Origin of the sequence: Streptomyces sodiiphilus, from assembly GCF_039529215.1 — a bacterium.
In the GTDB taxonomy this organism is placed as follows: domain Bacteria; phylum Actinomycetota; class Actinomycetes; order Streptomycetales; family Streptomycetaceae; genus Streptomyces; species Streptomyces sodiiphilus.
Genome location: NZ_BAAAMJ010000072.1, coordinates 3,816 through 59,522 on the forward strand (window position 1 = coordinate 3,816; position 55,707 = coordinate 59,522).

The window sequence follows — 55,707 nt, forward strand, 5'->3', positions numbered from 1 at the left end:
CGGCGGGCGCGCCTTCGTCCCGGACTGGGACCGCTACCGCCAGGAGCCGGCACCGCCCGCGGAACGGGCCACCGCCGCGCACCCGGCACCGGCGCCGGCCGCGGCTCAGCGGCCGGCAGCAGGGCAGCGAGCGGTCCACCGGCCCGGTCCGGCCCGGTCCCCCGAGGCGCACCGCCCCGCCCCGCAGCCGGTCCCCGGGACGGCCGTGCCGGACGGCCGCGGCACTCCCGCGCCGTCCCTCGCCCCGGCGGGCCCCGCCGTCCCCCGGCGGACCCTGCCCGGCCGGCTGACGGACCTCCCGCACGGCACCTTTCTGGAACGCCGGATCGACGCCCTGTCGGCGGAGGACCGGGGCATTGTCGCCCGGAACGACTACTTCTACGAGCCGGTCATCGAGGAGGCCGACGGCTCGTGGATCACCTTCGACGGCAAGCGGTTCCTCAACTTCGCCTCCTACAGCTATCTCGGCCTGATCGGGCATCCCTACATCAACCACCACACGCACCAGGCCGTGGAGCGGCACGGCACCGGGGCCCACGGAGTCCGGCTGCTGGCGGGCACCCTCCACCTGCACCGGGAGCTGGAACTGGCGCTCGCGCGCTTCCTCGGCACCGAGGACGCGGTGGTCTTCTCCAGCGGCTACATGGCGAACGTGGCCACCGTCGGCGCGCTCGTGGGGCCGGACGACGTGATCATCGGAGATGTCTACAACCACGCCAGCATCCTGGACGGCTACCGGTTGTCCGGTGCCCGTGTCCTCACCTACGCGCACAACGACCTGGCCGATCTGGAACGGGCGCTGCGCAAGGCGGGGGACGCGGGGCGGCTGGTCGTCACCGACGCCGTCTTCAGCATGGACGGCGATGTCGCCGACCTGCCCGGCATCGTGGAACTCTGCGAGCGCTACGACGCCCCGCTGATGGTCGACGAGGCGCACAGTCTCGGCGTGCTGGGAGCCACCGGCCGCGGCATCACCGAGCACTTCGGCATCGACCCCGCACGGGTGCCGGTGAAGATGGGCACCCTGTCCAAGACGGTCCCCAGCGCGGGCGGTTACGTGGCCGGGTCGAGCGATCTGGTGTTCGCGCTGAAGAACAACGCGCGCGGCTGGATGTTCTCGGCAGCCGCGACACCCGCCCAGGTGGCGGCGGCCAAGGCGGCGGTCGAGGTGATGGAGGCGGCACCGGCACTCGCCGGGGAACTGCGTGCGAAGACCGACCGCTACCGCGGCCGGCTGCGCTCGCTCGGCTTCGACACGCTGGCCAGCGAGACCCCGGTCGTGCCGATCGTGTGCGCGAGCGCCGAGCAGGCCCAGGCCATGGCCCGCCTGTGCCAGAACGACGGCCTGTTCGTCCAGCCCATCGTGTACCCGGCCGTGCCCCGTGCCCTGCCCCGGCTGCGGACGATCATCAACCTCAGCCACTCCGACCACGACCTCGACGAGGCCGTCACCACCTTGGAGCGGGCGGGCCGCCGCGTGGGGCTCATCGCCTGAGCCCGGGCCCCACCACCCGGTCCCCTGTCACCACCCCACCAGCTGATCGAACGGAAGGAACAACCGTGAGCGAGATCGACAACGAGGCGTTCTTCGGGGCCGTGCTGAAGGCTCTGGCCTGCACGCGCAACCACAACCCCGACCCCGCCGAGCACGCGTCCGGGGTGCGGGCCCCCGCCGCGAGCATCCGGGAGCTGGAGAAGGAGTCCGGCGGGCGGCCGCTCACCCGCGCCGAGGCCGAACAGGTCCTGGCCTGGCTCGAGTCGACGTTCCACGCCAAGCGCACTCCGGAGGAGGAACGGCGTCACTACCTGACCCGGATCGCCGAGGTCTCGGGCCTGCCCGTGGTGCCGGCGGCCGTCTCCGGCTGACCGCCGGCACCGCCCGCCCCTCCGCTCCCCACCCCGACCACCGACGAGGATCTGAGATCGCATGCCGAACCCCGCCTGGTACAGCCATGAGATCTGTTTCTGGCACGACCCCGGCCCCGGGTCCGGTTACGTGCCGGTCGGGCCGGGCGTGGAGCCCCTGCGGCAGTTCGCCGTGGACCCGGACCTGCGCAGGGCGGAGGGGCTGGTCCGGGCCTCCGGTGTGCTGGACCACTTCACCGAGGTCACCCCGGAGCCGGCCACGGACGAGGACCTGCTGCTGGTGCACAGCGCCGACCACATCGGCCGCATCGAGGCGGCATCGGCTCAGGGTGCCGGGGACGCCGGAGTGTACGCGCACGTCAACTATCACAGCGCGCAGGCGGCCAGACTGGCTGTCGGCGCCTGCGTCCAGTCGGCTCTCGCCGTGCTGGACGGCCGGTTCGACCGCGCCTACTGCCTCGTGCGGCCGCCCGGGCACCACGCCGAACCGGACCGGGCGATGGCACTGTGCCTCTACAACAACGTCGCCGTCGCCGCACGCGCGGCACAGCGGCACGGGGCACGCCGCGTCATGGTGCTGGACTGGGACGTCCACCACGGCAACGGCATCCAGAAGGCCTTCTACGAGGACCCCAACGTGCTGTACGTGTCGGTCCATCAGGAAGGCCTGTTCCCGCCGGCGTCCGGACTCGTCACCGAGACGGGCTCCGGTGACGGCGCGGGGACCACGCTCAACGTGCCGCTGCCCGCCGGGTCCGGGCACGACGCCTATCTGGCGGCAATGGCCCGGCTCGTGCAGCCGGCCGCCCGTGCCTTCGGCCCGGAGCTGATCCTGGTCGCGGCCGGCGTCGACGCGGGCGGGCACGACCCCATGGGCCGCATGATGTGCACCAGCCGCACCTTCCACGCCATGACGACGATGATGTGCCGCACCGCGGAGGAGCTGACCGGGGGCAGGATCGTCTTCGCCCACGAGGGCGGCTACTCGGCGTGGTACCAGCCGATGCTCGTGCTCGGAACAGCTGCCGCCGTCGCCGGCCTTCCCGAACCCCGGGATCCCTTCCTCCATTCCCTGGAGCACCTCCCGGGGCAGCGCATCAGACCGCACCAGAGCCGTGTGATCGAGCACCTGGAGTCGCACCATCCACTACTGACACGGGGGAGACAGGCATGACGACCAACTGGCTGATGACCATGCGGACCGGACGGCCGCCGGAGGGGGACGAACGCTTCCGCCGGTCCCGGGCCCGCCCTCGCTTCCGGGTGATCGCGCTGCCGCACGCCGGTGGCTGGCCCTCGGCGTTCCAGCCCTGGCAGCCCGGGCTGCCCGACGACGTGGAGCTGCTCGTCGGACAGCTTCCGGGCAGGGGCCCGCGCATCGGTGAGCCACCGCTGCGCAGGGTCGAACCCCTGGTGGAAGGGCTGAGCCGCGCGGTCGCCGAGCTCGAGCCGATGCCCTACGCGGTCATCGGGCACAGCTTCGGCAGTGTGCTGGGCTACGAACTCACCAAGGCGATGGAGCACAAGGGGCTGCCACCGCGTCTGCTGGCTGTCTCGGCCCGGCAGCCGCCGTGCTTCCCCAGCGAGCCGCCGTTCGCCCACCTGCGCACCGACGACGAACTCCTCGCCCATCTGGTGGACATCGGTGGCGTGTCCGCGGATCTCCTCCGCAGACCCGCTCTGATGGGCCCCTCCCTGGCGGCGATCCGCGCCGACCTGGAGGCCATGGAAACCTACCGGCGGCCCCTGTCGGGGACCGCCGTCCCGATCCTGTCGCTCGGGGCGGTGGACGATCCCGTCGTCATCGCCGAGCGGCTGCACCTGTGGTCGCTGGAGACGACCGGCTCCTTCACCCGTCTGATGTTCACCGGCGGCCACTTCTACCTCTACTCCCCGGACAGCGCCGCGGTGATCATCCGGCATCTCGTGTCCGGACTCACCGGCGGCTCCCCGCCGCCCGCGCCGCCCTCCCCCGCCGACGGACCGCCGGGGCACGTCTCCCCGGCGGCAGTCGGCCACGTTCCCGAAAGGACTCTCTCTTGAGCACCGTCAACGCATCCCGCCACCGGGCCGGACCACGCGAGTGGCTCGGCCTGGCCGTGCTCGCACTGCCCACGCTGCTGCTCTCCATCGACGTCAGCGTGCTCCACCTGGCGGTGCCGCACATCAGCGGGAGCCTGGACGCCAGTGCGTCACAGATGCTGTGGATCATCGACATCTACGGCTTCATGATCGCCGGTTTCCTGGTGACCATGGGAACGCTCGGCGACCGGATAGGCCGCCGCAGGCTGCTCATCATCGGCGCCGCCGCCTTCGGCATCGCCTCGGTGGCCGCGGCCTACGCGACCAGCCCGGCACTCCTGATCGCTGCCCGGGCCGCGCTCGGTGTCGCCGGGGCCACCCTGATGCCTTCCACTCTCGCGCTGATCACCAACATGTTCCGCGACGCCAAGGAGCGCGGGCTGGCCATCGCCGTCTGGGTCACCATGTTCTCCGTCGGCATCGCGCTCGGCCCGGTGGTCGGCGGAGCCATGCTGGAACTGTTCTGGTGGGGATCGGTCTTCCTGCTCGGCGTGCCGATCATGGCAATGCTGCTGGTGACCGCGCCCTGGCTGCTGCCGGAGTACCGCGACCCCGAGGCCGGCCGGCTGGACCTCACCAGCGTGGCCCTGTCCCTGTCCGCCATCCTGCCGGTCGTCTACGGGCTGAAGGAACTGGCCAAGGAGGGCTTCTCCCCGGCCGCCGGGGCGGCGATCGCCGTGGGCCTGGTCGTCGGCGTGCTGTTCGTGCGCAGACAGCGGGAACTGACCGCTCCCCTGCTGGACCTGAAGCTGTTCCGCGACCCGGTCTTCGCCACCGCTCTGCTGACACTGCTGCTGAGCATGCTCGTCGCGGGCGGCACCTACCTCTTCGTCACCCAGTACCTGCAGCTCGTCGAGGGGCTTTCGCCGATGACCGCCGGGCTGTGGCTGCTGCCCGCGGCCTTCGCCCTGATCGTGACCTCCATGCTCGCCCCGGTGGCCGCCGCCCGCTACCGTCCGGCCCACGTGGTGGCCGCCGGGCTCGCCGTGTCGGCCGTGGGGCACCTGATGCTGAGCCTGGTCGGACCGTCGTCCGGGCTCTCCCAACTGGTGATCGGGTTCCTGCTGGTGTACGCCGGGGGCGGACCGCTGATCGCGCTCGGCACGGCGATCGTCATCGGCTCGGCACCGCCGGAACAGGCCGGCTCCGCTTCCGCGGTCTCGGAGACCAGCACCGAGCTCGGGATGGCGCTGGGTGTCGCCCTGCTCGGCAGCCTCGGCACGGCGCTGTACCGCAGTCAGGTGGAGGTACCCGCTCAGGTTCCGGCGGCTGCCTCCGGCATCGCGGAGCAGTCCCTGCCGGGAGCGTCCGCGGTGGCCCAGGACCTGCCCGCCCCGGTCGGCGAGACACTGCTGGTCAGCGCCCGCGAGGCCTTCACCAGCGGCCTCAACGCCGTCGCCGTGGTGGGCACCGTGCTCGCCCTGGCCAGCGCGGTGCTCGTGGCGGTGGTGATCCGGACGCCGCCTTCCGGAAGCACGGAAGGCGCCGATGAGGCCCCCGCGGAGGGGTCCGGCGGAGCGGCCCCCGGTGAGGACGTGCCGGCGGCCCTCTGACCCCGCTCGGCGGGGCACGTCCGGAGCCGGTCCACCGGCCGCGGCCCGGACGTGCCCCGTCCGCTGCTATGGAGCGCCGCCCGTGTAGGCGTCGGCGAAGCCGGCGGACGGTTCGATCGGCGTGATGACGTCGACGAGCACCCCGTCGGGGTCGGCGACGATGAAGTGCCGCTGCCCGAAGTCCTCACTGCGCAGCGGCAGCACCGGGGTGAGCCCTTCCCCGTCGACCAGCCGGCGGTGCTCCGCGTCGACGTCGGCCACCTCGAGATTGAGCAGCAGACCCTGGGCCGGCCGGCGGTACCCCTCGGGCATCGTCGGATGGGTGGCGTCCAGCAGGGCGAGTTCGTAGTGCGGCGGCTCGGGCCGGCGCAGACTCACGTACCAGTCCGACTCGAAGGTCTTCTCGAAGCCGAAGAGGTTCGTGTAGAAGTCCATGGACTCGGCGAGATGCTCGCTGCAGATCACCGGATAGAAGCTGGTCAGATTCGAGGAGTTCATCTCAGTTCACCGTTCCCCTGCCACTGGTCAGTGGAATCCGGACGACGGCATCCGGATTGCACGATTATCCGCCGTCATGCCCCGGCCTGCCCGGCGGGCCGAGGTCCATCCCGCCCCCGGAGGGGCACCTCTCCGGCCCCGGCCCCGGTGAGGACACAACGGCCCCACCGCGCCACCTCCCCCACGAGACACGGTGACAGAGTATGCGCCCACAGTGACACGCTCCTCATAGCGCCGGAACATCCCCCGGACGAGTGATTTCGCGGCGCGGCACCGGACCCTCGGCAGCCCCGATGGACGAGCCGGGCCCGGGCCGCACCGGACGGCCGGGGGTGCGCACCCACACACAAAGGGACATTACTTCGCCTATCGGACGTTTTGGCGCAATGGGCCCGGGCACCTGGACCGGGAGGTGATGACAGATGCCTGATTCCGGCAGCAAGGAACACGAGACGGGGGAGACCGCCGAGAGCGGCACCGTGCCGCACGGCGGGACAACGGGAACCCGGACCGGACCGCCCGGCGGCCTCGCACCCGGCGACCACGGCCGGCGGTCTCCCGGGCCGGAGAGTTTCTGGGGGTCGGCGAGCGGGCGCACGGGGCAGCTCCCCGAGACGGACTGACCCTCGGCGGGCGAGAAGGCGGGACGCCATGACCGACAGGCACCAGGAGAACCGGAACCGCACACCGCGCGGCGGCACGCGGGAGGACCGGGCGACCGTGCGGGCACTGCTCGACCGGCACGGCAGGACGTACGCGGCGGACGCGGGCATCAGGCTGCGGAACACCCCCCAGCCCCTCTACCAGCTTCTGGTGCTCTCCACGCTGCTGTCCGCGCGCATCCGGGCCGACGTCGCGGTGGCAGCCGCCAGAGCCCTCTTCGCGGCCGGGCTGCGCAGTCCTCGCCGGATGGCGGAGTCGGACTGGCAGCAGCGGGTGGACGCGCTGGGGGAAGGCGGCTACCGCCGGTACGACGAACGGACGGCGACCATGCTGGGCCGGGGCGCCGGACTCGTTCTGGAGAACCACGGCGGTGATCTGCGCCGGCTCCGGGAGGACCCCGACCCCGCGAAGCGGCTGCGGGAGATCCCGGGCATCGGGCCCACCGGCGCGGACATCTTCCTGCGCGAGGTGCAGGGCATCTGGCCCGAGCACGCGCCCTTCATCGACCGCAAGGCCCAGGACGGTGCGGAGCGGCTGTCGCTGCCCACCGCCCCGCGATCGCTGCGGCGGCCGGTGGGCAGGGACGAGCAACTGCCCGGACTGGCGGCGGGACTGGTCCGCGTCGCACTGGACAGGCGGACCGCCGAGGACGTGCGCGAGGCCGCCGCGGCCTGAGTGCTGCCCGGGCACAGATACCAGGAAGAAAGGCAGGGAGCCCTGATGGCCGACATCGAGGCGCCGGAGCTGGAAAGACTCTGGGACGAATTCCACCGCATCGTGAACATGACGTCGCACGAGCTGGGCGCCTGGCTGCGGATCAGCAGCGCCGGCGAACGGACCGAGGCGCTGCCCGACCGCTCGGGCAGCGAGCAGGGCCGGCACGTGCTCGCCGTCCTGCAGAAACGACGCGTCGACCTCACCGACGACGACATCCGCCTGATGGAGGAGGTCGTCGGGACGGTGCGCACCGAACTGGAGGAGGGCCCGGACGGCGCGCCGGAGGCCGACTGGCGGCACCGGCTGATGAGCCTGGGGCACGATCCGCTGCGCTCGGGCTGACGCCTTCACTCCTGCTCTCCCCTCCTCCACCGCGGCGCCCGCGGCCCACTCTCCGGGCCGCGGGGGCCGCCGGGTGTTGACGTGGAGCGCCATGGCGACGATGCTAAGCAAGCGCTCAGTCGTCGATGTGAGAGGGGATGCGTCTCCATGGGAACGGATACCGCGGCCGGTCCGCAGGAGGTGACCCGGCGGGTGCGCGCGCTGCTGGACACCCACGACCCGGCCACCACCGACCGGCTCGACTTCCTCAGGGCCCGCTTCGACGCCGGTCTGGCCTGGGTCCACTTCCCCGTGGGGCTCGGCGGCCTGGGAGTCCCACGCGGCCTGCAGGCCGTGGCCGACCGGGAGCTGGCTGCCGCGGGGGCACCGGACAACGACCCGCGCCGGATCGGCATCGGGCTGGGCATGGCCGCCCCGACGATCCTCCGCTACGGCACCGACGAGCAGAAGAAGCGCTTCCTGCGGCCGCTGTGGACCGGCGAGGAGGTCTGGTGCCAGCTGTTCAGCGAGCCGGGCGCCGGTTCGGACCTGGCCTCCCTGGCGACGCGCGCCGTCCGGGACGGGGACCACTGGGTCGTGGACGGCCAGAAGGTGTGGACTTCCGGAGCCCATCACGCGCGCTGGGCGATTCTGATCGCCCGCACCGACCCGGGCGTCCCCAAGCATCGCGGCATCACCTACTTCGCCTGTGACATGACCGACCCCGGCATCGAGGTCCGGCCGCTGCGGCAGATCACCGGTGAGGCGGAGTTCAACGAGGTCTTCCTCACCGGTGTCCGGATCCCCGACGCCGACCGGATCGGTGCCGTGGGCGAAGGCTGGGAGGTGGCGCGCACCACGCTGAACAACGAGCGCGTGGCCATCGGCAGCGGCCGCCGGGAGCTCGAGGACGGCATGATCGGCAAGGTCGCCCGCACCTGGCGCGACCGCCCCGAGCTGCGCACCCACGACCTCCACCAGCGGCTGCTGGCCGGCTGGGTCTCCTCCGAGGTCACCCGGCTGACCGGGGAACGGCTGGCCCAGCAGCTGGCCGCCGGTCAGCCCGGCCCGGAGGGCGCCGGCATGAAGCTGGCCTTCGCCCGCCTGGCCCAGGAGCTCAGCGGCCTGGAGCTGGAGCTGCTGGCCGATGACGGCCTCACCTACGAGGACTGGACGATGGTCCGCCCCGAGGCGGTCAACTTCACCGGCCGGGACGCCGGCTACCGCTACCTGCGGGCGAAGGGCAACTCCATCGAGGGCGGCACGTCCGAGATCCTCCGCTCGGTCATCGCCGAACGCGTGCTGGGGCTGCCCCGCGAACCGAGCAACGACAAGGACCTGCCGTGGAAGGAACTGCCCCGATGACCGAGAGCACCACCGCCGGGTCCGCACAGCACACCGCCGCGACGCCCGCAGCACCCGACCTGCTGTACTCGGAGATCGAGGAGGAGCTGCGCGCCAGCGTCCGTTCGCTGCTGGCCGACCGCTGTCCGCCGGAGGCCGTCCTGGGCCGCTGCGAAGGCCCCGAGCCCTACGACCCCGCACTGTGGCAGTCGCTGGCCGCCGACATGGGGACCGCCGGCCTGCACGTTCCCGAGGAGCTGGGTGGCGCCGGGGCCTCGCCGCGCGAGGTCGCCGTCGTCCTGGAGGAACTGGGCCGCTCCGCCGCGCCCACTCCCTACCTCGGTCACACCGTGCTGGCCTGCACGGCGCTGACGGCCGCCGGCACCCCGGAGGCGCACGAGCTGCTCTCCGGCCTGGCCTCCGGGAGCCGCCGGGGCACCCTGGCGCTCCCCTTGTCGACCGCGCCCGGCGGACAGCTCGCGGCGCCGGCCCGGACCGACGGCGCGGGCCGCCTCACCGGGCGGATCCCCGCGGTGGCCGATGCCACCGGTTTCGCGGGGGACGACATCCTGCTGGTGCCGGTGAACGGACCGCGGGGCATGGAGCTGTACGCGGTGGAGGCCGGTGCCGCGGGGACGAGCGTGACACCCCGGGTCTCACTGGACCTCACCCGCCCGATCGCCGACATCGCTCTGGAGGGTGCGGCCGCCCGCCTGCTCGCCGGGCCGGACCGGGCGGAGGAGGCCGTCGGCCAAGCGCTGCTGACCGGCGCCGGACTGCTGGCCTCCGAACAGCTCGGCATCGCCGAGTGGTGTCTGGACAGCACGGTCTCCTACCTCCGCGAACGGCGTCAGTTCGGCCGGACGGTGGGCTCCTTCCAGGCACTCAAGCACCGGCTCGCCGAGCTGTGGCTCGCGGTGGCCGGGGCCAGGGCCGCGGCCCGCAACGCGGCGGACGCCCTGGCCTCCGGGCGTCCCGACGCCGCCGTCGCGGTAGCGGTCGCTCAGGCGCACTGCGGCGACACGGCCGTGCTCGCCGCCGAGGAGTGCGTCCAGCTGCACGGCGGCATCGGAATGACCTGGGAGCTGCCCGCGCACCTGTACCTGAAGCGGGCCAAGGCCGACCAGATCGCCCTGGGCTCCCCGGGGCGGCACCGGGAGGCCCTGGCCGGCCTGGTCAGCCTCCCGGCTCCCGGCGCCTGACCCCGGCGGCGGCCACCGGCCGCCACCAGTGGTCGACCGGTGCCTCCTTCGCGGGCTCGAACGGCTCACCCGGCCGCGGGACGGCAACCGTCACGTCCAGCGGCCGGGCGCCGTTCACCGTGCGTTCGACCGGCTCGTCCCAGGAGTGCAGAGCCAGGTTGAAGGTGCCCCAGTGGATGGGCAGGAGCACTCCTCGGGGATGACCGCCGGAGAGATCGCGGTGCGCCCGCAGTCCCTCCTCCGGGGTCATGTGGACATCGGGCCAGAACTCGCTGTAGGCACCGACCTGCATCATCGTGGCGTCGAACGGTCCGTGCTCGGCGCCGATCCGCGCGAAGCCGGGGAAGTAGCCGGTGTCGCCGCTGTGGAACACCCGGTGCCCGGAGCCGGCCACCACCCATGAGGCCCACAGCGTCACGCCGTGGTTGCGCACCCCTCGGCCGCAGAAGTGCCGGCCGGGGGTGGCCGTCAGGGTGAGGCCGCCCACCTGCGCCGACTCGTGCCAGTCCAGTTCGGCGATGCGTTCCCCCGGCACCCCCCAGTGCTCCAGATGGGCGCCCACCCCCAGCGGGACCGCGAAGACCGCCCGGGTGGCCAGCAGGGCCCGGACGGTGAACATGTCCAGATGGTCGTAGTGGTCGTGGGAGATCACCACGGCGTCCAGCGGTCCGATCCGGTCCAGCGCGAGAGGCACCGGGTGCAGGCGGCGCGGTCCGACGAAGCCGAAGGGCGAGCAGCGCTCGCCCCAGACGGGGTCGAACAGCACCCGGTGCCCGTCGATCTCGGCCAGCACGGTGGCGTGGCCCAGCCAGGTCAGCCTCAGGCCGGTGCCGGGCGCTGCGGCCGGAGCGCCGGGAGCCGGACGGTACAGCGGCACCGGGGCGGCGGGGCGGCGGTGCCCGCGCCCGGCGCCGAACAGCACCTCCCGCAGCAGGGCGCCTCCCGTGCCCGGCAGCAGCGTCCGGGTGGGGAGCTCGTTGCGGAAGATGCCGTCGGCGAACTGCGGTGACGCCTGGACGCGTGCCAGCCGCTCCCCCGCGGGTCTGCTCCCGAAGGAGGCAGGGCACAGCGACCGGGCCGCGGACCGGGGCAGCGAGACGAGCCGGGAGCGCAGCGGGCGCCCGGGTGACGCGGAGGGGTGGACGAACACGGAACCTCCAGGGGTGCCCTGTCGATCTTACGAGGCGCAGCCGCGCCCGGCCGCCGGGAAGCCGGTACCCCCACCCGGCTGCCGTACGCCGTGGCGCCGTTCCGGTACGGGGCCCGGCTGCGGGCCCGGGACGTCTCAGCCCTTGACGCAGACGACCTGCCGGAGCCTGGCCACGACCTCCACCAGGTCCCGCTGCTGATCGATCACCTGCTCGATGGGCTTGTAGGCGGCGGGGATCTCGTCGACCACCCCGGCGTCCTTGCGGCACTCCACTCCGCGGGTCTGGTCGGCGAGGTCCTGTGCGGTGTACCGCTTCTTGGCCGCGCTGCGGCTCATGCGGCGGCCCGCACCGTGCGAGGCCGACTGGTAGGAGGCCGGGTTGCCCAGGCCCCTGACGATGTAGGAGCCGGTTCCCATCGACCCGGGGATGATGCCGTACTCCCCGCTGCCCGCGCGGATCGCCCCCTTGCGGGTCACCAGCAGGTCCATGCCGTCGTACCGCTCCTCGGCGACGTAGTTGTGGTGGCAGGAGATCACCTCGCCGAAGACCGGTGCCGCCTTGCGGAACTCCTTGCGCACCACGTCCTGGAGCAGGGCCATCATCACGGCCCGGTTGGCGCGCGCGTACTCCTGGGCCCAGAAGAGGTCGTGCCGGTAGGCCTCCATCCGGGGGGTGCCGGCCACGAACACCGCCAGGTCCCGGTCGACCAGTCCCCGGTTGTGGGGGAGAGTCCTGGCCACACCGATGTGATGCTCGGCGAGCTCCTTGCCGATGTTGCGGGAACCGGAGTGCAGCATCAGCCACACCGCGCCCTCGGTGTCCGTGCACACTTCCACGAAGTGGTTGCCCCCGCCCAGCGAGCCCATCTGGCGCCGGGCACGGTCGCGGCGGAACGACACGGCCTCGGCGACCCGGCCGAAGCGGCTCCAGAAGCCGTCCCACCCCGCGGTCGGCAGGCCGTGCAGCCGGGCCGGGTCGACCGGCTCGTCGTGCATGGCCCGGCCGACCGGGATGGCGGCCTCGATCCGTGAGCGCAGCCGCGAGAGATCGCCGGGCAGGTCGTTCTCGGTGAGCGAGGTGCGCACCGCGGACATTCCGCAGCCGATGTCCACACCGACCGCGGCCGGGCACACCGCTCCTTCCATGGCGATCACCGATCCGACCGTGGCGCCCTTGCCGTAGTGCACATCGGGCATGACGGCAAGACCGCGGATCCACGGCAGGGTCGCGGTGTTGTGCAGCTGCCGCAGGGACGCGGTGTCCACCGTGGCCGGATCGGCCCACATCCGGATCGGCACCCGTGCGGCGGGCAGTTCGGTGTATCCCATGGTTTCCGGCTCCCCCGGTGCGGTGATCGGCCACGCCATTGTCCGCGGCGGCAGGGGGGCGGGGGCAACCGCATTTCCTGCGGGGACGCACCGGCCCGGCCACGGGCGTCCGGGGAGCCTCCCCGAAGTCCGGCGATCGGGCGACAACAGGGCTCTACGGCCCGTAATCTGACGGTGCGACTTCTGTCACCCGGGACGGGGAGGACCCCCCACATGGCCGCACGTGGACGCCACCGCCGCTACAAGCCGAGCCCTGTTTCCAGGGCTTCGCTGACCGTGACCGCCGGCGGAGCCGGGCTTGCGCTGCCGCTGATCAGCGCCGCTCCCGCGAACGCGGCCCCCGTCGAGACCTGGGACAAGGTCGCCGAGTGCGAGAGCAACGGCACCTGGGACATCAACACGGGCAACGGCTACTTCGGCGGCCTCCAGTTCAAGCAGAGCACCTGGGAGGAGTTCGGCGGCACGGCCTATGCCGCGCGAGCCGACCAGGCCTCGAAGGACCAGCAGATCGCCGTTGCCGAGCAGGTCCTGGAGGGACAGGGCCCGCGGGCCTGGCCCACCTGCTCGCAGCGGGCCGGGCTGGTCCGCGGCGGTGAGGCACCGGACGTCTCCCCGCAGGGCACCCGGGCGGAGCCGGCCGCCGCTCAGGAGGGCAAGGACGGCGCGGCTCCCTCCTACGAGGTGGTCCGCGGGGACACCCTGTCGGGCATCGCGCAGTCGCACGGGGTGCGCGGCGGCTGGCAGTCGCTGTACGAGCTGAACCGGCAGACCGTGGGCTCCGATCCGGATCTCATCATCCCCGGTCAGCGGCTGGCACTGGAGTCCGGGAGCCCAACCGCCCGGACACCGGCCCCGCAGAAGAGCGCCGGCAAGCCGGAGAAGGCCCGGCAGAAGGCGCAGGAGAAGACCGAGAAGGCCCAGCAGAAACAGCAGGCGGAACAGAAGCAGGCCGAGAAGAAGAAGAAGAAGGAGGAGTCCGGCGCCCGGCAGGCTGCCGCCCCCGCCTATGTCTCTCCGGTGAGCGGTGGAACGGGCACGGCGTACCGGACCACCGGCAGTTCCTGGTCCTCCGGCTATCACACGGGGGTCGACTTCCCCGTCCCCACCGGCACCGCGGTGAAGTCCGTCACCGCGGGCCAGGTGGTGTCCGCGGGCTGGGCGGACTCCTTCGGCTACGAGGTGATCGTCCGGCACCCCGACGGCAGGTACACGCAGTACGCGCACCTGTCAGCGATCTCCGTCTCCGCCGGCCAGCCGGTCGCCGGCGGGCAGCAGGTGGGGCGCGTGGGGTCCACGGGCAACTCGACCGGCCCCCATCTGCACTTCGAGGTGCGCACCGGCCCGGGCTTCGGGAGCGACATCGACCCACTGGCGTATCTCCGGCAGAACGGCGTGACGCTCTGAGGGATTGGCCGATCCGCACGGGGAACCGGCAGGTGCGCGCGAAACACAGTGAGTCAGCCCGGCTCCCCAGCGTGAGATGGATCGTCAACAAGGCTCCCTCGACGCCCCTGTGAGCCTTTCCCGCGGCACATGCGCCCGGCCCGGACCGGCGGCACCAAGGCCGGACCGATCAGTCTCGGCCATGCTGAATTCGGACAGAGATGCCAATACCCGCCCCGAAGGGGGACGGTGATCTTCCGTTTTCTTCCCACCACCAGTCGGGTGTCAGTACTCTCAGATACCAATTCGCGCATATGCAGGAGACGTTGATGGAACGACCCGCCTGGGCACCGCACGGTATCGACCTGTCCGTACCAAGCGTTTCGCGTATGTACGACTACTACCTCGGGGGCTCGCACAACTTCGAGGTGGACAGGGCGGCGGCCCGCCAGGCCATTGCCGCGTTCCCCGGACTGCCCAAGATCATGCAGACCAACCGGGCCTTCATGCGCCGCGCCGTGCGGTTCGCCCTCGGCGAGGGCGTGACCCAGTTCCTGGACATCGGGTCGGGCATTCCCACCTTCGGCAATGTGCACGAGGTCGCCCAGGCGGCGAGCGACGAGGCCCGCGTGGTGTACGTCGACAACGACCCGGTGGCCGTCGCGCACAGCCGTGCGGTTCTCGAGGGTGACGAGCGCACAGCCGTTCTGGCGGCCGACTTCCGCAGCCCCAGGCAGATCGTGGAGGCACCCGAGACCCGGGGGCTCCTCGACTTCGACCGGCCGGTGGCACTGCTGCTGGTGGCTCTCCTGCACTTCATCGAGGACAAGGACGACCCGTGGGGCAGCCTGGCCGTCCTGCGGGACGCCCTCCCCGCCGGCAGCCTGCTGGTGATCAATCACGCCTCCGTGGACGGCGGGACCGTACCGGCCGAGCGCGGCGAGAACGTCTCCAGCGTCTACCGGAACGCCGGTTCGAACCTCATCATGCGTTCCCGCGCCGAGGTGGAGCGGTTCTTCGACGACTTCCGGCTTGTCGAGCCCGGTCTGGTGGCAGCCCCGAACTGGCGGCCGGACGGCCCGGTCGGCCAGGAGGACCCGGTCGTCTTCAACGGGCTCGCCGGGGTGGGGCGCAAGGCGTGACGCGCCCGCCCGCGGCGCCCGCCCGCACCGCCGATGACGAAGGCCGGGGCGACCCCCCCGACGGCCCCGAGCGTTTCGCGAGGATCTGGTGCCGCGCGGTCTACCCGGGCACCGCCACCTCGATGACACGCCCCGAGTTCGAGTCGTACCTGCTCGCCCTCACCCGGCGGCTGTCGGCAGCGCTGCACGCCCGGCCCTTCGACCCGGCCCCCGGCCGCGGCGTGGGGGACGCCCTGGTCGCGGCCCACTGCACGGCCCCCGAATCGCTGCCGCAGATCCTCGGCGTCATCGACGCCTACCTGCTGCTGTACTGCGGCGACCCCGAGCGCCTGCCCGCCGAAGAGGGCAGGGCCCGGTGTTCCCGTCTCCAGCACGCCGTCGCCGCCGGCTTCGCCCGGGCCCTGCAGGAGCGCACCCGCTCGGAGCAGGAGGCGATGTCACGGGCCGCCTTGACCGCCCAGAGCGAGATGGCCCACGCGCTGCACGAGAGCGAGTCCCGCTTCCGCGCCTTGTTCAAGAGCGCGGCCCTGGGCATCGGCATCGCCGACATCGAGGGCAACGTCCTCGACTTCAACCGTGCCCTGGCCGACATGTTCGGCGGCTCGGAGTACCACATCCGCAGCCACAAGGTCACCGACTGGGTCCATCCGGAGGACACCCCCGAGGTGTGGCGGCTCCAGAACGAGCTGATGCGCGGCGAACGCGACCACTACCGTTTCGAGAAGCCCTACCAGCGCAGCGACGGCACCGTCCTGTGGACCAACCTGACCGTCTCACTGCTGCGCGACGCCGACGGGCACCCGAGCTACATGCTGGCCATGATGGAGGACATCACCGAGCGGCGGCTGCTCAACCTGCGACTTCGCTATGAGGCCACCCATGACGCCCTGACCTCGCTGCCCAACCGGGCCATGTTCTTCGAACGGCTGGAGCAGGCGCTGTCCTCCGGCTCCGGCACCTCCCGGATCGGGCTGTGCTACCTGGACCTGGACGGCTTCAAAGCCGTCAACGACAGCCTGGGACACGCCGTCGGTGACCAGATGCTGATCGCCGTGGCCGAGCGGCTGCAGCAGTGCGCCTCCGGTCCGGGCCAGCTGCTGGCGCGCATCGGCGGGGACGAGTTCGTGGCACTGGTCACCGACCCGGCCTCGCCCGCGGAGGTGACCGCGCTGGCCGCCCGGGCACTGGACGCGCTGTCCACACCGGTCGAGGTGGCCGGCCGGGAGCTGCTGGCCCGGGCCAGCATCGGCGTGGTCGAGGGCCCGGTGGACGAGCTCAGCTCGGCCGAGGTACTGCGCAGCGCCGACATCACCATGTACCGGGCCAAGGCGGAAGGCGGCAACCGCTTCGCCGTGGCGGATCCGGACTCCGACGCCCGGGCCATCAGCCGGCACCACCTCACCCACCACCTCCCCGCCGCGCTGAAGGGATGCGAGTTCTTCATCGAGTACCAGCCGCTGGTGAAGATGTCCGACGGCAGCCTGGAGGGCGCCGAGGCCCTGGTGCGCTGGAGCCACCCGCGGCACGGCGTGCTGGGCCCGGACCGCTTCATCCCGCTGGCCGAGCACACCGGGCTGATCGTGCCACTGGGCCGCTGGGTGCTCCAGGAGGCGGTCCGCCAGGCCTGCGAGTGGCAGGTGCGGGGCATAGGGGCCCGGCCGCTGCGGGTGAACGTCAACCTCTCGCCCCGGCAGCTGCACGACCCGGACCTGGTCCAGGACACCGTGGCCGTCCTGGAGGAGGCCGGGCTGTGCCCCAGTTCGCTGTGCCTGGAGGTGACCGAGACCGCGCTGATCAGGGCGGACGACAGAGAGCTGAGACCACTGCGGCAGCTGGCGGATCTCGGCGTGGGTATCGCGCTGGACGACTTCGGCACCGGGTACTCCAACCTGGCCAATCTCCGGAGGCTCCCGGCCAGCACCCTGAAGCTGGACCGCTCCTTCACCCAGGGCCTCCAGCAGGAACCGGCGGACCCGGTGGATCTGAAGGTCGTGGAGGGTATCGTCTCACTGGCCCACACGCTGAACCTGTCGGTGACCGTGGAGGGCGTGGAGACATCCGTCCAGGCCGCCCAGCTTCGCGAGCTGGGCTGCGACTCGGCCCAGGGCTGGTACTACGCCCGGCCCGGGCCGCCGGAGAAGCTGCCCGAGGCGGTCTGAGCCCGCTTCCCGGCTCGCACGCCTCCCCCGCGGGGCGGCGGACAACCCGTCGGGTCGCGGCCCCGCGGCTCGGTAGGATGGGCGGACCCGTCACCGGGGCCGGCGGTGTTCCGCGGCCTGCTGTGACCGAACCGCCTCTCACCATTGGAGCATCCGAGGATGGCCCGACACCTCATCACCAGTGCGCTGCCCTACATCAACGGGATCAAGCACCTGGGGAACATGGTCGGCTCGATGCTCCCGGCGGATGTCTACGCCCGGTATCTGCGCCTGCGCGGACACGAGGTGCTGTACATCTGTGCCACCGATGAGCACGGCACCCCTGCCGAGCTGGCCGCGAAGGACGCCGGGCTGCCGGTGGCGGAGTTCTGCGCCCGCCAGCACGACCTGCAGAAGGCCATCTACGACGGCTTCGGACTGCACTTCGACTACTTCGGGCGCACGTCCTCGGAGCAGACCGTCGAGATCACGCAGCACTTCGCCCGCCGGCTCCAGGCCGCCGGGTTCATCGAGGCCCGGCCCGTCCGCCAGGTCTTCTCCCTGGCCGACGACCGCTTCCTGCCCGACCGCTACATCACCGGGACCTGCCCGCACTGCGGGTACGAGGCCGCCCGCGGGGACCAGTGCGAGAACTGCACCCGGGTGCTGGACCCGACCGATCTCCTGCAGCCGCGCTCCGCGGTGAGCGGCAGCAGTGACCTGGAGGTCCGCGAGACCACCCACCTGTTCCTGCGCCAGTCCGAACTGGCCGGTGAGGTGGAGGCCTTCGTGGACGAGCACGGCAAGGACTGGCCGGTGCTGGCCTCCTCCATCGCCCGCAAGTGGCTCAGCGAGGGGCTGCACGACCGGGCCATCACCCGCGATCTGGAGTGGGGCGTGCCGGTCCCGGCGGACACCTGGCCCGAGCTGGCCTCCGAGGGCAAGGTCTTCTACGTCTGGTTCGACGCCCCCATCGGCTACATCGGCGCCACCAAGGAGTGGGCCGACGCCGCGCCGGAGGGCGAGGAGCGGGACTGGCGTTCGTGGTGGTACGAGGCGGACGACACCGTCCGCTACACGCAGTTCATGGCCAAGGACAACGTTCCCTTCCACACCGTGATGTTCCCCGCCACCCAGCTGGGGACGCGGGAACCGTGGAAGAAGGTCGACTACGTCAAGGCGTTCAGCTGGCTGCTGTACTACGGCGGGAAGTTCTCCACCTCGCAGAAGCGCGGCATCTTCACCGACGCGGCGCTGGAGCTGCTGCCGGCCGACTACTGGCGCTACTTCCTGATGGTGAGCGCACCGGAGTCGGACGACACCTCGTTCTCCTGGGAGCTGTTCGCCTCCGTGGTGAACAAGGACCTCGCCGACACCCTGGGCAACTTCGTGAACCGGGTGCTGACCTTCTCCCGCAAGCGGTTCGGTGAGGAGGTCCCGGCCGGGCACCCGGCCGGAGCCGCGGAGGAGAAGCTGGGTGAGGAGGTCGCCCGGCTGCTGGCCGAGTACCAGGAGCATCTGGAGGCGATGCAGTTCCGCAAGGCCGCCGCCGCGCTGCGGGCCCTGTGGAGCGCCGGCAACGTGTACCTGGAGGAGAAGGCCCCCTGGCTGGAGATCAAGTCCGACCCGGAGGCGGCCGCCCTGACGCTGCGGACGGCCATGAACCTGATCCACCTGTACTCGGTGGTCTCCGAGCCCTTCATTCCGGCGACGGCCCGGACCATGCGGTCCGCGTTCGCGCTGGGCTCCTCGGACGAGAGCCGCGCCTGGCTCACCCCTGAGCAGGCCCGCACGCTGGACACCGTCCCGGCCGGTACCGCCTTCACCGTGCCGCCGGTGCTGTTCGCCAAGCTCACCGAGGACGACCTGGCCGGGTTCCGGGAGCGGTTCGGCGCCGAGGAGGCCTGACGCACGTCCGGCGGGTCAGCCGGTCATGCGCAGCCCGTCCCCGGCCGCGCCACGGCTGAGGACCACGTCCCGGACGCGGTCCCGTGCCTGCTGCCGAGGCCGGTCGTCCGGCGTCTGCCGGAGCGCCTCGTTGAGGTTGATGACGCGCAGCGGTCCGTCACCGGGCGCGGTCGTGAGCTGGGGGACGAACTCGGCGTCGCGCACCTCCCACCGCCCGCCCGGGCTTCCGGGCGGCACGAAGGTGAACCGGGCCAGGGAGCTCACCTGGGCGGTGCCTGCGGAGGCGTCGTCCGCCAGCTGGCTGCCCAGGCCGTGGACGACCCAGATGCCGTGCACCTTCTCGTAGGCCTGCGGAACCCGCGGGTGGGTCCCCAGGATCAGGTCGATGTCGGGCAGGCCGCCGCTCCGGGAGCGGGCCAGTTCCGCGGCGAGAGCCCGCCGTCGGTCCTCGGGCAGGGCCCGGCCGTCGGCGGCGCCCCAGTGCAGGCTGACGACGACCACGTCGGCGCCGGCTCTCCGGGCGGCCCGGGCGTCCGCGACGATCCGTCCGGGATCGATCACGCTGATCGTCCAGGGTCTGTCCGCGCCCACCGGGTGACCGCCGGTGCTGCCGGTGTAGGCGAGGTGCACGACCCCGGCGCCGCCGGCCTCCAGGATCGCGGGGCGCTCGGCCTCCTCGGCCGAGCGGGCCGAGCCGGCGTGGCCGAGCCCGGCGTCGTCCATCGCGCCGAGGGTGCGGTGAGCTCCCTGTTCCCCGCCGTCGAGCATGTGGTCGGAGGCGGTGGAGCAGGCGTCGTATCCGGTGTCCGCCAGGGAGCGGGCGAGCTGGGGCGGGGCGAGGAACGACGGCGGTCCGGAGAACGGCCCGGCCGGGTCCCCGAACGGTACCCGCAGATGGCACAGCGCGAGGTCGGCGCTGGACACGACGGGTTTGACCCCGGCCAGGATGGCCCGGAAGTCGTATCCGTCGCCGCCGGCGTCCTGCCGTGCCTGGTCCAGTGCCCGGCTGCCGGGGGCGAGAGCTCCGGTGGCGACCAGGGTGAAGGGCCGGGGAGGACTCTCCGGCACGGCGGGGGCAGCCGCAGACAGGGGCAGGGCGATGTCGGGTGTGGGACGGGGCAGGTCCCCGCACGCGGTGACAACCGCGGCGAGGACCGCGGCGAGGACCGCGCGCCGGCCGGTTCGTACGCCCCCCTGATGCACCCCAGAAACGTTCGACATACCGGCTTGATATCAGACTAATAGGATATTAGGGACGCGTGACAGGCGGGGCGTCGCGGGGGTGACCCTAGTGGCCGGGACGCTCTCCGTCGATCAGGTGCCGCACCAACGCCATCAGTACCTGGGTGCCGGAGTCCCCCAGCCGGGCATCGCACGTCACCACCGGCACCAGCGGACCGAGGTCGAGAGCGGCCCGGATCTCCTCCGCCGGATACCGGTGCGAACCGTCGAACTCGTTGACGGCGATGACGAAGCCGAGGTCGCGACGCTCGAAGAAGTCCACCGCCGGGAAGCAGTGCTCCAGCCGACGGGTGTCGGCCAGTACCACCGCGCCCAGCGCTCCGCGGGACAGCTCGTCCCACATGAACCAGAACCGCTCCTGGCCCGGAGTCCCGAAGAGGTGGAGCACGTGCGCGGCACCCAGGGTGATTCGCCCGAAGTCCATCGCGACCGTGGTGGCGGCCTTGTGCTCCACCCCCCTCAGGCTGTCCGTCACCGCTCCCGCCCGGGTGAGCGTCTCCTCGGTGGACAGCGGCTCGATCTCGCTGACCGCCCCCACGAAGGTGGTCTTGCCCGCCCCGAATCCGCCGGCCACCAGGATCTTCGCCGCCACCGGGAAGGGACCGCCGCCCGCCGGTGCGAACGGCTCACAACCGGGTGCGCAGTCCATGCAGCACCGCCTCCAGCAGTTCCCTGTCGGTGGGATCGCCCGCGGCGGGCGACGGGCCGGCGGCGACGGCACCGCACTCCAGCAGGTCGGACAGCAACACCTTGGTCACTCCGACCGGCAGTCCGGCGAGGGCCGAGATCTCCGCCACCGACACCGGCGACGGACCGCACAGCTCCACCACCCGCGCGTGCTCCGGCCCCGGCCACCGGGTGCCGCCACGGCCGGTGGCGCAGACCTGCGTCACCAGATCCAGCTCGGCCTTCGGCCGGGTTCTTCCGTCGCAGACGGTGTACGGCCGGACCAGCCGCCCGGCCGCGTCGTCCAGCCACGGGTCCTGAGCGATTCCGGGCACCGGCTACCCCCCTGCCGGCTGCCGGGCCGGGACCGTCAGTGTCGGACGCACGCTCTTGACCAGCATGGCCATCTCGTAGCCCAGGACGGCCGCATCGGCGTCCCGGCCCGCCAGCACGGCCAGACAGGCCCCCTCCCCCGCCGCGCACACGCACAGCAGGGTCGTGTCCAGCTCGACCAGCACCTGCCGCACCTCCCCGCCGTCGCCGAAGCGGGCTCCCGCACTGCGCGCCAGCGAGTGCAGGCCACCGGCCAGCGCGGCCAGGTGGTCCGCGGCGTCGGGCTCCAGACCGTCCGCCGCCCGCACCAGACCGTCCGCGGACAGCAGCAGCGCACCGGTGGCATGCGGCACCCGCTGGACGAGCCCGCTCAGCAACCAGGCCGGGTCACCCGGGCGTTCGGTTGTTTCTTCGCTCACCACGTTCGTCAAGCTCCTAGCGGTCGTCACTGTTGTCGACAAGGTCCACGCCTCGCCGGAAAGCGGCCATGAGGCCGGGATCGTGCCCGGCCGGAGGGCCGGGAGCCGGGACGGGGGTACGGGCCGCCGGCGGCCGGCGCAGTTCCGGGGCCAGGTGCTCCTGCCGGCGCCGGCGCGGCAGCCCGGGCCGGGCGGACACACAGCCGCGTCCGCACTCCGGACCGCAGCGGGGCTCACAGCCGTTCCCGCCAGGCGAGGGAGCACCGGCCGGCTCCGGAGGCCCCGGGAGCACGGCCGGCTCCCGGGCGGCGGGCACCCCGGAGACAACGGCGGGGGCCGCGGCGGCGTGCTCGGTGTGCTCCCCCGGCCACCGGCCTCCGGCCTCCGGCAGCGGGACGACCTCCCGGTCCGGCACCGGAGCCGCGCCCATCGGAAGCGGAAGGCGTCGTCCCCCCGGCTCGCTCCCGCACCGCCCCTGGGCCCCCTCGTCCTCGCCGAGGAGTTCGGGGGGCAGCACCAGCACCGCCTGGATGCCACCGTAGATGTTGCCGCGCAGCCGCACCGTGATGGAGTGCCGACGGGCCAGCGTGGCCACCACGAACAGGCCCACCCGGCCGTCGGCCAGCAGCCCGGCCGTCTCCGTCCCCCCGGTGCCGGTCAGCACGCTGTTCATCCGCTCCTGGTCGGCGGCGGTCATGCCCAGACCGCGGTCCTCCACCTCGACCGCCAGCCCGGCGGTCACCTGCTGGGCCCGCAGGAGCACCTGGGTCTGCGGGGCCGAGAAGACCGTGGCGTTCTCGATCAGCTCGGCGAGCAGGTGGATGACGTCCGCGACGGCGTGGCCGCGCAGCGTGCCCTCGATCTGCGGCACCAGTTTCACCCGCTGGTAGTCCTCCACCTCGGCGAGCGCCGAGCGCAGCACCTCCGTCATCACCACCGGCCGGCTCCACTGGCGACGGGCCACCGCGCCGCCGAGCACCGCGATGTTCTCCGCGTGCCGCCTGATCCGGGTGGCGAGGTGATCGATGCGGAAGAGCCCTTCGAGCAGGGCCGGGTCCTCCACCTCGTGCTCCAGTTCGTCAAGGTGCTCCAGCTCCCGGTGCACCAGCGACTGCAGCCGGCGGGCCAGGGTGACGAACACCTCCACCTTCTCGTCGCTGCCACGGGCGCTGCCGCGCACCACCGCGGCGGCCCGGGCCACCGCGGTGGCGGCGGCGTGCCGGGTCAGGGCGATCTCCTGGCCCAGCCTGACTGTTCCGCTTCCGCTCCCGATCGCCCGGGGCGGCGGCGGACCCGCCGGGGCCGGAACCTCCTCGCCGTGCTCCACACGGCGCAGCAGATCGTGCACTTCGGCCCGCCCGCGCACCAGGTTCCGGCGCAGCTCGGTGTGGCGCGCGGCCAGCTCCCGCGCCTCGGCGACGGCCGCCCAGGCACCGCCCACGACGGCCAGGCAGGCCAGGACCAGCGCTCCGGCCAGGACCGGCCCGACACCCTGCCCGTCGGGCCAGGGGGGTGCCCCCTCCCGGGACCGCAGCAGGTAGGCGACGACGGCGGCCGCGAGGCCGGCGACCAGCGTGGCGGGCAGTACGGCCAGACGCAGCAGGCGGTGCCGCGTCCCCCGGGGCAGCGCTTCGGGCATCGGTGTCCTTGTTCTCGTCGGAGCGGGGCCCACCCGCCGCGACCGACTGCGGGTGTGCCGAGGACACGCTAGACGTCAAGAGGGGGGCGAACGGCCACAGTTCCGGCATTCGCCACCCCTCGCCAGCTCCGGACGAGTGAATTACTCGACCACACGTTTGAGCAGGTCAGGCAGGTGGACAACAAGCGGCCACCCGTTCGGTGCCGCGCGGCCGTCCGGCCGGTCCCGGACAGCCCGGACGGCCCACGGGCCGATGCCGTAGGGTCGGGTGGATTCCCCCGCCGGCGGTCCGGGCCGGCGGCGGCCGCGAAGGAGGGCCCGTGACACAGCAGCAGTCCGCCGAAACCGTTCTCACCGGGGTGCGGAACTTCCGGGATGTGGGCGGTCTGCCGACGACGGACGGCCTGCGGGTCCGGCAGGGGCGGCTGTACCGCAGCGGCCACCTGGCCCACGCCACCGACGCGGACCGCGACTTCCTGGCGGGCCTGGGGCTGCACACGGTCTTCGACTTCCGCAACGCGGCCGACCAGGCCCTGGAGGGGCCCGATGTCGAGCTGCCGGGAGTGCGGAACGTGAACATACCGCTCAGCGACCCCGCCGAGGGTGCCGACTTCTGGCGCATGGTGCGCAACGGCAGCCTGGACCAGCTGCGGGACGCCCTGCGCGACGGCCAGGCGGCCGGCCGGATGGCCGCCTCCTACCGGCAGCTGGTGCTCAGGCGCACCGCGGAGCACAGCCGGGTGCTGAGCGAGCTGGCGGACGGCAGCACGCCCACGCTGCTGCACTGCGCGGCCGGCAAGGACCGCGCCGGGCTCACCGTCGCGATCGCCCTGCTGGCCGTGGGCGTCGAGCGGGAGGCGATCTTCGCCGACTACCTGGAGTCGAACGCGACTCACCGGCGCTACAAGGTGCGGCGCGGCAAGAACGCCGAGGGAGGCCTCTCCCCGGAGGTGATGGAGCTGCTGGCGCCGCTGTTCGACGCGCGCGAGGAGTACCTCGGCGCCGCCTTCGACCAGATGGAGCAGACCTGGGGCGGCACCGAACGGTACCTGACCGAAGGACTCCGGTTCGGCCCCGCGGCCCGGGAGCGCCTGCGCGGGCAGCTCCTGGCCGGGGGCTGACCGGTCTCACTTCCGCCGGATCACCACGAACTCGGCGAGCGCGCCGAGCTGGTCCCGGACATGGCGGGGCAACAAGAGCCCGTCGAGCGCCGCCAGCGCCCGGTCGTGCCGGCGGCGGGCCTCGTCGGCCGTCCACTGCCGCCCGCCGGCCTCCTCGATCAGTGCCGCGCGGGTGGCGAACTCCGCCTCGTCGAAGTCGGCGAACTCCTCCTGGCTCTTCTTCGCATCGGCCATGAGCAGGGCGGTCAGCCGTCCGGAGGCCGGTCCCCCGGCCGCAAGCGCGGCGACGACCGGCAGGGACTTCTTGCGCTGGCGCAGATCGCTCCACGTCTGCTTGCCGGTGGTCCCCGGGTCCCCCCAGATGCCGAGCAGGTCGTCGACCGCCTGGAAGGCCAGGCCCAGATGGTGGCCGTACTCCTCGAGGGCATCCGCGGTCCGGTCGTCGGCCCCGCCGAGCACCGCTCCCACCGACACCGCGCCCGCGAGCAGCGCCCCGGTCTTGTTGCCGGCCATCTCCAGGCATTCCTCGACACCGACATGCTCACGGTGCTCGAAGGAGATGTCCTGTGCCTGGCCGTCGATGAGCTTGCGGGTCGCGGTGGTCAGCCGGCGGGCGGCACGGGCCGCGCGGTCGGTGCCCGCCTCCAGGATGATCTCCCCGGCGAGGGCGAACAGCGCGTCGCCGACCAGGATGGCCTGGGCGGGGCCGTGCACCTTCCAGACCGTGTCGCGGTGGCGGCGCTGCTCGTCGCCGTCCATCAAGTCGTCGTGCAGCAGCGAGAAGTTGTGCACCAGCTCCACGGCGACGGCTCCGGGCACACCGGCCTCGGGGCCACCGCCGGCCGCCTCGGCGGCGATCAGGGCCAGGGCCGGGCGGACCGCCTTGCCGCCGTCCCCGTCGGCGGGCCGGCCCTCCGCGTCGATCCAGCCGAAGTGGTAGGCGGCGATGTGCCGCATCTGCGGGACCAGCCGGTCCACGGCCGCCCGCAGCGCGGGCCCGGCCAGCGTCCTGCCGCGTTCCAGCAGAGCGGTCACCACCGCGGTGTCGGTTCTCGGTTCGCTCACGGTGCCGTCCTGTCCACGGTGTCGCCGGCGGCGCGCGCGTCCGTCATGACTGTCTCCTTGTGGTGGCCATCGGGTTGGTGCGTGGGGGGGGCGTCGGGTCTGCGGGAACGGAAGGTGTCATGCCGGTCGTGCGCCGTCGGCCGCCCGGGCGGCCGCCAGTCCGCTGCGGGCCGCACCCTCCATCGTCGCGGGCCAGCCGGTGGCGGTCCACGCACCGGCCAGGTAGAGCCCTCCGGCACCGGTGACGGGGCCCGGGCGCAGGCGCCCCACCCCGGGTGTGGGCGCGAAGGTCGCGGTGCGCTCACGGGTGACGAAGAAGTCCCGCACGGTGGCCTGCCGGGCAGCGGGCAGCAGCCGGTCCAGCTCCGGCAGGTAGCGCTTGCGCAGGACGCCGGCGGGCAGGTCGATCTCGTCCCGGGCGGCCGACTGGGAGACGGCCAGGTACTGGCTGCCGCCGGCTCCCGGCAGCCGGGAGAGCCCCGAGGGGCCGGTGCGGTCGAAGACCCACTGGACGGGGCTGCCCAGGGCCGCGAAGAACGCGGTGCGCAGCACCGGCCGGTCGTAGACGACGTGGATGTTGAGGATCGGCGCACTGCCGATCTTCAGCAGCCGGCCCGCGTCCGGCAGCGCCCCGGCAGGCATCAGGTGGTGCGCCGCGGACGGCGGCACGGCGAGGATCACCGCGTCCGCGCGGGTCTCGCCGCTCTCCCGGTGCCCCTCCGACAGCACCGCGCTCCACCCTCCGCCGGGACCGGGGCGCAGCCGGCGGGCCCTGGTCCGCAGCAGCGTGCGCACCCCTGCCCCCTCCAGGGCGGCGAGGGTCCGGGTGTGGTGCACCTCGCCCAGCGGCACGCGGGCGGCGCCGATGTCCGCCGCCCCCGCATCGGTCAGCAGGCCGGTACGGAAGACCATGGCGGCCAGCGCCAGGGAGACGTCGGCGGCCCGGGCGTTCAGGGTGGCCACCCCGACCAGGTCCCACAGCGCCTCGATGCCGCGGTCGCTCTGCCCGTGCCGGCGCAGCCAGCCGGCGAAGTCCTGCTCGTCCAGGGCGGGGTCGGCCGGGTCCAGGCGTCGCAGGGCGAAGGCGGCCCGGGCGGCGGCGGCCCGCTCGCCGGGCGACAGGTGCGGGTAGCGGGCGAGGGCGGGTGCCAGGTGCAGCGGGGCGGGCAGCGCGGTGCGGCGCAGCCGGCCCGGACGGGGCCTCGCACCGCCCGCCCCGGCGTCCAGCACCGGGACGTCCAGCCGCGGCTGCACCGGGGCCAGATGTCCGGCTTCGATGCGGTCCAGCAGCCGCCGGTAGGCGGTGCAGCAGCGCAGGTGGACGTGCTGGCCGTTGTCCACGGTGAGTTCGCCCGCGCTGCCGGTGCGCCGGAAGGAGAAGGCCAGGCCGCCCAGCCGGGGGCGCGCCTCGGCGAGGGTGACCTGCCATCCGCGGTCGGCCAGGTCCAGGGCGGCGGCGGCGCCCGCGATGCCGCCGCCCACGACCAGGGCGCTGCGCCGGGGCCCGCCGGCCGCCGCGGGGGTCACGGCGCGGCCGTCCGGGCGATGCGGCGGCCGTCGGTCCCGGACAGGCCGCGCAGCGCGACAAGTGCCTTCTGGCGGGCGGGCAGTGCGACTCTGCCGCGCAGTACGGCCGCCGGGTCCTCGGCGATCCGGTCCAGCAGGCGGCGGTAGATCCCGGCCATCGCGGCCACGCAGGCCGCCGAGCGGCGGTCCAGCAGCGGGAGCAGCCGGAAACCGGAGGCGAACAGTTCGCGGGCGCGCCGCACCTCGAAGCGGACCAGTCCGTCGAAGTCGGCCCCGTCCGGGGGCGTGCCGCCCTCGGCGAAGCCCTTCTCCCACCCGAACTTCCGCAGGTCTTCGGCCGGCAGGTAGCGGCGGCCCGCCGCTGCGTCCTCCCGGACGTCACGGAGGATGTTGGTCAGCTGGAGTGCCAGGCCGAGTGTGTCGGCGTACTCGGGGGCGCGTTCGGCGCCCTGGACGCCGGGGACCGTGCCGAAGACACCGAGGGAGAGCCGTCCGATGGCACCGGCCACGCAGCGGCAGTAGTCCCGCAGGTCGTCCCAGGTCTCGTACTGCCGTCCGCGCACGTCCATCAGCACGCCGTCGATGAGTTCGTCCAGTGCGCCCAGCGGGACGGGGAAGGCGCGGGAGGTGTGGGCGAGGGCGACGGCCACCGGGTCGGTGGAGTCCTCGGCCACTTCCCCGGCCCGTACCCGCTCCAGCACCTCGCGGGTGCGGGCGAGTCCGGCCTCCTTCTCGGCCGGTTCCAGGGCTCCGTCCCCGATGTCGTCCACGCGGCGGGAGAACGCGTAGAGCGCGGACATCGCGCGGCGCCGGCCGGCCGGCAGCAGTCGGATGCCCCAGGCGAAGTTGCGGGCCTGCTGTCCGGTGACGGTCTCGCAGTAGCGGTAGGCGGCGACAACCGCCGGGGACAGCGGTGGGGTGGTGGTCACGGTGCTGAGTTCACGCCCCTCGTCGCAGTGCGGAGCCGGCCTCGCGCAGCAGGCCGGTCCTGGTGGGCCCGGCCGCCACGGCCAGGACGTCGTAACGGGCACCGGCGATGGCCCGGGCCGTGGCCCGGCCGCCGCCGACGAAGCCGGCCAGCAGCACCCTGAGCCGTCCGCGGACACTGCCCACCAGGGGAGCGCCCTCGTCCAGCAGCGTACGTGCCCGTTCGGTGCGGAAGGCCACCAGGGCCCGGAGCGAGGCGCTCGCGGACGGGGCGGCCAGGTCCTCGGCGGTGACGTGGAAGCGGCGCATGTCGTCGGCGGGGAGGTAGATCCGGTCGCGGTCCCGGTAGTCCTCCGCGATGTCCTGGAGGTGCTCCAGGAGCTGCAGCGCGGTGCACACGGCGTCGGAGCGACGGACCCGCTCGGGGGTGGCCGTCCCGGTGACGGTCAGCACCATGCGCCCCACCGGGTTGGCGGACAGCTCGCAGTAGGACAGCAGCTGTTCCTCGTCGGCGTACCGGCTCACGCGCTGGTCCAGCCGGTTGGCCTCGATCAGGCCCCGGAACGGCCCGGGCTCCAGGCCGGTGCGCCGGACGGTGGGCACCAGGGCCCTCAGCAGCGGGTGCCGGGGCGGCTCGCCGCCGCCGAGGTGGCCGAAGACCCGGTCGAGGTCCTTCTCCAGGGCGTCCAGCAGCAGTGCGCGGTCCTCGCCGCCCTCTCCTCTCACGCCGAGCGCCGCGGCGTCGGCGCCGCCGGGGGCGAGGTCGCCGTCACCGATGTCGTCCACCAGCCTGGCGAAGCCGTAGACGGCCATCAGATCGGCACGCCAGGCGCGCGGCAGTATCCGGGGAGCCACCGGGAAGTTCTCGTGTGCGGCCTTGGCCAGCACGGCCTCGGTGGGCACCTCGTCGGGCGCTGTCACCACGGGTGCCCCACCGTCCCCATTGCTGTCATACCTTCATTTCTACAATGTGCGGCAAACGATGTTGTTCCGGACACGCCTGCCGTTCCGGCGGGTCCGGCGGACCGCCGCAGGCAGGCGGTGCTACTTCCCGGTCTCCTCCTCGTAGGCCTTGAGCACCTCTTCGGTCGGGCCGTCCATGACCAGTTCACCGCGCTCCAGCCACAGCACCCGGTCGCAGGTCTGCCGGATGGACTTGTTGTTGTGACTGACCAGGAAGACCGTCCCGGCCTCCGCGCGCATCTCGCGGATCCGCGCCTCCGAGCGCCGCTGGAACTTCTTGTCCCCGGTGGCCAGCGCCTCGTCGATCATCAGGACGTCGTGGTCCTTGGCCGCCGCGATGGAGAACCGCAGCCGTGCCTGCATGCCGGAGGAGTAGGTGCGCATCGGGAGACTGATGAAGTCGCCCTTGTCGTTGATCCCGGAGAAGTCGACGATTCCCTGGTAACGCGCGCGGATCTGCTCCTTGGTCATCCCCATGGCCAGGCCGCCGAGCACCACGTTGCGCTCACCGGTCAGGTCGTTCATCAGGGCCGCGTTCACCCCCAGCAGGGAGGGCTGACCGTCGGTGTAGACCTTGCCCCGCTCGGCGGGCAGCAGCCCGGCGATCGCCCGCAGCAGCGTCGACTTGCCCGAGCCGTTGGACCCGATCAGGCCGATCGCCTCACCGCGGTACGCCACGAAGGACACCCCGCGCACCGCGTGCACCTCCCGGATCCGGGTGGAGGGCTCCCGCCGGATGATCCGGCGCAGCGCCGCGGTGGCGTTGCCCTTGCCGCCCCGGCCGTGCACGCGGTAGACGATGTGCAGGTCGTCCGCGATGACGGTGGGGGTCCGTTCCTCCGCCTCCCCCGGGGACGGGGTCTCCGGTGTGTGCTCAGCCACGGCCATACCGCTCCTCCGCCTTCCAGAAGAACACGAATCCGCCGATGCCCAGCACCAGCGCCCAGCCCACGGCCATCAGCCAGAAGTTGCCGGACAGGCTCGCGTGGTGCGGGCCGTCGATCAGTGCGTAGCGCATCAGTTCCATGTAGACCGTCGCCGGGTTGGCCTCCATCACGTCGGCCACCCAGGCGGGCCATCCGGCCCGCTCCTCGACCATGTAGCGCAGCGGGAACATCACCCCGGAGGCGTACATCCAGGTGCGCAGGATGAACGGCATCAGCTGGGCGAGGTCCGGCGTTCCGGCGCCGAGCCGGGCGAAGACCAGGGCCAGTCCGGCGTTGAACAGCAGCTGCAGCAGCAGTGCCGGGATCACCAGCAGCCAGTTCCACGTCGGGTAGTGCCCGAAGGACACCAGGATGACCGCCAGCACGATCATGGAGTACAGCAGCTGCTGGAGCTGCTGGAGCGAGAAGGAGATCGGCAGCGACGCCCGGGGGAAGTGCAGCGCCCGCACCAGCCCCAGATTCCCCGAGACGGCCTTGACGCCCGACATCACCGAGGAGTGGGTGAAGGTGAAGACGAACACCCCGGTCACCAGGAAGGGAATGTACTCGGGCATCGCCATCCCGCCCCGGCCGCCGAGCAGCAGACCGAAGATCAGGAAGTAGACGAAGGCGTTCAGCAACGGCGTGAACACCTGCCACAGCTGGCCGAGTTTGGCCTGGCTGTACTGCGCGGTCAGCTTCGCGCGGGAGAAGGCGGCGATGAAGTGCCTGCGGCCCCACAGCTGCCGGACGTACTCCGGCAGGGACGGTCGCGCTCCGCTGACCGACAGCCCGTACCGGGCCGCGAGCTCGGCCGGGGACGGGCCTTCTGCGCGGGGGGGCGCACCGTCGTGCGTTGTCTCACTCACGTGGAAACTTTCGTCCTCACAGGGGCGGCGCGGCCGGCGCGGGCCTGTGCGGCCCCCTGAATGGTCACGGACCCGAGCTTGTCAGATCACCGGAGGCCGGCCCAGCCGGGTGAGCCTCCATACCGTACGCCAGCGCATCGGCCGACGGGGACCGCACGGCGTGCGCCAGCCCTCGGCGAAGCCGCCGAACCAGGCCTTCAGACCGGGCCACGGCGGCCGGCGCAGCAGCGTGAGCAGCAGCCACACCAGCAGATACACCGGGATCAGCGGCAGCGGCAGGTTCCGCCGGGCCAGCCACACCCGGTTCCGGGCGACCATCCGGTGGTAGACCGCGTGCCGGGAGGGCTCGGTCGTCGGATGGTGCAGCACGATGTCCGCCCGGTAGTCGATCTGCCAGCCCGCGTCCAGCGCGCGCCAGGCGAGATCGGTCTCCTCGTGCGCGTAGAAGAACGCGTCCGGCAACCCGCCGACCTGCTGGAAGACCTTCGTGCGCACCGCGCTGGCGCCGCCCAGGAATGTCGTCACCCGAGAGGAGCGCCGGGGGTCGGCGGCCCGCAGGCGGGGCACGTGGCGGCGCTGGGTCACCCCGGTGTCCGGGTCGGCGATCCGGAAGCTGACGATGCCCAGTTCCGGGTCGCCGGCGAACGCCTCCCGGATCAGGGCGGCCGCGCCGGGGTCGGGCAGCAGCCCGTCGTCGTCCAGGAACAGCAGCACGTCCACCTCGCCACCGCCGGGGCCGAAGGCCTCGATGCCGACGTTCCGCCCGCCGGGGATGCCGAGGTTCTCCGGCAGCTCGACGGTGCGCACCCCGGCCGGCAGGTCCGGCAGCCCGGCGCCGTTGCCGACCACGACGACCTGGACCGGGTCGCCCTCCTGGCGGGCGACGGAGTCCAGCAGCGCGTTCAGCTCCTTCGGCCGGGTGCCCATGGTGATGACGACCGCCCCCAGCTTCAGCGGCGTCTCCACGGCGGTCACCGCAGCCTGCTGGAGGCCAGCACGGACACCAGGTGCAGCACAGTCTGCAGCACGGCGACGGCCGCCAGCAGCGCCACCCCCAGCCGGGTGAAGAACAGCCCCCCCGCCACCTGGTCGAGGACCGCGACGAAAAGGATCAGCAAGGAAGCCTCGACACCGCCGACCAGCCGGTGGAACTTCAGCGCGGCGGCGGCCCGGCGGGCCAGGGCCAGCCCGGAGGAGCGCGGGACGACGGCGTCCTCGGTGACGGCCGGGAGCCCGCCGCGGGTGCGGGCGACGTCCACCAGGTCGGTCTCCGCCTTGATGAGGATGGCGCCCAGCGCCGCCACCGTGCCGAGGAAGGCCCACATCCAGTTCGCGCTCGCGCCCTCGGCCGCGAAGACGTCCGCGGCCCGCAGCCCGAAGCCGGTGAGCAGTGCCGCCTCGGCCAGGTAGTGGCCGATCCGGTCCAGGTAGACCCCGGTGATGGAGGTCTGGCCCCGCCAGCGGGCCACCTCCCCGTCCACGCAGTCCAGCAGCAGGTAGAGCTGGATGAGCAGCGCGGCGGCCAGTGCCCCGGTCAGGCCCGGCACCAGCAGCGCCGCACCGGCCAGGACGCCGGCGAGGATCATCAGGTACGTGAGCTGGTTGGGGGTGATCCGGGTGTTCACCAGGTGCCTGGTCCACCGCAGGGAGACCTCCCGCATGTACAGGCGCCCGGCCCAGTGCTCCCCGCTGCGGCGATCCTTGATCCCCTCCGGGTGAACGACCGGCCGGAGTTCAGCTACCGATGGTTTTGGCATAGTCCGCGTACGCGTCTCTGATCTCGTCGGTGGACAGGTCGAGGTGTTCGAGGATGGTGTAGCGGCCCGGGCGGGTCTGCGGGGCGAAGGCGACGGCCGCGGCGAACTCCTCGGCGCTGAAACCGATGTCACCGGGGAGGACGGGCAGCCCGTGCCGCCGCAGCACCTCGACGATCAGCGCGCTGCCCTCCGCCGCACCGCGCAGGTGCATGGCGAAGGCGGCGCCCAGCCCGACCTGCTCGCCGTGCAGCGCGGACCGCTTGGGGTACAGCAGGTCCAGCGCGTGCGAGATCTCGTGGCAGGCTCCCGAGGACGGCCGGGTGTGGCCGGCGATCGTCATGGCGATGCCGGAGAGCACCAGCCCTTCGGACAGCACGGTGAGGAAGGCGTCGTCGCGGCAGGTGCCCGGGTGGCGCAGCACCGCCTCGCCGGCCTGCCGGGCCATGGCGGCCGCCAGACCGTCTATCTGCTCCCCGGTCTCCCGGTGGGACAGCTCCCAGTCCGCCACCGCCGACAGATTGGACACCGCGTCGCCGATCCCGGCCCGGACGAACCGCACCGGGGCGTCCCGGATCACGTCGAGGTCGACCACCAGGGCGATGGGCGTGGGCACCCCGTAGGAGCCGCGGCCCGCGTCGTTGTCGAGAATGGACACCGGCGAGCAGATGCCGTCGTGCGACAGGTTGGTGGCCACCGCGACCATGGGCAGGCCGATGCGCGCCGAGGCGTACTTGGCTGCGTCGATGATCTTCCCGCCACCGAGGCCCACCAGCGCGTCGTAGTGCCCGGACTTCATGGCGTCGGCCAGCTTGACGGCGTCGTCGATCGTGCCGCCGCCGACCCCGTACCAGTCCGCGCCCGGCAGGGCGGGGGCGAGCCGCTCGCGCAGCGCCGCCCCCGAGCCGTTGCTGATGGCGATGGCCAGCCGTCCGCCGGGGGAGATCCGCTGGTCCGCCAGCAGGCCCGCCAGGTTGTCCAGCGCCCCGGCTGCGATGTCGACCGAGACCGGGGACGGAATGAGGCGGGTCAGTACCGGCACGCGATCTCCCTGCCCTTGGCGAGGTCCTCGTGGTTGTCGATCTCGACCCACTCCAGCTCGCCGATCGGCGCGATGTCCAGGGTGTGGCCACGGTCGACCATCTCCTGGTAGCCGTCCTCGTAGTAGAGGTCGGGGTCCCGCTCGAAGGTGGTGCGCAGCGCGTCGGCGAGGTCCTCGGCGGCCTCGGGCTCAATCAGGGTGACGCCGATGTACTCGCCGGTGGCCTCGGCCGGGTCCATCAGCTTGGTGATCCGGCGGACACCGCTGCCGGGCTCGGTGACGACCTTCATCTCCTCGTCGGCGAGCTTCTTGACGGTGTCCAGCGCCAGGATGATCTTCTTGCCCTCGCCGCGGGCGGCCAGCAGGGTCCGTTCGACGGAGACCGGGTGGACCGTGTCGCCGTTGGCCAGGATGACTCCCTGCTTGAGCACGTCACGGGCGCACCACAGGGAGTAGGCGTTGTTCCACTCCTCGGCCTTGTCGTTGTCGATCAGGGTGAGCGTGACACCGTAGGCGCGCTCCAGCTGCTCCTTGCGCTCGTACACGGCTTCCTTGCGGTAGCCCACGACCACGGCGACCTCGGTGAGGCCCACCTCGGCGAAGTTGGCCAGAGTGAGGTCGAGGACCGTCTTGTCGCCGTCCACCGGCACCAGTGCCTTGGGCAGGGTGTCGGTGTAGGGGCGCAGACGCCGTCCGGCGCCGGCCGCCAGCACGAGGCCGATCATTGTGGTTCTCCTGTTTCGTCGTGTACGGCAGGTGCCTGGGAGGACACCCAGAAGCGGATGCTCTCGGTCAGCACGAGAAGTGCCAGGGCCCCGGTGAGGACCCACAGCGCGAGGGTGAAGCCCTGCCCGGTCGCCCACAGGGCGGCTGCGGCCGTGACCACCAGAGTGCGTCCCTCGTGTCCGCCGGCGGCCAGGACCAGCCGGCGCGGAGGCGCCCCGGAGCCGCCGCGGAGGCGGTACACCGTGTCGTAGTGATGGTATGCGCTGGCGGCCACCAGCCCGAACGCGGCCGGCAGCGCACCGGGGGCGCCGCTGTGAAGCGCCAGGCCGAGCACGGTGAGGTACTCCCCGGCCCGGAACAGCGGCGGCAGCAGCCAGTCCACCGGGCCGGTCAGCGGTGCGGCGGCGGCCCGGCCCGCGCACAGCGCGTACACCGCGGCCGCGGCCACCGCCGCCCAGCCGCCGGCCCCGCCGGGCAGCAGGAAGACACAGCCCAGCAGCACGGTGGTCCCCGCCAGCGCCCACAGCGGGGCCCCGGCCGCGCCACGCCGCCGGGCCGCCGGGCGGGCCGCCAGTGCGGCGAGCGGCCCGTTGTCCGCGAGACCGGCCAGCGCCCTGGCGGACCGCTCGGTGCGCGGCGGACGGCGCACCGAGCGCAGCAGCCGGCCCGCGGTGGTGTAGCAGGCGGCGAAGCCCCCGGCCACGAGCAGCACGACGAGGGTGACGCGGGGGGTGGTCAGGGCGGTCAGGACGGCGATCAGTGCCCAGCGCTCCCCGATCGGCAGCACGATCATGCGGCGCAGCCAGACGGTCCAGCCGACCGCGTCCAGGCGCCCGGACAGCGCCGCGGCGCGGCTGGTGCCGGAGCCCGGGGAGTCCTGGTCGGCCTCGGTGAAGGAGAAGTCGACGATGTGCCGGCAGGTCTGCAGCACCATCGCGGCCAGGGCCAGGGCCCAGACGTCGTCCCCTCCGCGTGCCGCGCCGAGCGCCAGGCCCGCGTAGAAGGCGTACTCCTTGGCCCGGTCGAAGGTGGCGTCCAGCCAGGCGCCGAGCGTGGAGTAGCGCAGTGCGTAGCGGGCGAGCTGGCCGTCGGCGCAGTCGAGGACGAAGGAGAACAGCAGGAGCAGCCCGGCGGCGGCGAACCCGGCCCGGGTGCCGGTGGCGGCGCAGCCGGCGGCCAGCAGGGCGGTGAGCAGGGACGCGGTGGTGACCTGGTTGGGGGTCAGGCCGCGGCGGGCGCACCAGCGGGCGAGGTAGCGGGAGTAGGGGCTGACGAAGTGGGTGGTGAAGAAGCCGTCCCGGGACTTGACGGCGCTGCGCAGCCGCACGTCCTCGTCGTCGACGGCTGCGACCGCCGTCTCGGCCTCGGCGCGGGCCGCCGGGGTGGCCGGCACGGCGGCCACCAGGGCGCCCAGCTCGGGCCGGTGGACGGGGGTGCCGTCGGCCTCCAGCCGGGCGGCGAGCCGGTCGGGCAGGCTGTCGGCGGGCGTCCCGGCCTCCGGGCCTGCCGCCAGCAGCCGGGCGAGCTCCTCGCGGGCCTGCGGCTGCACGGTCAGGGCGCCGGGCACGGCGGCGGCCGGAAAGCGGGGGTCGGTCAGGCCGAGGCGCAGGGCGTGCAGGTGCCCGGTGAAGCGCGGGTCGACGACCGCGATCCGCAGGCCGGGCGGCACCGCGCCCAGCTCCGTGGCCAGTGCCCCCGGGTCCCCGGGCGTCCGGACCGTGAAGCCCAGGGTGCGCAGGTCGTCCTCCAGCGGCGAGCCGGGGACGGGCCGGCCGGTCAGAATGGCGGTCGACAGGGGAACTCATCTCCTTGGCGGGGGGCCTCGGGCACGAGGGCAGAGATTATCCGATCACCACGGCCCGGTATTCACCGCGCATTCACCGGGCGGGGGTTGCCGTGTGGCCACAGCATGGTCGATCTCGGCGCCCGGTGGCAACGCGGGGTGCGGCTAGGCTGCGGGCATGACATGGCTGATCACCGGCGGTGCCGGATACATCGGCGCCCATGTGGTGCGCTCCATGACCGCGGCCGGGGAGGACGTGGTCGTGCTCGACGACTTCTCCAGCGGCCGGGCGGGACGGCTGCCGGACACCGTCCCGGTGGAGCGCGGCTCGGTGCTGGACCGGGAGACGGTGAACCGGGTGCTGGCCGCGCACCGGGTGACCGGGGTGGTGCACGTCGCGGCGAAGAAGCGGGTCGAGGAGTCGGTGGACCGGCCGCTGCTGTACTACCGGGAGAACCTCCACGGCCTGACGGTCCTGCTGGAGGCGGTGACCGCCGCCGGGGTGGACCGGTTCGTCCTGTCGTCCTCCGCCGCGGTCTACGGCATGCCGGACACCGAGCTGGTCACCGAGGAGACGCCGTGCAGGCCCCTGAACCCGTACGGCGAGACCAAGCTGGCCGGCGAGTGGCTGGTGCGGGCCGCGGGCCGGGCGCACGGGCTGCGCTCGGTGTGCCTGCGGTACTTCAACGTGGCCGGGGCCGCGCATCCGGATCTCGCGGACACCGGAGTGTCCAACGTGATCCCGATGTTCTTCGACCGGCTCGGCCAGGGCCTGGCTCCGCGGATCTTCGGTGACGACTACCCGACGCCGGACGGCACCTGCGTGCGGGACTACGTGCACGTCGAGGATGTCGCCGAGGCCCACCTGGCCGCCGCCCGGCTGCTCGGCGGGCAGGACTCCCCCGGCGATCTGACGGTCAACATCGGCACCGGCCGGGGGGCCTCGGTCCGGGAGCTGGCCGGCCTGGTCGCCGAGATCACCGGGCACCGGGACGTGCTTCCCGAGGTGACCGGGCGCCGCGCCGGCGACCCGGCGCGGGTGGTCGCCTCTGTCGGGCTGGCGGCCGCGCGGCTCGGATTCACCGCGAGCCGGGATCTGCGCGACATGGTTTCCTCCGCCTGGCGGGGATGGACCGCAAGCGTTCCCGGAGGTCAGGAAAGCGCAGGTCAGAGCACATGACAACGGTGTTCAGTGCCGCGTTGCCGGATACCCCCTCCCCGTAGTTCACTGTGAGGGCCGCCGGGTACCGGCGGTGGCCACACGTGGGCCGGCGGACAGCGGAGGGGCGACGGACATGGGCGCGGGACACCAGCACGGCGGGCCTCCGCCCGGCCCTCGGGGAACGGCCGGTGCGGCCTACCGGGGGCGGCTGCGCGTCGCCCTGGCGATCGCCGTCCTGCTGCTGGCGGCGGAGATCACCGGGGCGGCGCTGACCGGTTCGCTGGCACTGCTCGCGGACGCCGGGCACGTGGCCACCGACGTGCTGGGGATCGGCCTGGCGCTGCTGGCCATCCACGTCGCCAACCGACCCGGGGTCCACGAGCGCCGGACCTTCGGCTTCGCCCGGCTGGAGATCCTCGCGGCCCTGCTGAACTGTGTGCTGCTGCTCGGGGTGGGCGGCTACATCCTCATCGAGGCGATCGACCGGCTGCGCAACCCGACGGAGGTCCCCGGCGGGCTGACGATCGCGTTCGGCCTGCTGGGCCTGGTACTCAACGGCATCTCCCTGTCGCTGCTCATGCGAGGCCAGCGCGAGAGCCTGAACGTGCGCGGGGCCTTCCTGGAGGTGCTGGCCGACGCGCTGGGCTCGCTGGCGGTGGTCGCCGCCGCCCTGGTGATCATCCTCACCGGCTGGCCGTACGCCGACCCGATCGCCTCGCTGGCCATCGCCGCGATGATCGTGCCGAGGACCGTGAAGCTGGCCCGCGAGGCGATCGACGTGCTGCTGGAGGCGGCCCCCCGGAACGTGGATCTCTCCGAGGTGCGCGCCCACATACGCGGTGTGGAGGGGGTGGAGGATCTGCACGATCTGCATGTGTGGACGATCACTTCCGGCATGCCGGTGCTCTCCGTCCATGTGGTGGTCAGCCGGGACGTCCTGGACTCGGTGGGACATGAGCGGATACTGCACGACCTGCAACAGTGCCTGGGCGAACACTTCGACGTCGAGCACTGCACCTTCCAGCTCGAACCGCACGGTCACGCGGCACATGAACCGGGGTTGTGCCACTGACGGTGAGCCGGCTGCGGCACACTGGTGACAGCAACCGCACCCACATTCGACGAAAGGTCACCATGCCCTCCAGCCCAGCCGTCTCCGCAGAGCCGATCATGCTCGAACTCGTGGACGAGGGCGGAAGGACGACCGGCACCGCCGAGAAGCTCTCCGCGCACCTGGCGCCCGGACAGCTGCACCGCGCCTTCTCCGTCTTCCTCTTCGACCGGGAGGGCAGACTCCTCCTGCAGCGCCGGGCACAGGGCAAGTACCACTCCCCCGGGGTGTGGTCGAACACCTGCTGCGGCCACCCCTACCCGGGCGAGCCTCCGTTCCTGGCCGCCACCCGGCGCACCGTCGAGGAACTCGGCGCCGCACCGGCGCTGCTGCGGGAGGCGGGAACCGTGAGCTACCACCACCCGGACCCGGACTCCGGTCTGGTGGAGCGGGAGTACAACCATCTGTTCGCCGGGGTGCTGGACGCTCCGCTGCTGCCCGACCCGGAGGAGGTCGGGGAGACGGCCTTCGTGACGCCGGCGGAGCTGGCCGAGCGGCACGCCTCCGCGCCGTTCTCCGCGTGGTTCATGACCGTTCTGGACGCCGCCCGGCCCGGCATCCGTGAGGTCACGGGCCCCGGCGCCGGCTGGTGACCGGGCAGAGTCACACGCAGATCCAGGCGCACACGGCCGGTAACAGCCCGGTGGAGAGGATCGTCATCGGCGAGGTGACGGCGACACCGGCCAGCGAGTAGACGACGGAGGCCGGCACGGAGCGACAGCACCGCTCACGCGACAGCAGGTGCTCGCGGCGCAGCGGCAGCGCCCCGTGGCCGGCCGAGAGGGCATCGGGCACGGAACCGGCCGGTACGGTGCGCTCCAGGGCCCTGAGGAGGGAGTGTCTGCAGGAGTGACGGCGCGCCGAGCAATCGGCACGCATCTCGACCAGTTGCCCCAAGCGTTGCGCGCAGCGGGCCAGGGCCCTCCGCCCGGGCAGCGCCGTCCGCGCGGCCTCCCCCAGCTGCACGAAGAGGTGGTGCCGCTGGCGGAGATGAGCTCGCTCATGGGCGAGGACCGCGCCCAGCTCAGCGGGCCCGAGGCGGTCCACGAGCGCCTGCGAGACAACGGCGTGGCCGCCGCCTGGCCCCGGCAGGCTGTAGGCCACGGCCTCGTTGCTGGGCAGGACGATCACGTCGTGTTCGGGGTGCGGGAGCCCGAACATCCCCAGCAGGGAGCGGTGCCGGTCACGCCGGATCCGGGCCCGGCGACCGGCCCTCATGTACAGCACGGCGACATGCGCCACCGCGTACGTCGCCCCGGCGATCGCCGCGATGTCCAGGGGCAGGAGCGCAATGCTGTGCCGCCCGCCGAGCAACGGATCAGTGAGGAAGCCGAAAACGCCCAGCAGCAGGGCGGCAAGGGCTCCGAGCACTCCGGCGCCCCAGAGCGCCAGTGCCGCGCACGGCACCCGGTAGGGCCAGCGGGTCGGCACCACCGACAAGGACACCGCGCCCAGCAGCACTGTCGCGAACAGCACCTGACACAGCCCGTCCATACATCCCCCGTAACGGTTGTGATCTCACACCGTGGCACCCCGCGGCGGAGTATTCGGTTCCGGCCCGGTCCCGCGGGGGCCGGACCCGCGCCCCGTCAGCCGGGGGACCGGCGGCCGCGCTCCTCGATGGACTCCGCTATCACGGCCCGGGCCTCCGGCGTGATCCGGTCGACGAAGCGCAGCAGAGCGGTGTGGTCGTCCCCCGCGACACCGAGCGCATCGCTCATGAGCTCGGCGAACAGTTCCTCCCGCGTGGTCACAGCGGAGAACCTGTGGGCCCTGGACTGGGCGTCCTGCTCCACGAATCCCTTGCGCGCCAGGCGCTGAAGCGTGGTCATGACCGTGGTGTAGGCGAGCCCGCGCTCCGCCAACAGCGCCTGGTGCACCTCTCGAACGGTCTGAGGTCCACCGGCCTGCCAGAGGCAGTCCAGTATCGCCCGTTCCAGGTCTCCCAGTCGTGCCATGCCGAGCATCATAGGCGATCCGCCCAGACTTGACTACCGGCGTAGTACTACTGCAATAGTGGATCTGCTCACGGGGGGCTTCGCCGACAGCGGCGCGTACCCCTGCCCACATGTCCAGGCGATCAGGGAGACGTATGCAACTCGCCGCCATGCTCGGAGACGCCGGAGCCGCATTCCGCCTGCCCAACGCGGAACGGGAGGCCGCTGTCGTCGCAGCGCTCAGGAGTGCCTTCGCGTCTCACGCCGGGCACAACGCCTTCTACCGCGCCCAGTGCGAGGCGGCCGGTGTCACAGCGGCCGACATCTCGTCGGTCGCGGACCTGGCCCGCATCCCCCTGCTTCCCGTGGGGATGTTCAAGCAGCCCGACGCCCACGTGCTGATGACCGCGCCGTTGACCGATGTCGAGCTGGAGATACGCAGCACCGGGACGGGTGGGGTCCCCAGCGTGGCCCGGCGGGACACCACCACCGCCACCCGGGTCGTCACCGCCCTCATCGGCCAGTACCGCGACTTCTTCGGCATCGCGAAGGGGGCGGGCCTGTTCCTCTCCCCGTCCACCGCGGAGACCCCGGAGATGGGGATGGTCAAGGTGTTCAACCTGCTCAACGGCCTCTTCGACGATCACGCCTACGTGGTGCGGGACTACGCCTTCGACCCGGAGGAGGCACTAGGCCTGCTGAACCGCTGGGAGGAGTCGATGACCCGGCACATCATCGGCCCGCCCTTCCTTGTCGGCAGACTGCTGCGCTACCTGGAACTGGAGGACATCAGTCTGAAGCTCGACCCCGAGTCCCTGGTCATCACGCTCGGCGGGTGGAAGCGGTACACCGGCGAGAGCATCAGCCGACGGGACTTCGACGAGAAGGTCGAACGTCACCTCGGTGTCCCCGCCGGGCGGGTCCGGGACATGTACGGAATGATCGAGTCGAACATGCTGGCCGTGGAGTGCGAGCATCACCGCAAGCACGTTCCCCCGTGGTCCTACATCAGCATCCGCGATGTCGAGGACACCTCCATTGAGCTGCCGGCCGGCCGGACAGGGGTGATCGCCCTGCTCGACGCGCTGAGCACCTCGTATCCGGGGTTCATCCTCAGCGAGGACGTCGGAGAGGTCGACTCTTCACCGTGCCCGTGCGGCAGGACCGGGCAGACGGTTTCCTTCCGCCGCCGGCTCCAGGGAGCAGAGCTGGGCTGCTGTGCCGTGAGCATCGAGAAGTTCCTCGACAGCCAGGAGATCGTGGCCGAGTGCGAGGTCCCCGCGGCACCGGCACGGACGGAGGCCTGAGGCATGGGCCGCTACAGCCCCACGGTGGTGGACCACTTCACCAATCCGCGCAACGCCGGCGAACTGGACGACCCCGATGTGCGCGCCTCCATCGGCAACCCGGTCTGCGGCGACCAGATCATGCTCACCGCGTACGTCGACGACGGCACTATTACCGCCATCCGCTTCCGCGCCCACGGCTGCGCCGCGGCGCTGGCCGCCGCCAGCGCGATCAGTGAGGCCTGCCACGGCGCCACCCTGGCGGAGCTCGGCACCTGGGACGCGTCCCGGGTCGACTCCCTGCTCGGCGGCCTCGCGCCCGACCAGCGGCATGTCGCCGCACTCGGCGGCCACGTGGTGAGCAGGCTCGTCAGCAACCACCGGGAGGGGGTGAACGATGACGCCCCTCTCGTCTGTTCCTGAGCTGCCCGGGTCCCGCCACCGTCCGGCTGAGGTGTACCTCGACCACGCTGCCACCAGTCCGGTGTGCCAGGAGGCAGCCGACGCCGTCCTGCGGGGCCTGAGCATCACCGGGAATCCGTCGAGCCGGCACGCCGCCGGGGACGCCGCCGCCGAGGCACTGGAGGGCGCGCGCGGTCAGCTCGCCCTCATGCTCGGATGCCCCGCGGACGACGTGGTCTTCACCAGCGGGGGGTCGGAGGCCGACGCGCTGGCTGTCTGCGGCACCGTGCTGGCCGCCGGCCCGGCCCGCTCCCACATCGTCACCACCGCGATCGAGCACTCCGCGGTTCTGGAAGCCTGCCGGCTCGCCCGTGAACTGGGCGCAGAGATCACGGTCGTGCGTCCTGACCCGAGCGGCCGGATCGACCCGGAGGACATCCGCCGGGCCCTGCGTCCTCGCACAGTCCTCGTCTCGGTGATGCACGCCAACAACGAGACCGGGGTCATCCAGCCGGTGAGCGAGATCGCCGCCCTCGCCCGGAGCGCCGGCGCCCTGATGCACACGGACGCCGTGCAGACGGCGGGGAAGCTGGACTTGGCCACCACCGGAGCTGATCTGATCTCCGTCTCCGCTCACAAGTTCTACGGGCCGAAGGGAGTCGGCGCCCTCAAGGTAGCCGCAGGAGTCCGGATGGCCCCCCTGATCCGCGGCGGCAGCCAGGAACGAGGGCTGCGCGCGGGGACGGAGAACCTCCCCGGGGTAATGGGCATGGCCGCCGCGGCGGCCGTAGCCCTGCGGCACATGGGCGATCCCGACTCGCGCTCCCGCATGCGGAGTCTTCGCACCCGGCTGACCGACGAGCTGACCTCCATCCCCGGGGCCCGTGTCAACGGTGACGGCGCACCCTGTCTGCCCGAGACCCTGAACATCTCCTTCGACGGTGTGCGCGGGGACACACTGGTGGACGTGCTCGCCGCGCACGGCGTCTGCGTCTCCGCGGGCTCCGCCTGCCACTCGGAGAGCGACGAGCCCTCGCACGTGCTCACCGCGATGGGAATCCCTCCCGAACGGGCCCGGTCCTCGGTCCGGTTCAGCCCGGGCCGGACCACCACCGCGGAATCCGTCACCCGGGCCGCCCGCGACACCGCCACGGTGGTGAGCCGCCTCCGGCTCCTCGGCCCGGCTCCCACCCTCCGGCCGACCGCTGCGCGAGAGACCTGATGATCCCACTGAAGAATCTGCTCAGCGAGCGTGCCCGTCTGATCACCTCGGTCGTCGGGGTGGGCTTCGCCGTCATGCTGGTCCTCGTGATGACCGGCATCTTCGTCGGCACCACCAACCAGGTCACCACCTACATCGACCATCATCACGAGGAGGTGTGGGTGGCCCAGCCCGGGACCACTCAGATGTTCCGCTCGGTTTCCTGGCTTCCCGACGAGACGCGCGACGAACTGCTCAAGATCCCGGGTGTGGCGGGAGCCAGTCCCGTCCTGGGCGTTCCCACGAGTTTCGTCCGGGACGGCAGCCAAACGGCGATCTACCTGCTCGGGTACGACCCGAAGGCCGCTGCGGGCGGCCCCTGGAAGCTCGCGGAGGGACGCGCGGAGGTGGCTGCCGGAGAAACGGTCCTGGACAGGGTACTGGCGGCCAAGAACGGTGTCGGTGTCGGCGACACCGTGGAGCTGGCGGACGCCTCCTTCACTGTCGTGGGGCTCTCCGAGGAGACGGCGGCGGTGGGCAACTTCTACGCCTTCATCTCCCTGGAGGACGCCAAGGAACGGCTCCGCGCCGACAACCGGGTCAGTTACTTCCTGGTGCAGCCGGAGCCCGGAGCCGATCCCGGTGACCTCGCCGCAGCGATCGACGAGCGGCTTCCCGGAGCGGTCGCCCTCACCTCCGGCGAGTTCTCCGACAACAGCCGCGAGATCGTCATCTCGATGATGGGGCGCCCCTTCTACGCGATGATCGCGATCGGTGTGCTGGTCGGCGTCGCCCTGGTGTCCCTCACAGTGCTGGCGAGCGCCGCCGAGCAGATGCGGGAGTTCGGCGTGCTGAAGGCGATCGGGGTCGCCACCCCACAGGTCTACGGCATCGTGCTCACCCAGGCGGCGCTCCTGGCCGTCTCCGGTTACGCCCTTGGAGCCTCCGTGACCTACGGGCTGCAGTTCCTGCTGGCGGAACGGATGGGCGACGTCACCATCGAGATCACCGCCCCGGTACTCCTGGCGATGTTCGCCGTGACCCTGGTGATGGCCGCGCTCGGGTCGATCGGGCCGGTCCGCCGCGTGACCCGGCTCGACCCCGCCATCGCCTTCCGCAACTGATGCACCCCGCCATCCCGGCCGAGAAACAGGAGCACCCCATGAGATGCCCGGTCTGCGGCGCCGAAGCGACGGCCGCCCGCTGCGGAGGCTGTAACCGCCCGTTGCTGCCCCCGCTGCAGGACGGCCCCGCGCTGCGGCTCGAGGACATCGAGCACACCTACGGCACGGGCGCGGCCGCGGTGCACGCCTTGCGCGGCACCTCCTTCGCGGCCGCACGCGGCGAGATCACCGTCATCTCCGGCCCTTCGGGAGGAGGCAAGTCCACCGCACTGCTGACGATGGGCCTGCTGCTGCGGCCCACGTCCGGGACGGTCAGCGTGGCGGGCGAGCCCCTGCACGAGGCCTCCGAGAAACGGCGGGCGCGGGTCCGGCTGCTCCGGATGGGCTTCGTCTTCCAGCAGTTCAACCTGCTCGCCGCGCTGACCGCGGAGGAGAACGTCCTGGTCCCGTTGCGTTACGCCGGAGTGGCCGCCGAGGCGGCGCGCGACCGTGCCCGCGACCTGCTGAGGAGGCTCGGGCTGGAGCGCCGGGCGGTCCACCGCCCGGCGGATCTTTCCGGCGGCGAGAAGCAGCGGGTGGCCGTTGCCCGGGCTCTCGCGCTGGGACCCGACATCGTGCTGGCGGACGAGCCCACCGCCAACCTCGATTCCCGCGCCGGCCGGCAGGTGACCGAGCAGCTGGCCGAGCTGGCCCGCGCCCAGCGCTCCGCCGTGGTTGTCGTCACCCACGACACACGGCTCGCTCCCCTGGCCGACCGGGTGCTGCACCTGGAGGACGGCCGGCTGAACCCCGCCCCCGCGGGCCGGGAGGAGGACCGGTGACCGGCGGAACCGGGCACGAGCCCGCACCCCCGCACCTGGCCCGCGAAGCACCCCTGGTGACCGTGCCGGAACCGGAACGCGCCGCGGCGGTGGCGCTGAACGCACCGGTCCGCAGCCTCCAGATGCTCGACCTGCAGACGGCCGCCGGCGCGACGGAGATCTACGTCGCGCTGCGGCCCCCCGCCCAGGAGGGGAACAGCTTCGACTCCCTTCCCGGCGTCCGGGACGGCGACCCCACCCAGGTCACCAGCGGCAGGCTCCTGGAGGAGATCATCGCCCAAGCGCACGCCGGGGGCCTGCGTGTCCACCTGTGTGCCGACGCACCGGCGGTGGCGGACGGGGACCGCGGGGGGTATCTCCGGCACGTCGCCGGAGGCCTCGCCGCAGGCGCCGATACGGTCGTCGTAGGCTCCGCTGCGACGGCACGCTGGGTCTCCCGCGCGCACCCGGACGCCCTCCTGGTGGCGGGCGCACCGCTGGGCGTGACCACCGTCGCGTGGGCACGGCACCTGCTCGACGCCTACGGAGTACGCCGCGTGGTCCTGCCGCACGCGACCACCCTCGACGAGATCGCCGAGTTCTGCTCGGTCCCCGGCCTCGACGTCGAGGTACCGGTGCAGACCGGCTCGGGCGCCGACTGCCACCACTGCCGGCTGCCGGACCAGCGAGGTTCCGGCCTGGGCTGCCGGGCCGGCTACCGCATGGTGCCGGTCACCGGCGGTCCGCAGTCCTCCGCGGAGACCGTCGCGCTGCTCGACGGCGCCTCGGACTGCGCGCTGTGCGATGTCCCTGCCCTGGCCGCGCTCGGGGTCGCGGCACTGCAGGTTCCCGGCAGGGAAAGTCCCATCGTGCGCCAGAACGCCAAGATCACTCAGATGTACCGACGAGCGCTCGACGGGGCGGCACACGGCCGTACCACGGCACAGGTCATCGCCGACATCGACCGGGTGGAGCTGATGTGGCAGATGGCCTGGGTCCCCCGCATGTGCGAACAACAGCGCTGCCGCTTCCGTGACACGGCGCAGCGGCGCTCACTCGTCTGAGACCGGAGGAGCCGAACCGCATGAGAGTGGAGATCCGTCTCGCCACGCCGGAGCGCCTGGAGGAAGTGCTCGCCCTGCCCGTCGACGCCGTGAGCTTCGGCCAGGAGGGCTGCTGGACGAAGCTGCCTTCCCGGGCAGAGCTGCGCGCCGCCGCCGAGGCCGTGCGCGGCGCGGGGCGCCAGGCGGGGGTCGTGCTTCCGGCAGCCTGGCAGCGTACGGCGGAGCCGATCGCGGAGCTCGGGGCAGCGCTGGCCGGGGACGGACCTGTGTCACTGACCGTCAACGACCCCGGGACCCTGGCGGTGCTCGCCGGTACACCGGCCGGGGAGGCCGGGCTGTGCATAGGCCTGGCACTGTCACCCGGGCGCCCGCACGCCGTCGGGCCCTCTCCGCGGAGCCCTTCGGAACCCGCCGTCTACGAGGACGGCTTCCTGGAGGAGCTGGAGACCTTCCCGGCCCGGGTGCTGGAGGCCGACGCGGGAGCACTGGTGCCCGAGCGCCCCGGCTGGCGGGTGAGACGCATGCTCGATGTGGTTCCTGTCGCCTGGTCACGGTCGTGTCCGACAGCCCGCCACCACGGCCTTCCTCTGCCCGGATGCCGCTCCGCGTGCGACACGCCGCTCACTGTCACCGCCGCCACACGGTGGCAGCTGGGTCACGGGCACCGCGCCCCCGTCGCCGTCGCGGACCGGCGGCATCAGGAGGTGCTCACCGTCCTGGGCAACGCGGTCTACGTTCCGGCTCCCCCGGAAGCACCGGTATTCCCGGACGTGATCATCGACGCCCGTTTTCACCCGCCCGCCGCCCTGGCCGAACGGGTCACCGCCGCGCGGCGGTGGTCAACCGCAGCACCACAGGAGATGTGATGGTCGATCTGGCCCTGAGTACCGAACAGCAGGACATCGTCGAACAGGCCCGGGCAGTCGCCCGCCGGTGCCTGGCACCCCGGGCGGCCGTTCACGACCGGACCGGCACCTTCCCCGCGGAGAACATCGCGGATCTGCACCGTGCCGGGTTCCTCGGGCTCCTGGTCCCCGAGGAGTACGGCGGGGCAGGGGCGGACCTGACCGCATGGGCCCTGGTCGTGGCCGAGTTCGCGGAGGCCTGCGGCTCCACCGCGCTCATCTACGCCATGCACTCCGGCGCGGCCCGGTTGCTGGCCGCGGACACTTCCGGCGCGTCGGAAGCCGAACGGATCCTGCGCGAAGTGGTGACCGAAGGACGCCTGCTGAGCTGGGGATTCTCCGAGCCCGGAACGGGCGGCAACATCCTGGCGCCGCAACTGCGGGCCGAAGCCGGGGGCGAGTCCGTGACGCTGCGGGGCACCAAGGCGTTCTGCACCGCCGCGGGCCATGCGGACTACTACGTGATCAACGCGCACAGCGGCCGGGCGGAATTCCGGCGCAGCCAGACCATCGCCGTGCTGCCGGCGGACCTCTCCGGCCTGACCGTCAAGGAAACCTGGGACGCCATGGGCATGCGGGCCAACAGCGCGAACACCCTGGCACTCGACTGCGAAATACCCACCGGGAACTGCCTGGGTGGTCCGGGCGGCGGAGTCCCTCTGCTGACTCACGCCCTGCCGGCACTGGTGCTGGGTCTGGCCGCCGCCTCCCTGGGGGTGGCCCGGGCCGCCCAGTCCTATGCCGCCGGGCATGTCACGCGACGGACACTCGCTCCTTCCGGGCAGGTCCTCGCCGCCTTCCAGGGAGTGCGGCTGCACATCGCGGACATGGCCACAGCCGTGCACACCGCACATCTCTCCCTGCTGCACGGCGCGTGGACCGCCGAGAACGACCCTCTGGAGGCCCTCGCGGCCCTGAACATGACCAAGTACATCTGCAATCGAACGGCCATCACCGTCGCCGACACCGCCATGCAGGTCACCGGAGGGCACGGTTTTCTGCGGTCGAACCCCCTGGAGAGGCACTACCGGGACGCGCGTGCCGGAGCCGTCATGGGGGCCAGTCTGGACGCGCTGCGCGACATGATCGGCAAGGCGGCTCTGGGCCTCGATCCCCGCGGAGACATTGTTCCCACCCCCCGTCAGGCAGGAGACCGCTGACATGACCGCACCCGTACCGTCCGACGACGAGATCGTGACCGCCCTGCGCGACATCATGGCCGCCGTGCTCAGCGACGAGGACCTCGCCCGTACCGATCTGGCCGGGGTCACGGCCGAAACACCACTGCTGAGCCTCCCTCTGGACTCGGTCACCCTGATGGCCGTCATCGCGGAGATCGAGGAGAGGTTCCGGGTCTACATCCCGGAGCACAGGGCGTTCGCCTTCACCCGGGTGGGCGAGCTGGTGGAGTACGTCGGGGAACGGGCACGGGCCAAGGCCGGCCGAGCGGCCCGGTGAGGGGAGCACACATGATCCCCACTGCCACTCTCCTGCCGGTGGACCTCCGCGCGGTGGCAGAGCACTCCGGCGGCGTCACCTTCCTGGATTCCAGGGAGGTGACCGGCGAGCTGACCTACGCGGATCTCGCCCTGCGGGCACGGGGCGCCACGGGAGCCCTCCGGGACCGGGAACTGCGCCCGGGCGCCCGTGTCCTGCTGCCCCTGCCCACCGGCCCCGAGTACCTCATCGCGCTCCTCGGCTGCCTGGCCGGCGGTTTCGTTCCCTGCACGGTCCCTCCCCCGATCCGCCCCGAGGACCCCGGCTCCACGGGTATGCGCCAGTTCCGTGCGGCGCTCGAGGCGGTCGTGCCCGACGCGGTGGTCATGGCGGGGCCCCCTCCGGCCGGGCTGTCCGGCGGCGGACCCCCCTTCCTGGACACGACCGACCTGGCGCATCCTCCGGTACCCGAGGACTCCCTGCCCGCAGCCGGGCCGGACACGCTCCATCACATCCAGCTCACCTCGGGTTCCACATCCGCTCCGCGGGCGGCCGTCCTCACGCACGGCCAGGTGGCCGCGAGCCTGTCGGCGAATCTCGGGGCGCTGGAACCCCTGACACCGCACGAGCGCATCCTGCACTGGCTTCCGCTTCATCACGACATGGGTTTCGTCCTGACGCTGACGGCATTGCACGCGGGCCTGCCACTGGACCTCATGCCGTCGATCGCGTTCTTGCGGGACCCCCTGTCGTGGCTTCGGCACATCTCCCGGCGTGGCGCCACCGTCACCGCGGCTCCCCCCTTCGGCTACCGCGCGGCGGCGGAACGCAGCCGTCGCGCACCCGTGGCGGGGCTGGACCTGTCGTCGCTCCGGCAGGCATACGTGGGCGCGGAACCCATCCCTTTCTCCGTTCTCTCCGCCTTCCAGGAGGAATTCGCCGGCCGAGGGCTCGCGGAGGACGTCCTGATCCCCTGCTACGGCATGGCCGAGACAGTCCTGGCCTCGACGATGTCGCTCGGCACCACCCCTTCCGGTGAACTCGGCTGGGGACGGGTCAGGGCTGTCCGCCTGGACAGGGAGGCCCTGCGCGAGAACCGTGCTGTCGAGGCCCGCGAGAGAGCCCCCGCGCTCACCAGCGTGGCGTGCGGCAGGCCGGTGAGCGGCCTGAGCGTGGAGATCCGCACCCCGGAGGGACGGCTCTGTGCCGAAGGGGAGGTCGGCGAGATCGTCCTGAGCGGCGACTCGGTGATGGCCGGCTACCTGGGGCCCGGCGGACGCCCCGTACCGGTGCCCGGAGGACGTCATGCCAGCGGTGATCTCGGCTTCCTGCGCAACGGTGAGCTCCACGTCGTGGGCCGTGTGAAGGAAATGCTGGTCGTGCGGGGGAAGAACCTCCCGCCCTACGACGTCGAGGCGGCCGTCGAGAGTCATCCGGACGTTGCCGCCGGGGCCGCCGCGGTCTTCTCCTGTACGGACGACGACGGAGAGTACGTGGTCGCGGTCGTGGAGAGCCGCCACGGCCCGGCCGGCTCCGGAACGCTCCGGGAGGAGATCGCCGCGCTCGTGCGCGGTGCGTTCGGATTCACCCCGCGCGAGGTCGTGGTCGTGCGCAGGGGCCGGATTCCCCGGACCACGAGCGGGAAGCGGCAGCGGGCCGGGTTGCGGGACGCCTACCTCCGTGGGGAGCTGCTCTAGTGTCCCCCGGATCCCCGCCTGCGGGCCGCTCTGCTTCCCCGCCGGTGCGCCCCGGCGGGGAAGCAGACCTCTTCCGCCACGTGATGTCGGAACTGCCCAGTGGCGTGACGGTGGTGACCACGATGTCCCCCGCGGGGCCGACGGGGATGACGGTCAGTGCGGTCACTTCCCTGTCTCTGCGCCCCGCGCTTCTGCTGATTTGCCTGGCCAACGGATCGGGCACTCTCGCCCGCGTTCTCCAGCGAGGGGCGTTCGCCGTCAATGTGCTCGGCAGTTCCATGGCGGAGACCTCCCTGGTGTTCGCACAGAGGCCACCGCACGAGCGGTTCGCCGGCACCGGCCACCGGCTTCACGACGGTCTTCCTCTGCTGAACGGCGCTGTGGCGTGGGCGACCTGCCGGGTGACCATCACTTACCCGGGAGGGGACCACACCATCGTGGTCGGCGCGGTGACCGGTGCGGCGCGCCACGGGGGTGATCCACTGGTGCGCCATCGCGGCACGTACCGGCCGCTGGGCTGATCCGGGGCCGCCCGGGCATTCGCCGTGCTCACAGGAACATCCGGGGGATGCGGTCCAGGGGCAGGGCGGCCCAGACGGTCTTGCCGCCGACGGCCGTCGGCTCCACCCCGCAGCGGCCACCCGCCTCCGCGGTGATGACCTTGACCAGCAGCAGGCCCCGGCCACTGGTGTTCTCCAGCGCCGGGGCCTGCTCCAGCGCCTTGGGCCGGTAGGGATGTCCGTCCTCGACCGCGACACGCACCCAGCGGTCGTCCACTGCCACCTCGACCCCTATCCGCGGGGTGAGCAGCGCGGCGTGCCGGATGCCGTTGGTGACCAGTTCCGTGAGGATCAGCAGCAGCCCCTGGAGGAGGTCGTCGGAGACCGGCACCTGCTGGCGGCGCAGCAGCTCCCGCACCGCGCGCCGGATCTGCGGAACCGACGCCTCGGCCGGGGCCACGGTGAACCGCCACGCCCCCTCGCGCGGGGGTGGCGGGGGGACGGCCCGCTGTGGCGGGGCGTCCGATCGGCTGTCCATGATGTCCGGCACACTTGTCCCTCTCGCACGGTGTCGCGGCGCCCCCGCTCCCGGCGGGGGTCTCACTCACCTTCCGAGTGTTGGCATGTGCCAGCGCCTCATGACGGAGTGACCTCAAGTCACCGCATCTGGCCGGGTTCTGAGCGGTTGTCTCCGACCGGGACCATTCCCGGTCCGGGTTTTGTGCACTTCCGCCCCGCTCATTCCGGTGTGACCATATTGGCGAACCCCGGGGACCGAAGAGCTCCCAGCACTCCGGGCGGGCCCGGGCACGGCGCCGCGGGGCGCGTCGCGGACTGCCGATAGCATCGCGGCCATGGAGCCAGCTCTGTTGTGCGAGGTGTCCGGCGCGTTGGCGACCGTCACCATCAGCAACCCCGCGAAGCGCAACGCCATGACACCCGGCATGTGGCGGCAGCTCCCGGCTCTGCTGGACAGGCTGGCGGCCGACGCCTCGGTGCGCGTCCTGGTCCTGACCGGGGCCGGGAACACGTTCTGCGCCGGTGCCGACATCTCCAGCCTCGGCGGGGCCGACGACCCCCGCGACCTGGCGGCCGCCGCCGAGGACGCCCTGGCGGCCTTTCCCAAGCCGGCCCTGGCGGTCCTGCGCGGTCACTGCGTGGGGGGCGGCTGCCAGCTCGCCGTGGCCTGCGATCTGCGGTTCGCCGCGGAGGGCACCGTGTTCGGCATCACACCCGCCCGCCTGGGCATCGTCTACCCGGCCTCCTCGACGCAGCGACTGGTGCGGCTGACCGGGCCTTCGGCGGCCAAGCACCTGCTCTTCTCCGCCGAGCTGATCGGCACCGGCAGGGCGCTGCGCACCGGCCTGGTGGACGAGGTGCTGCCGGCCGGGCAACTGGACGACCGAGTACGGGAGTTCACTCAAGCACTGGTGGAGCGCTCACAGCTGACCCAGGCCGCGGCCAAGGAGTTCGCCGACGGCCCCGCGGATGCCGCCAGGATCGCCCACTGGGCGGAAGCGGCCCGCGCCGGCGGCGAAGCCGAGGAGGGCGTCTCGGCGTTCCTGGAACGGCGGCCTCCGCGCTTCGGCCGGCACCCCCACGGCCTCCCACCGTCGACTACCCATGGGTAACGTACGCGCCATGACGTCTCCTGCTTCTCTTCCCGCGCGGGCGGGGCGGCACTGCCACGCCGCCTTGAACCCGCTGCACTCCACGCTGTACTTCTCCCCCGACCTCGGCTCGCAGCTCGCGGAGTGCGGCATCACCGACTCCCGCACCGCGTACTTCGCCGCCCGCGCGGCCCCGCTGGGCGCGGTGGGGGCGGCGACCGTCACCGCCGTCTTCTACAACTTCAGCCCCGCGCTGGTCGCCCGCCATGTGCCGGCGGCATGGGACCTCGCCTCCCCCGAGACGGTGCTCGCGGCCCGGCTCCGTGCGGTGGACGCCACTTGGCGGCGGCTGCTGGGCGAGGAGGCGGCATCGTCCGCGGAGATGGCGGAGGCGGCGGACCTCGCCCTGCGCGCCGCCGAGGCCTGCCGGCCGCACGGCCGCCCGCTGTGCGCCGCCCACGCGGCCCTGCCGGTGCCCGATGCCCCCCATCTGCGGCTGTGGCACGCGGCGACCGTGCTGCGTGAGCACCGCGGCGACGGCCACCTGACCGTCCTGCTGCGCGAAGGGCTCGACCCACTGGAGGCACTGGTCAGCCACTCGGCCAGCGGTCACGGCCCGTCCCGGGACTGGCTGGCCGACACCCGCGGCTGGCGGGAGGAGGACTGGTCCGCCGCCGAGGAGCGGCTGCGCGAGCGGGGCCTGCTGAACCGCCACGGCAGGCTGACCGAGGACGGCAGCGCGCTGCGCAAGGAGATCGAGAACGAGACCGACCGGCTGGACCGCGCGCCCTACGAGCACCTCGGCGCGGACGGCGTGCGGCGCCTGACCGTGCTGGCGGGCGGGTTCGCCGCGGCGGCGCGGGAAGCCGGAGCCTTCCCTCCCGCCCTGCTCGGCGGCTGAGGCCCCACCGGTCAGGCCGGCCACCCGGCCGGCCTGTCAGTGGCCTGCCCTCGGCCGGCAGCGGCGGCCGGAGCGCGGCGGCGGGGCCGTCAGGCGGAAGCGCCGAGCAGGTCGGCGGCTGCCGTCGCGGAGGCCCAGGAGACCGTGACGCCGGCGCCGCCGTGGCCGTACTGGTGGACGCAGACGGCCCCGCCGGGCAGGTCCTCCCGCTCCAGGCGCACGTTCGGCCGGAAGGGGCGCAGGCCGGTGCGGACGCCCAGGACCCGGGCGCCGAGCACCCGGGGGTCGATCCGGGCGCAGCGGCGCACGATCGCCTCGGTGGCGGCCGGGTCGGGTCCCAGGTCCTCGGCTCCGTCCTGGGCGGTACCGCCCAGGACGAGGCCGTAGGGCTGGGGCAGCAGGTAGGTGCTGTCCGGGCTGCCGGGCTCGGCGGCCACGTACCACTCCTCCACCCCGGGGTTCTCCACGATCACCAGCCGCCCCTGGACGGGCCGCACCCGGGGATCGGGGACCAGCTCGCGGGCGCCGAGCCCGGTGCAGTTGACCACGGCCGGGGCCGCCGTGCCGGCCTCGGCCGGGCTGCGCACCGCCCGCCGCTCGTGATGCCCGCCCGCGTCCGTGAGCCGGTCGCGCAGATACCGGAGGTAGGACGGCATGTCGATCAGGGCGGTGGTGGCCCGCACCGCGGAGTCCGGGTCCTCGCCCCCGGGCAGCTCGCCCGGGCCGGGCCGGCGCGCGTCGACGCACGACGCCCACGGCTCGGGCATCCAGGGCCTCACCAGCACGCCCGTGGCCATCCGGACCCCGGTCCGGGCCGGATCACCGGCCAGCCCGGTGAACGTCCGCAGGGAGGCCACCGCCCACCGGGCCGCCGTGCGCTCGGGTCGGATGCGGTAGGGCCAGCACAGGCCCCCGGCCACCGCCGAGACGGTGTCCCGGGCCGGTTCCCGGGTCCATACCCGGACCGGGTGCCCGCGCTCGGCCAGCACCACGGCGGTGGTCAGCCCGATGACGCCGCCGCCGAGCACGATCACCTCGTCCATGTGCCCACGCTAGGCGCTCACCGGCCCGGCGGGGAGGGCCGGCCTTCACCGGCGCGCCGGTGAAGGCCGGGATCAGGCCTTGCCGCGGGCCACCAGACGGGCCTTGCGGGCCGCCAGGCGCTCGTCGAACTTGGCCGCCTCGGCGTCCAGGCCACCCATGTACATGCCCAGTTCTTCCTGGGCTTTCGCGCCCTCCGGCCCCAGGCCGGGGATCTCCAGCACCTTGAGGAAGCGCAGCACCGGTTCGAGGACGTCGTCGTGGTGGATGCGCAGGTTGTAGATCCCGCCGATCGCCATCTGGGCCGCGGCGCGCTCGAAGCCGGGCATGCCGTGGCCGGGCATCCGGAAGTTCACCACCACGTCCCGCACCGCCTGCATGGTGAGGTCGGGGGCGATCTCGAAGGCCGCGCCCAGCAGGTTGCGGTAGAAGACCATGTGCAGGTTCTCGTCGTTGGCGATGCGCGCCAGCATCCGGTCGCACACCGGGTCGCCCGACTGGTGACCGGTGTTGCGGTGCGAGATGCGGGTGGCCAGCTCCTGGAACGCCACATAGGCGACCGAGTGCAGCATGGAGTGGCCATTGTCCGACTCGAAGCCCTCGGACATGTGGGCCATCCGGAAGTTCTCCAGCTGCACCGGGTCCACGGCCCGGGAGGTGAGGAGATAGTCCCGCATGACGATGCCGTGCCGGCCCTCCTCCGCCGTCCAGCGGTGCACCCAGGTGCCCCAGGCACCGTCGCGGCCGAAGAGGGTGGCGATCTCGTGGTGGTAGCTGGGCAGGTTGTCCTCGGTCAGCAGGTTCACCACGAGGGCGATCTTGCCGATGTCGGTCACTTTGGACTGCTCGGGCGCCCAGGGCTCGCCGCCGAGCGGCCCGTCGAAGTTGCGGCCGTCGCTCCACGGCACGTACTCGTGGGGCATCCAGTCCTTGGCGACCTTCAGGTGCCGGTTGAGCTCCTTCTCGACAACCTCTTCCAGGGCGTGCAGCAGCCGTGCGTCGGTCCACTCGTCCGGTTGGGCGAGATAGGCAGGGCTGTGGGTCACAGTGGCTCCAGGCAGAGACGGGAAACGAGTACCTACGAAACCGTAGGTTACGGCACCGTAAGTTGTTACCCGCGAGTCTGGCAAGACGTGACCCGCCGAGTGAGCGTCACATCACCTCGTCAAGCCCGTCCGGCAGCAAGGGAACAGGACGCCGGGGGCCCGGAAGCGGGAAATTCCGCTTCCGC

Annotated in this window: 55 protein-coding genes; 31 read left to right on the forward strand and 24 right to left on the reverse strand. The window is 72.6% G+C overall.

Features of this window, described 5'->3' with window-relative positions:
* The 5 genes from ABD299_RS22905 to ABD299_RS22925 all read left to right on the forward strand — a co-directional run.
* Positions 1-1,495: aminotransferase class I/II-fold pyridoxal phosphate-dependent enzyme (locus tag ABD299_RS22905; RefSeq protein WP_344266005.1), on the forward strand; the 1,495-nt coding region annotated here is incomplete at its 5' end.
* 65 nt (positions 1,496-1,560) lie between these two features.
* On the forward strand, positions 1,561-1,866 hold the full coding sequence (locus ABD299_RS22910) for a hypothetical protein (RefSeq protein ID WP_344266007.1): 306 nt from the start codon (positions 1,561-1,563) through the stop codon (positions 1,864-1,866).
* A 61-nt stretch (positions 1,867-1,927) separates the two neighbouring features.
* The gene (locus ABD299_RS22915) at positions 1,928-3,040 is read left to right on the forward strand and encodes a class II histone deacetylase (RefSeq protein WP_344266009.1); all 1,113 of its coding nucleotides are present in this window, start codon (positions 1,928-1,930) and stop codon (positions 3,038-3,040) included.
* Positions 3,037-3,909, forward strand: a complete 873-nt coding sequence (locus ABD299_RS22920) for a thioesterase II family protein (protein ID WP_344266011.1) — start codon at positions 3,037-3,039, stop codon at positions 3,907-3,909. Before ABD299_RS22915 ends, ABD299_RS22920 begins: the two co-directional genes overlap by 4 nt.
* The gene (locus ABD299_RS22925; RefSeq protein ID WP_344266013.1) at positions 3,906-5,501 is read left to right on the forward strand and encodes an MFS transporter; all 1,596 of its coding nucleotides are present in this window, start codon (positions 3,906-3,908) and stop codon (positions 5,499-5,501) included. The genes ABD299_RS22920 and ABD299_RS22925 overlap by 4 nt, the downstream gene beginning before the upstream one ends.
* A 66-nt stretch (positions 5,502-5,567) precedes the next feature.
* Here ABD299_RS22925 and ABD299_RS22930 read toward each other — a convergent pair whose 3' ends face one another.
* Positions 5,568-5,999, reverse strand: coding sequence for a VOC family protein (locus ABD299_RS22930; protein ID WP_344266016.1), 432 nt, complete (start codon positions 5,997-5,999; stop codon positions 5,568-5,570).
* Positions 6,000-6,421: 422 nt separating this feature from the next.
* Here ABD299_RS22930 and ABD299_RS22935 point away from each other — a divergent pair, with 422 nt between their 5' ends.
* The 5 genes from ABD299_RS22935 (at position 6,422) to ABD299_RS22955 (ending at position 10,246) form a co-directional block, all read left to right on the forward strand.
* Complete coding sequence (locus ABD299_RS22935; RefSeq protein ID WP_344266019.1) at positions 6,422-6,622, forward strand: hypothetical protein; 201 nt, start codon at positions 6,422-6,424, stop codon at positions 6,620-6,622.
* A 28-nt stretch (positions 6,623-6,650) separates the two neighbouring features.
* Positions 6,651-7,337: a hypothetical protein gene (locus ABD299_RS22940; protein WP_344266022.1), complete on the forward strand. Its 687-nt coding sequence runs from the start codon at positions 6,651-6,653 to the stop codon at positions 7,335-7,337.
* 45 nt (positions 7,338-7,382) lie between these two features.
* Complete coding sequence (locus tag ABD299_RS22945) at positions 7,383-7,721, forward strand: DUF3140 domain-containing protein (RefSeq protein WP_344266025.1); 339 nt, start codon at positions 7,383-7,385, stop codon at positions 7,719-7,721.
* Between the two features lie 147 nt (positions 7,722-7,868).
* Complete coding sequence (locus ABD299_RS22950) at positions 7,869-9,065, forward strand: acyl-CoA dehydrogenase family protein (RefSeq protein WP_344266028.1); 1,197 nt, start codon at positions 7,869-7,871, stop codon at positions 9,063-9,065.
* Positions 9,062-10,246: an acyl-CoA dehydrogenase family protein gene (locus tag ABD299_RS22955; RefSeq protein WP_344266030.1), complete on the forward strand. Its 1,185-nt coding sequence runs from the start codon at positions 9,062-9,064 to the stop codon at positions 10,244-10,246. Before ABD299_RS22950 ends, ABD299_RS22955 begins: the two co-directional genes overlap by 4 nt.
* On the opposite strand, the gene ABD299_RS22960 is transcribed toward ABD299_RS22955, so the two are convergent.
* Entirely contained in the window at positions 10,221-11,396 is a 1,176-nt protein-coding gene (locus tag ABD299_RS22960; RefSeq protein WP_425581404.1) for an MBL fold metallo-hydrolase, read from the reverse strand. The two genes, ABD299_RS22955 and ABD299_RS22960, sit on opposite strands and share 26 nt — an antisense overlap.
* A 135-nt stretch (positions 11,397-11,531) precedes the next feature.
* The gene (locus tag ABD299_RS22965; protein WP_344266032.1) at positions 11,532-12,725 is read right to left on the reverse strand and encodes an RtcB family protein; all 1,194 of its coding nucleotides are present in this window, start codon (positions 12,723-12,725) and stop codon (positions 11,532-11,534) included.
* 213 nt (positions 12,726-12,938) lie between these two features.
* Between ABD299_RS22965 and ABD299_RS22970 the strand changes: the two genes are divergently transcribed.
* The 4 genes from ABD299_RS22970 to metG all read left to right on the forward strand — a co-directional run bounded on the left by ABD299_RS22970 (position 12,939) and on the right by metG (position 19,296).
* Entirely contained in the window at positions 12,939-14,129 is a 1,191-nt protein-coding gene (locus ABD299_RS22970) for a transglycosylase family protein (protein ID WP_344266035.1), read from the forward strand.
* A 308-nt stretch (positions 14,130-14,437) separates the two neighbouring features.
* Positions 14,438-15,250, forward strand: coding sequence for an SAM-dependent methyltransferase (locus tag ABD299_RS22975; protein WP_344266038.1), 813 nt, complete (start codon positions 14,438-14,440; stop codon positions 15,248-15,250).
* Positions 15,247-17,409, forward strand: coding sequence for a putative bifunctional diguanylate cyclase/phosphodiesterase (locus ABD299_RS22980; protein ID WP_344266041.1), 2,163 nt, complete (start codon positions 15,247-15,249; stop codon positions 17,407-17,409). The genes ABD299_RS22975 and ABD299_RS22980 overlap by 4 nt, the downstream gene beginning before the upstream one ends.
* A gap of 159 nt (positions 17,410-17,568) precedes the next feature.
* Entirely contained in the window at positions 17,569-19,296 is a 1,728-nt protein-coding gene (metG, locus tag ABD299_RS22985; RefSeq protein ID WP_344266044.1) for a methionine--tRNA ligase, read from the forward strand.
* 15 nt (positions 19,297-19,311) lie between these two features.
* On the opposite strand, the gene ABD299_RS22990 is transcribed toward metG, so the two are convergent.
* The 5 genes from ABD299_RS22990 to ABD299_RS23010 form a co-directional block, all read right to left on the reverse strand.
* The gene (locus ABD299_RS22990; protein ID WP_344266047.1) at positions 19,312-20,517 is read right to left on the reverse strand and encodes a CapA family protein; all 1,206 of its coding nucleotides are present in this window, start codon (positions 20,515-20,517) and stop codon (positions 19,312-19,314) included.
* A 67-nt stretch (positions 20,518-20,584) separates the two neighbouring features.
* Positions 20,585-21,187: a GTP-binding protein gene (locus ABD299_RS22995; RefSeq protein WP_344266050.1), complete on the reverse strand. Its 603-nt coding sequence runs from the start codon at positions 21,185-21,187 to the stop codon at positions 20,585-20,587.
* Complete coding sequence (locus ABD299_RS23000) at positions 21,165-21,539, reverse strand: DUF742 domain-containing protein (RefSeq protein WP_344266053.1); 375 nt, start codon at positions 21,537-21,539, stop codon at positions 21,165-21,167. Before ABD299_RS23000 ends, ABD299_RS22995 begins: the two co-directional genes overlap by 23 nt.
* A gap of 3 nt (positions 21,540-21,542) precedes the next feature.
* The gene (locus ABD299_RS23005) at positions 21,543-21,956 is read right to left on the reverse strand and encodes a roadblock/LC7 domain-containing protein (protein ID WP_344266056.1); all 414 of its coding nucleotides are present in this window, start codon (positions 21,954-21,956) and stop codon (positions 21,543-21,545) included.
* Positions 21,957-21,972: 16 nt separating this feature from the next.
* A complete protein-coding gene (locus ABD299_RS23010) occupies positions 21,973-23,595 on the reverse strand; it encodes a sensor histidine kinase (RefSeq protein ID WP_344266059.1) in 1,623 nt (540 codons plus the stop codon).
* 320 nt (positions 23,596-23,915) lie between these two features.
* Here ABD299_RS23010 and ABD299_RS23015 point away from each other — a divergent pair, with 320 nt between their 5' ends.
* Entirely contained in the window at positions 23,916-24,716 is an 801-nt protein-coding gene (locus ABD299_RS23015) for a tyrosine-protein phosphatase (RefSeq protein ID WP_344266061.1), read from the forward strand.
* Positions 24,717-24,722: 6 nt separating this feature from the next.
* On the opposite strand, the gene ABD299_RS23020 is transcribed toward ABD299_RS23015, so the two are convergent.
* From ABD299_RS23020 to ABD299_RS23070, 11 genes are all read right to left on the reverse strand, one after another.
* Positions 24,723-25,781 carry a polyprenyl synthetase family protein gene (locus ABD299_RS23020; RefSeq protein ID WP_344266064.1) on the reverse strand — a complete coding sequence of 353 codons (1,059 nt, stop codon included), beginning with the start codon at positions 25,779-25,781 and terminating at the stop codon, positions 24,723-24,725.
* Between the two features lie 117 nt (positions 25,782-25,898).
* A complete protein-coding gene (gene hpnE / locus ABD299_RS23025; protein ID WP_344266067.1) occupies positions 25,899-27,308 on the reverse strand; it encodes a hydroxysqualene dehydroxylase HpnE in 1,410 nt (469 codons plus the stop codon).
* Positions 27,305-28,237 (reverse strand): presqualene diphosphate synthase HpnD, encoded by a 933-nt coding sequence (hpnD, locus tag ABD299_RS23030; protein WP_344266070.1) that lies wholly within the window; start codon positions 28,235-28,237, stop codon positions 27,305-27,307. The genes hpnE and hpnD overlap by 4 nt, the downstream gene beginning before the upstream one ends.
* A gap of 10 nt (positions 28,238-28,247) precedes the next feature.
* Positions 28,248-29,159 carry a squalene synthase HpnC gene (hpnC, locus tag ABD299_RS23035; protein ID WP_344266073.1) on the reverse strand — a complete coding sequence of 304 codons (912 nt, stop codon included), beginning with the start codon at positions 29,157-29,159 and terminating at the stop codon, positions 28,248-28,250.
* A 120-nt stretch (positions 29,160-29,279) separates the two neighbouring features.
* A complete protein-coding gene (locus ABD299_RS23040; RefSeq protein WP_344266076.1) occupies positions 29,280-30,086 on the reverse strand; it encodes an ABC transporter ATP-binding protein in 807 nt (268 codons plus the stop codon).
* Positions 30,073-30,993 (reverse strand): ABC transporter permease, encoded by a 921-nt coding sequence (locus ABD299_RS23045; RefSeq protein WP_344266079.1) that lies wholly within the window; start codon positions 30,991-30,993, stop codon positions 30,073-30,075. The genes ABD299_RS23040 and ABD299_RS23045 overlap by 14 nt, the downstream gene beginning before the upstream one ends.
* Positions 30,994-31,074: 81 nt before the next feature.
* A complete protein-coding gene (locus tag ABD299_RS23050; protein ID WP_344266184.1) occupies positions 31,075-31,947 on the reverse strand; it encodes a glycosyltransferase family 2 protein in 873 nt (290 codons plus the stop codon).
* Positions 31,948-31,964: 17 nt separating this feature from the next.
* The gene (locus tag ABD299_RS23055; RefSeq protein ID WP_344266081.1) at positions 31,965-32,750 is read right to left on the reverse strand and encodes a CDP-alcohol phosphatidyltransferase family protein; all 786 of its coding nucleotides are present in this window, start codon (positions 32,748-32,750) and stop codon (positions 31,965-31,967) included.
* Complete coding sequence (locus ABD299_RS23060; RefSeq protein WP_344266084.1) at positions 32,728-33,789, reverse strand: iron-containing alcohol dehydrogenase family protein; 1,062 nt, start codon at positions 33,787-33,789, stop codon at positions 32,728-32,730. Before ABD299_RS23060 ends, ABD299_RS23055 begins: the two co-directional genes overlap by 23 nt.
* Positions 33,777-34,514 carry a phosphocholine cytidylyltransferase family protein gene (locus tag ABD299_RS23065; RefSeq protein ID WP_344266086.1) on the reverse strand — a complete coding sequence of 246 codons (738 nt, stop codon included), beginning with the start codon at positions 34,512-34,514 and terminating at the stop codon, positions 33,777-33,779. The genes ABD299_RS23060 and ABD299_RS23065 overlap by 13 nt, the downstream gene beginning before the upstream one ends.
* Positions 34,511-36,310 carry a DUF5941 domain-containing protein gene (locus ABD299_RS23070; protein ID WP_344266187.1) on the reverse strand — a complete coding sequence of 600 codons (1,800 nt, stop codon included), beginning with the start codon at positions 36,308-36,310 and terminating at the stop codon, positions 34,511-34,513. Before ABD299_RS23070 ends, ABD299_RS23065 begins: the two co-directional genes overlap by 4 nt.
* Before the next feature lie 166 nt (positions 36,311-36,476).
* On the opposite strand from ABD299_RS23070, the gene galE reads away from it, so the two are divergent.
* The 3 genes from galE to idi all read left to right on the forward strand — a co-directional run bounded on the left by galE (position 36,477) and on the right by idi (position 39,164).
* The gene (gene galE, locus ABD299_RS23075; RefSeq protein ID WP_344266088.1) at positions 36,477-37,478 is read left to right on the forward strand and encodes a UDP-glucose 4-epimerase GalE; all 1,002 of its coding nucleotides are present in this window, start codon (positions 36,477-36,479) and stop codon (positions 37,476-37,478) included.
* 115 nt (positions 37,479-37,593) lie between these two features.
* Positions 37,594-38,532, forward strand: a complete 939-nt coding sequence (locus tag ABD299_RS23080) for a cation diffusion facilitator family transporter (protein ID WP_344266091.1) — start codon at positions 37,594-37,596, stop codon at positions 38,530-38,532.
* Between the two features lie 62 nt (positions 38,533-38,594).
* A complete protein-coding gene (gene idi / locus ABD299_RS23085; RefSeq protein ID WP_344266094.1) occupies positions 38,595-39,164 on the forward strand; it encodes an isopentenyl-diphosphate Delta-isomerase in 570 nt (189 codons plus the stop codon).
* 10 nt (positions 39,165-39,174) lie between these two features.
* Here the strand turns inward: idi and ABD299_RS23090 are convergent, their stop codons facing one another.
* A complete protein-coding gene (locus ABD299_RS23090; RefSeq protein ID WP_344266096.1) occupies positions 39,175-40,065 on the reverse strand; it encodes a M56 family metallopeptidase in 891 nt (296 codons plus the stop codon).
* A 95-nt stretch (positions 40,066-40,160) separates the two neighbouring features.
* Entirely contained in the window at positions 40,161-40,529 is a 369-nt protein-coding gene (locus ABD299_RS23095; RefSeq protein ID WP_344266098.1) for a BlaI/MecI/CopY family transcriptional regulator, read from the reverse strand.
* A 134-nt stretch (positions 40,530-40,663) separates the two neighbouring features.
* On the opposite strand from ABD299_RS23095, the gene ABD299_RS23100 reads away from it, so the two are divergent.
* The 11 genes from ABD299_RS23100 (at position 40,664) to ABD299_RS23150 (ending at position 50,945) form a co-directional block, all read left to right on the forward strand.
* A complete protein-coding gene (locus ABD299_RS23100; protein WP_344266100.1) occupies positions 40,664-41,815 on the forward strand; it encodes a LuxE/PaaK family acyltransferase in 1,152 nt (383 codons plus the stop codon).
* Positions 41,816-41,818: 3 nt separating this feature from the next.
* On the forward strand, positions 41,819-42,217 hold the full coding sequence (locus ABD299_RS23105) for an iron-sulfur cluster assembly scaffold protein (RefSeq protein ID WP_344266103.1): 399 nt from the start codon (positions 41,819-41,821) through the stop codon (positions 42,215-42,217).
* 31 nt (positions 42,218-42,248) lie between these two features.
* Complete coding sequence (locus ABD299_RS23110; RefSeq protein ID WP_344266106.1) at positions 42,249-43,418, forward strand: cysteine desulfurase family protein; 1,170 nt, start codon at positions 42,249-42,251, stop codon at positions 43,416-43,418.
* On the forward strand, positions 43,418-44,521 hold the full coding sequence (locus ABD299_RS23115) for an ABC transporter permease (protein WP_344266109.1): 1,104 nt from the start codon (positions 43,418-43,420) through the stop codon (positions 44,519-44,521). Before ABD299_RS23110 ends, ABD299_RS23115 begins: the two co-directional genes overlap by 1 nt.
* Positions 44,522-44,559: 38 nt before the next feature.
* The gene (locus ABD299_RS23120; protein ID WP_344266112.1) at positions 44,560-45,342 is read left to right on the forward strand and encodes an ABC transporter ATP-binding protein; all 783 of its coding nucleotides are present in this window, start codon (positions 44,560-44,562) and stop codon (positions 45,340-45,342) included.
* Positions 45,339-46,385, forward strand: coding sequence for a U32 family peptidase (locus tag ABD299_RS23125; RefSeq protein ID WP_344266115.1), 1,047 nt, complete (start codon positions 45,339-45,341; stop codon positions 46,383-46,385). The genes ABD299_RS23120 and ABD299_RS23125 overlap by 4 nt, the downstream gene beginning before the upstream one ends.
* 20 nt (positions 46,386-46,405) lie before the next feature.
* Positions 46,406-47,251: a hypothetical protein gene (locus ABD299_RS23130; RefSeq protein ID WP_344266117.1), complete on the forward strand. Its 846-nt coding sequence runs from the start codon at positions 46,406-46,408 to the stop codon at positions 47,249-47,251.
* Positions 47,251-48,450, forward strand: a complete 1,200-nt coding sequence (locus ABD299_RS23135) for an acyl-CoA dehydrogenase family protein (RefSeq protein ID WP_344266119.1) — start codon at positions 47,251-47,253, stop codon at positions 48,448-48,450. Before ABD299_RS23130 ends, ABD299_RS23135 begins: the two co-directional genes overlap by 1 nt.
* Before the next feature lies 1 nt (position 48,451).
* On the forward strand, positions 48,452-48,748 hold the full coding sequence (locus ABD299_RS23140; RefSeq protein ID WP_344266121.1) for an acyl carrier protein: 297 nt from the start codon (positions 48,452-48,454) through the stop codon (positions 48,746-48,748).
* An 11-nt stretch (positions 48,749-48,759) separates the two neighbouring features.
* On the forward strand, positions 48,760-50,424 hold the full coding sequence (locus ABD299_RS23145; protein WP_344266124.1) for an AMP-binding protein: 1,665 nt from the start codon (positions 48,760-48,762) through the stop codon (positions 50,422-50,424).
* An 83-nt stretch (positions 50,425-50,507) separates the two neighbouring features.
* Positions 50,508-50,945, forward strand: a complete 438-nt coding sequence (locus ABD299_RS23150) for a flavin reductase family protein (RefSeq protein WP_344266190.1) — start codon at positions 50,508-50,510, stop codon at positions 50,943-50,945.
* Between the two features lie 28 nt (positions 50,946-50,973).
* Here the strand turns inward: ABD299_RS23150 and ABD299_RS23155 are convergent, their stop codons facing one another.
* Complete coding sequence (locus ABD299_RS23155; RefSeq protein WP_344266127.1) at positions 50,974-51,462, reverse strand: ATP-binding protein; 489 nt, start codon at positions 51,460-51,462, stop codon at positions 50,974-50,976.
* A 316-nt stretch (positions 51,463-51,778) separates the two neighbouring features.
* Here ABD299_RS23155 and ABD299_RS23160 point away from each other — a divergent pair, with 316 nt between their 5' ends.
* Both ABD299_RS23160 and ABD299_RS23165 read left to right on the forward strand, forming a co-directional pair.
* A complete protein-coding gene (locus ABD299_RS23160) occupies positions 51,779-52,555 on the forward strand; it encodes an enoyl-CoA hydratase/isomerase family protein (RefSeq protein WP_344266130.1) in 777 nt (258 codons plus the stop codon).
* 10 nt (positions 52,556-52,565) lie between these two features.
* Complete coding sequence (locus ABD299_RS23165; protein WP_344266133.1) at positions 52,566-53,435, forward strand: SCO6745 family protein; 870 nt, start codon at positions 52,566-52,568, stop codon at positions 53,433-53,435.
* 89 nt (positions 53,436-53,524) lie between these two features.
* Here the strand turns inward: ABD299_RS23165 and ABD299_RS23170 are convergent, their stop codons facing one another.
* Both ABD299_RS23170 and ABD299_RS23175 read right to left on the reverse strand, forming a co-directional pair.
* On the reverse strand, positions 53,525-54,478 hold the full coding sequence (locus ABD299_RS23170) for an FAD-dependent oxidoreductase (RefSeq protein WP_344266136.1): 954 nt from the start codon (positions 54,476-54,478) through the stop codon (positions 53,525-53,527).
* Between the two features lie 72 nt (positions 54,479-54,550).
* Positions 54,551-55,522: an acyl-ACP desaturase gene (locus tag ABD299_RS23175; protein ID WP_344266138.1), complete on the reverse strand. Its 972-nt coding sequence runs from the start codon at positions 55,520-55,522 to the stop codon at positions 54,551-54,553.
* Positions 55,523-55,707 lie beyond the last annotated feature (185 nt).

Bases quoted from the DNA above. Each gene is read 5' to 3' on its own strand.
- ABD299_RS22915 (WP_344266009.1), top strand. From the start codon at position 1,928: ATGCCGAACCCCGCCTGGTACAGCCATGAGATCTGTTTCTGGCACGAC.
- ABD299_RS22920 (WP_344266011.1), top strand. From the start codon at position 3,037: ATGACGACCAACTGGCTGATGACCATGCGGACCGGACGGCCGCCGGAG.
- ABD299_RS22930 (WP_344266016.1), bottom strand. From the start codon at position 5,999: ATGAACTCCTCGAATCTGACCAGCTTCTATCCGGTGATCTGCAGCGAG.
- ABD299_RS22935 (WP_344266019.1), top strand. From the start codon at position 6,422: ATGCCTGATTCCGGCAGCAAGGAACACGAGACGGGGGAGACCGCCGAG.
- ABD299_RS22940 (WP_344266022.1), top strand. From the start codon at position 6,651: ATGACCGACAGGCACCAGGAGAACCGGAACCGCACACCGCGCGGCGGC.
- ABD299_RS22945 (WP_344266025.1), top strand. From the start codon at position 7,383: ATGGCCGACATCGAGGCGCCGGAGCTGGAAAGACTCTGGGACGAATTC.
- ABD299_RS22950 (WP_344266028.1), top strand. From the start codon at position 7,869: ATGGGAACGGATACCGCGGCCGGTCCGCAGGAGGTGACCCGGCGGGTG.
- ABD299_RS22955 (WP_344266030.1), top strand. From the start codon at position 9,062: ATGACCGAGAGCACCACCGCCGGGTCCGCACAGCACACCGCCGCGACG.
- ABD299_RS22965 (WP_344266032.1), bottom strand. From the start codon at position 12,725: ATGGGATACACCGAACTGCCCGCCGCACGGGTGCCGATCCGGATGTGG.
- ABD299_RS22970 (WP_344266035.1), top strand. From the start codon at position 12,939: ATGGCCGCACGTGGACGCCACCGCCGCTACAAGCCGAGCCCTGTTTCC.
- ABD299_RS22975 (WP_344266038.1), top strand. From the start codon at position 14,438: ATGGAACGACCCGCCTGGGCACCGCACGGTATCGACCTGTCCGTACCA.
- metG (WP_344266044.1), top strand. From the start codon at position 17,569: ATGGCCCGACACCTCATCACCAGTGCGCTGCCCTACATCAACGGGATC.
- ABD299_RS22990 (WP_344266047.1), bottom strand. From the start codon at position 20,517: ATGTCGAACGTTTCTGGGGTGCATCAGGGGGGCGTACGAACCGGCCGG.
- ABD299_RS22995 (WP_344266050.1), bottom strand. From the start codon at position 21,187: ATGGACTGCGCACCCGGTTGTGAGCCGTTCGCACCGGCGGGCGGCGGT.
- ABD299_RS23010 (WP_344266059.1), bottom strand. From the start codon at position 23,595: ATGCCCGAAGCGCTGCCCCGGGGGACGCGGCACCGCCTGCTGCGTCTG.
- ABD299_RS23040 (WP_344266076.1), bottom strand. From the start codon at position 30,086: ATGGCCGTGGCTGAGCACACACCGGAGACCCCGTCCCCGGGGGAGGCG.
- ABD299_RS23055 (WP_344266081.1), bottom strand. From the start codon at position 32,750: ATGCCAAAACCATCGGTAGCTGAACTCCGGCCGGTCGTTCACCCGGAG.
- ABD299_RS23065 (WP_344266086.1), bottom strand. From the start codon at position 34,514: ATGATCGGCCTCGTGCTGGCGGCCGGCGCCGGACGGCGTCTGCGCCCC.
- galE (WP_344266088.1), top strand. From the start codon at position 36,477: ATGACATGGCTGATCACCGGCGGTGCCGGATACATCGGCGCCCATGTG.
- ABD299_RS23080 (WP_344266091.1), top strand. From the start codon at position 37,594: ATGGGCGCGGGACACCAGCACGGCGGGCCTCCGCCCGGCCCTCGGGGA.
- idi (WP_344266094.1), top strand. From the start codon at position 38,595: ATGCCCTCCAGCCCAGCCGTCTCCGCAGAGCCGATCATGCTCGAACTC.
- ABD299_RS23090 (WP_344266096.1), bottom strand. From the start codon at position 40,065: ATGGACGGGCTGTGTCAGGTGCTGTTCGCGACAGTGCTGCTGGGCGCG.
- ABD299_RS23095 (WP_344266098.1), bottom strand. From the start codon at position 40,529: ATGGCACGACTGGGAGACCTGGAACGGGCGATACTGGACTGCCTCTGG.
- ABD299_RS23100 (WP_344266100.1), top strand. From the start codon at position 40,664: ATGCAACTCGCCGCCATGCTCGGAGACGCCGGAGCCGCATTCCGCCTG.
- ABD299_RS23105 (WP_344266103.1), top strand. From the start codon at position 41,819: ATGGGCCGCTACAGCCCCACGGTGGTGGACCACTTCACCAATCCGCGC.
- ABD299_RS23115 (WP_344266109.1), top strand. From the start codon at position 43,418: ATGATCCCACTGAAGAATCTGCTCAGCGAGCGTGCCCGTCTGATCACC.
- ABD299_RS23120 (WP_344266112.1), top strand. From the start codon at position 44,560: ATGAGATGCCCGGTCTGCGGCGCCGAAGCGACGGCCGCCCGCTGCGGA.
- ABD299_RS23130 (WP_344266117.1), top strand. From the start codon at position 46,406: ATGAGAGTGGAGATCCGTCTCGCCACGCCGGAGCGCCTGGAGGAAGTG.
- ABD299_RS23135 (WP_344266119.1), top strand. From the start codon at position 47,251: ATGGTCGATCTGGCCCTGAGTACCGAACAGCAGGACATCGTCGAACAG.
- ABD299_RS23140 (WP_344266121.1), top strand. From the start codon at position 48,452: ATGACCGCACCCGTACCGTCCGACGACGAGATCGTGACCGCCCTGCGC.
- ABD299_RS23145 (WP_344266124.1), top strand. From the start codon at position 48,760: ATGATCCCCACTGCCACTCTCCTGCCGGTGGACCTCCGCGCGGTGGCA.
- ABD299_RS23150 (WP_344266190.1), top strand. From the start codon at position 50,508: ATGTCGGAACTGCCCAGTGGCGTGACGGTGGTGACCACGATGTCCCCC.
- ABD299_RS23155 (WP_344266127.1), bottom strand. From the start codon at position 51,462: ATGGACAGCCGATCGGACGCCCCGCCACAGCGGGCCGTCCCCCCGCCA.
- ABD299_RS23160 (WP_344266130.1), top strand. From the start codon at position 51,779: ATGGAGCCAGCTCTGTTGTGCGAGGTGTCCGGCGCGTTGGCGACCGTC.
- ABD299_RS23165 (WP_344266133.1), top strand. From the start codon at position 52,566: ATGACGTCTCCTGCTTCTCTTCCCGCGCGGGCGGGGCGGCACTGCCAC.
- ABD299_RS23170 (WP_344266136.1), bottom strand. From the start codon at position 54,478: ATGGACGAGGTGATCGTGCTCGGCGGCGGCGTCATCGGGCTGACCACC.